General features: G+C 36.5%; 62 protein-coding genes, 2 pseudogenes and 1 other annotated feature. Of the genes and pseudogenes, 17 read left to right on the top strand and 47 right to left on the bottom strand.

Annotation, left to right across the window (positions count from 1 at the left end; genetic code table 11):
* Positions 1 to 47 precede the first annotated feature (47 nt).
* Positions 48 to 614, top strand: a complete 567-nt coding sequence (locus ACQKNR_RS15310) for a DinB family protein (protein ID WP_427318632.1) — start codon at positions 48 to 50, stop codon at positions 612 to 614.
* A gap of 37 nt (positions 615 to 651) precedes the next feature.
* Here ACQKNR_RS15310 and ACQKNR_RS15305 read toward each other — a convergent pair whose 3' ends face one another.
* From ACQKNR_RS15305 to ACQKNR_RS15295, 3 genes are all read right to left on the bottom strand, one after another.
* On the bottom strand, positions 652 to 927 hold the full coding sequence (locus tag ACQKNR_RS15305; RefSeq protein ID WP_427318748.1) for a DUF3139 domain-containing protein: 276 nt from the start codon (positions 925 to 927) through the stop codon (positions 652 to 654).
* Positions 928 to 1,100: 173 nt separating this feature from the next.
* Positions 1,101 to 2,489 carry an argininosuccinate lyase gene (argH, locus tag ACQKNR_RS15300; RefSeq protein ID WP_427318631.1) on the bottom strand — a complete coding sequence of 463 codons (1,389 nt, stop codon included), beginning with the start codon at positions 2,487 to 2,489 and terminating at the stop codon, positions 1,101 to 1,103.
* On the bottom strand, positions 2,486 to 3,691 hold the full coding sequence (locus ACQKNR_RS15295) for an argininosuccinate synthase (protein ID WP_427318630.1): 1,206 nt from the start codon (positions 3,689 to 3,691) through the stop codon (positions 2,486 to 2,488). Before ACQKNR_RS15295 ends, argH begins: the two co-directional genes overlap by 4 nt.
* A gap of 166 nt (positions 3,692 to 3,857) precedes the next feature.
* Between ACQKNR_RS15295 and ACQKNR_RS15290 the strand changes: the two genes are divergently transcribed.
* Positions 3,858 to 4,175: a radical SAM protein gene (locus tag ACQKNR_RS15290; protein ID WP_097996369.1), complete on the top strand. Its 318-nt coding sequence runs from the start codon at positions 3,858 to 3,860 to the stop codon at positions 4,173 to 4,175.
* A 28-nt stretch (positions 4,176 to 4,203) separates the two neighbouring features.
* Here ACQKNR_RS15290 and ACQKNR_RS15285 read toward each other — a convergent pair whose 3' ends face one another.
* Positions 4,204 to 4,398 carry a hypothetical protein gene (locus ACQKNR_RS15285; protein WP_427318629.1) on the bottom strand — a complete coding sequence of 65 codons (195 nt, stop codon included), beginning with the start codon at positions 4,396 to 4,398 and terminating at the stop codon, positions 4,204 to 4,206.
* An 856-nt stretch (positions 4,399 to 5,254) separates the two neighbouring features.
* Here ACQKNR_RS15285 and ACQKNR_RS15280 point away from each other — a divergent pair.
* Positions 5,255 to 5,917 (top strand): YitT family protein, encoded by a 663-nt coding sequence (locus tag ACQKNR_RS15280; RefSeq protein ID WP_427318628.1) that lies wholly within the window; start codon positions 5,255 to 5,257, stop codon positions 5,915 to 5,917.
* 33 nt (positions 5,918 to 5,950) lie between these two features.
* Here the strand turns inward: ACQKNR_RS15280 and ACQKNR_RS15275 are convergent, their stop codons facing one another.
* Entirely contained in the window at positions 5,951 to 6,784 is an 834-nt protein-coding gene (locus ACQKNR_RS15275; protein ID WP_427318627.1) for an EcsC family protein, read from the bottom strand.
* A 179-nt stretch (positions 6,785 to 6,963) separates the two neighbouring features.
* Between ACQKNR_RS15275 and ACQKNR_RS15270 the strand changes: the two genes are divergently transcribed.
* Entirely contained in the window at positions 6,964 to 7,398 is a 435-nt protein-coding gene (locus ACQKNR_RS15270) for an NUDIX hydrolase (protein ID WP_427318626.1), read from the top strand.
* Between the two features lie 24 nt (positions 7,399 to 7,422).
* Here the strand turns inward: ACQKNR_RS15270 and ackA are convergent, their stop codons facing one another.
* From ackA to ACQKNR_RS15245, 5 genes are all read right to left on the bottom strand, one after another.
* Positions 7,423 to 8,616: an acetate kinase gene (ackA, locus tag ACQKNR_RS15265; protein ID WP_427318625.1), complete on the bottom strand. Its 1,194-nt coding sequence runs from the start codon at positions 8,614 to 8,616 to the stop codon at positions 7,423 to 7,425.
* Positions 8,617 to 8,915: 299 nt separating this feature from the next.
* Positions 8,916 to 9,902: a class I SAM-dependent methyltransferase gene (locus ACQKNR_RS15260; protein WP_427318624.1), complete on the bottom strand. Its 987-nt coding sequence runs from the start codon at positions 9,900 to 9,902 to the stop codon at positions 8,916 to 8,918.
* Positions 9,903 to 10,102: 200 nt separating this feature from the next.
* Positions 10,103 to 10,603 (bottom strand): thiol peroxidase, encoded by a 501-nt coding sequence (tpx, locus tag ACQKNR_RS15255; RefSeq protein WP_000024528.1) that lies wholly within the window; start codon positions 10,601 to 10,603, stop codon positions 10,103 to 10,105.
* A 134-nt stretch (positions 10,604 to 10,737) separates the two neighbouring features.
* The gene (ytfJ, locus tag ACQKNR_RS15250; RefSeq protein ID WP_000350005.1) at positions 10,738 to 11,133 is read right to left on the bottom strand and encodes a GerW family sporulation protein; all 396 of its coding nucleotides are present in this window, start codon (positions 11,131 to 11,133) and stop codon (positions 10,738 to 10,740) included.
* Between the two features lie 12 nt (positions 11,134 to 11,145).
* Positions 11,146 to 11,784 carry a DUF2953 domain-containing protein gene (locus ACQKNR_RS15245; protein ID WP_427318623.1) on the bottom strand — a complete coding sequence of 213 codons (639 nt, stop codon included), beginning with the start codon at positions 11,782 to 11,784 and terminating at the stop codon, positions 11,146 to 11,148.
* Positions 11,785 to 11,988: 204 nt separating this feature from the next.
* On the opposite strand from ACQKNR_RS15245, the gene ACQKNR_RS15240 reads away from it, so the two are divergent.
* Positions 11,989 to 12,792, top strand: coding sequence for an NAD kinase (locus tag ACQKNR_RS15240; RefSeq protein WP_427318622.1), 804 nt, complete (start codon positions 11,989 to 11,991; stop codon positions 12,790 to 12,792).
* 152 nt (positions 12,793 to 12,944) lie between these two features.
* Here ACQKNR_RS15240 and ACQKNR_RS15235 read toward each other — a convergent pair whose 3' ends face one another.
* The 8 genes from ACQKNR_RS15235 to ACQKNR_RS15200 form a co-directional block, all read right to left on the bottom strand.
* Entirely contained in the window at positions 12,945 to 14,513 is a 1,569-nt protein-coding gene (locus ACQKNR_RS15235; RefSeq protein ID WP_427318621.1) for an amidohydrolase, read from the bottom strand.
* Positions 14,514 to 14,582: 69 nt separating this feature from the next.
* Positions 14,583 to 15,014 (bottom strand): VOC family protein, encoded by a 432-nt coding sequence (locus tag ACQKNR_RS15230; protein WP_427318620.1) that lies wholly within the window; start codon positions 15,012 to 15,014, stop codon positions 14,583 to 14,585.
* Positions 15,015 to 15,117: 103 nt separating this feature from the next.
* Positions 15,118 to 16,704, bottom strand: a complete 1,587-nt coding sequence (gene mbcS / locus ACQKNR_RS15225; protein WP_427318619.1) for an acyl-CoA synthetase MbcS — start codon at positions 16,702 to 16,704, stop codon at positions 15,118 to 15,120.
* A gap of 177 nt (positions 16,705 to 16,881) precedes the next feature.
* A complete protein-coding gene (locus ACQKNR_RS15220) occupies positions 16,882 to 17,076 on the bottom strand; it encodes a small, acid-soluble spore protein, alpha/beta type (protein WP_427318618.1) in 195 nt (64 codons plus the stop codon).
* 80 nt (positions 17,077 to 17,156) lie between these two features.
* Positions 17,157 to 18,371, bottom strand: a complete 1,215-nt coding sequence (thiI, locus tag ACQKNR_RS15215; RefSeq protein ID WP_427318617.1) for a tRNA uracil 4-sulfurtransferase ThiI — start codon at positions 18,369 to 18,371, stop codon at positions 17,157 to 17,159.
* 6 nt (positions 18,372 to 18,377) lie between these two features.
* Positions 18,378 to 19,520 carry a cysteine desulfurase family protein gene (locus ACQKNR_RS15210; protein WP_427318616.1) on the bottom strand — a complete coding sequence of 381 codons (1,143 nt, stop codon included), beginning with the start codon at positions 19,518 to 19,520 and terminating at the stop codon, positions 18,378 to 18,380.
* 377 nt (positions 19,521 to 19,897) lie between these two features.
* Positions 19,898 to 21,610 (bottom strand): septation ring formation regulator EzrA, encoded by a 1,713-nt coding sequence (gene ezrA, locus ACQKNR_RS15205; RefSeq protein WP_427318615.1) that lies wholly within the window; start codon positions 21,608 to 21,610, stop codon positions 19,898 to 19,900.
* A gap of 209 nt (positions 21,611 to 21,819) precedes the next feature.
* Positions 21,820 to 22,662, bottom strand: coding sequence for a LysR family transcriptional regulator (locus ACQKNR_RS15200; protein WP_427318747.1), 843 nt, complete (start codon positions 22,660 to 22,662; stop codon positions 21,820 to 21,822).
* A gap of 124 nt (positions 22,663 to 22,786) precedes the next feature.
* On the opposite strand from ACQKNR_RS15200, the gene ACQKNR_RS15195 reads away from it, so the two are divergent.
* Positions 22,787 to 23,731 (top strand): DMT family transporter, encoded by a 945-nt coding sequence (locus ACQKNR_RS15195; RefSeq protein ID WP_427318614.1) that lies wholly within the window; start codon positions 22,787 to 22,789, stop codon positions 23,729 to 23,731.
* A 12-nt stretch (positions 23,732 to 23,743) separates the two neighbouring features.
* Here ACQKNR_RS15195 and refZ read toward each other — a convergent pair whose 3' ends face one another.
* Positions 23,744 to 24,382 carry a forespore capture DNA-binding protein RefZ gene (gene refZ, locus ACQKNR_RS15190; protein WP_427318613.1) on the bottom strand — a complete coding sequence of 213 codons (639 nt, stop codon included), beginning with the start codon at positions 24,380 to 24,382 and terminating at the stop codon, positions 23,744 to 23,746.
* Between the two features lie 147 nt (positions 24,383 to 24,529).
* On the opposite strand from refZ, the gene ACQKNR_RS15185 reads away from it, so the two are divergent.
* Positions 24,530 to 25,009, top strand: coding sequence for a GAF domain-containing protein (locus tag ACQKNR_RS15185; protein ID WP_427318612.1), 480 nt, complete (start codon positions 24,530 to 24,532; stop codon positions 25,007 to 25,009).
* Between the two features lie 214 nt (positions 25,010 to 25,223).
* Here the strand turns inward: ACQKNR_RS15185 and megL are convergent, their stop codons facing one another.
* Positions 25,224 to 26,399, bottom strand: a complete 1,176-nt coding sequence (megL, locus tag ACQKNR_RS15180) for a methionine gamma-lyase (protein ID WP_427318611.1) — start codon at positions 26,397 to 26,399, stop codon at positions 25,224 to 25,226.
* 397 nt (positions 26,400 to 26,796) lie between these two features.
* Here megL and rpsD point away from each other — a divergent pair, with 397 nt between their 5' ends.
* The gene (gene rpsD / locus ACQKNR_RS15175; RefSeq protein WP_000135311.1) at positions 26,797 to 27,399 is read left to right on the top strand and encodes a 30S ribosomal protein S4; all 603 of its coding nucleotides are present in this window, start codon (positions 26,797 to 26,799) and stop codon (positions 27,397 to 27,399) included.
* Between the two features lie 75 nt (positions 27,400 to 27,474).
* Here rpsD and ACQKNR_RS15170 read toward each other — a convergent pair whose 3' ends face one another.
* A complete protein-coding gene (locus ACQKNR_RS15170; protein WP_427318752.1) occupies positions 27,475 to 27,693 on the bottom strand; it encodes a hypothetical protein in 219 nt (72 codons plus the stop codon).
* Positions 27,690 to 27,812, bottom strand: coding sequence for a hypothetical protein (locus ACQKNR_RS15165; protein ID WP_427318751.1), 123 nt, complete (start codon positions 27,810 to 27,812; stop codon positions 27,690 to 27,692). Before ACQKNR_RS15165 ends, ACQKNR_RS15170 begins: the two co-directional genes overlap by 4 nt.
* Positions 27,813 to 28,845: 1,033 nt before the next feature.
* On the opposite strand from ACQKNR_RS15165, the gene ACQKNR_RS15160 reads away from it, so the two are divergent.
* Positions 28,846 to 29,169 carry a hypothetical protein gene (locus tag ACQKNR_RS15160; protein WP_427318610.1) on the top strand — a complete coding sequence of 108 codons (324 nt, stop codon included), beginning with the start codon at positions 28,846 to 28,848 and terminating at the stop codon, positions 29,167 to 29,169.
* Between the two features lie 228 nt (positions 29,170 to 29,397).
* On the opposite strand, the gene ACQKNR_RS15155 is transcribed toward ACQKNR_RS15160, so the two are convergent.
* The 8 genes from ACQKNR_RS15155 to acsA all read right to left on the bottom strand — a co-directional run bounded on the left by ACQKNR_RS15155 (position 29,398) and on the right by acsA (position 35,721).
* Entirely contained in the window at positions 29,398 to 29,526 is a 129-nt protein-coding gene (locus ACQKNR_RS15155; RefSeq protein WP_002112286.1) for a hypothetical protein, read from the bottom strand.
* 127 nt (positions 29,527 to 29,653) lie between these two features.
* Positions 29,654 to 30,910, bottom strand: a complete 1,257-nt coding sequence (tyrS, locus tag ACQKNR_RS15150; RefSeq protein ID WP_242213598.1) for a tyrosine--tRNA ligase — start codon at positions 30,908 to 30,910, stop codon at positions 29,654 to 29,656.
* 70 nt (positions 30,911 to 30,980) lie between these two features.
* Positions 30,981 to 31,209: a binding site (T-box leader), on the bottom strand.
* Positions 31,210 to 31,273: 64 nt separating this feature from the next.
* Complete coding sequence (locus ACQKNR_RS15145; protein WP_427318609.1) at positions 31,274 to 31,852, bottom strand: zinc-ribbon domain-containing protein; 579 nt, start codon at positions 31,850 to 31,852, stop codon at positions 31,274 to 31,276.
* Positions 31,853 to 31,971: 119 nt separating this feature from the next.
* Positions 31,972 to 32,214, bottom strand: a complete 243-nt coding sequence (locus tag ACQKNR_RS15140; RefSeq protein WP_427318608.1) for a hypothetical protein — start codon at positions 32,212 to 32,214, stop codon at positions 31,972 to 31,974.
* Positions 32,195 to 32,740 carry an RNA polymerase sigma factor gene (locus tag ACQKNR_RS15135; protein WP_427318607.1) on the bottom strand — a complete coding sequence of 182 codons (546 nt, stop codon included), beginning with the start codon at positions 32,738 to 32,740 and terminating at the stop codon, positions 32,195 to 32,197. The genes ACQKNR_RS15140 and ACQKNR_RS15135 overlap by 20 nt, the downstream gene beginning before the upstream one ends.
* Entirely contained in the window at positions 32,721 to 33,176 is a 456-nt protein-coding gene (locus ACQKNR_RS15130) for a hypothetical protein (protein WP_427318606.1), read from the bottom strand. Before ACQKNR_RS15130 ends, ACQKNR_RS15135 begins: the two co-directional genes overlap by 20 nt.
* A 67-nt stretch (positions 33,177 to 33,243) precedes the next feature.
* A complete protein-coding gene (locus tag ACQKNR_RS15125) occupies positions 33,244 to 33,804 on the bottom strand; it encodes a maltose acetyltransferase domain-containing protein (RefSeq protein ID WP_427318605.1) in 561 nt (186 codons plus the stop codon).
* Between the two features lie 198 nt (positions 33,805 to 34,002).
* Complete coding sequence (gene acsA / locus ACQKNR_RS15120) at positions 34,003 to 35,721, bottom strand: acetate--CoA ligase (RefSeq protein ID WP_427318604.1); 1,719 nt, start codon at positions 35,719 to 35,721, stop codon at positions 34,003 to 34,005.
* 176 nt (positions 35,722 to 35,897) lie between these two features.
* Here acsA and acuA point away from each other — a divergent pair, with 176 nt between their 5' ends.
* The 4 genes from acuA (at position 35,898) to ACQKNR_RS15100 (ending at position 39,408) form a co-directional block, all read left to right on the top strand.
* A complete protein-coding gene (acuA, locus tag ACQKNR_RS15115) occupies positions 35,898 to 36,530 on the top strand; it encodes an acetoin utilization protein acetyltransferase AcuA (protein ID WP_427318603.1) in 633 nt (210 codons plus the stop codon).
* 17 nt (positions 36,531 to 36,547) lie between these two features.
* Positions 36,548 to 37,192 (top strand): acetoin utilization AcuB family protein, encoded by a 645-nt coding sequence (locus ACQKNR_RS15110; RefSeq protein WP_427318602.1) that lies wholly within the window; start codon positions 36,548 to 36,550, stop codon positions 37,190 to 37,192.
* Positions 37,189 to 38,355, top strand: a complete 1,167-nt coding sequence (gene acuC / locus ACQKNR_RS15105; RefSeq protein ID WP_427318601.1) for an acetoin utilization protein AcuC — start codon at positions 37,189 to 37,191, stop codon at positions 38,353 to 38,355. Before ACQKNR_RS15110 ends, acuC begins: the two co-directional genes overlap by 4 nt.
* Positions 38,356 to 38,571: 216 nt before the next feature.
* Positions 38,572 to 39,408, top strand: a complete 837-nt coding sequence (locus ACQKNR_RS15100; protein WP_427318600.1) for an alpha/beta fold hydrolase — start codon at positions 38,572 to 38,574, stop codon at positions 39,406 to 39,408.
* 121 nt (positions 39,409 to 39,529) lie between these two features.
* On the opposite strand, the gene ACQKNR_RS15095 is transcribed toward ACQKNR_RS15100, so the two are convergent.
* Positions 39,530 to 39,820, bottom strand: coding sequence for a hypothetical protein (locus tag ACQKNR_RS15095; RefSeq protein ID WP_427318599.1), 291 nt, complete (start codon positions 39,818 to 39,820; stop codon positions 39,530 to 39,532).
* Positions 39,821 to 40,070: 250 nt separating this feature from the next.
* Between ACQKNR_RS15095 and ACQKNR_RS15090 the strand changes: the two genes are divergently transcribed.
* Both ACQKNR_RS15090 and mscL read left to right on the top strand, forming a co-directional pair.
* Positions 40,071 to 40,997 carry a Gfo/Idh/MocA family protein gene (locus ACQKNR_RS15090; protein WP_427318598.1) on the top strand — a complete coding sequence of 309 codons (927 nt, stop codon included), beginning with the start codon at positions 40,071 to 40,073 and terminating at the stop codon, positions 40,995 to 40,997.
* Between the two features lie 128 nt (positions 40,998 to 41,125).
* Positions 41,126 to 41,524 (top strand): large conductance mechanosensitive channel protein MscL, encoded by a 399-nt coding sequence (mscL, locus tag ACQKNR_RS15085; RefSeq protein WP_427318597.1) that lies wholly within the window; start codon positions 41,126 to 41,128, stop codon positions 41,522 to 41,524.
* Between the two features lie 48 nt (positions 41,525 to 41,572).
* On the opposite strand, the gene ACQKNR_RS15080 is transcribed toward mscL, so the two are convergent.
* Positions 41,573 to 41,845 carry a DUF3917 domain-containing protein gene (locus tag ACQKNR_RS15080; RefSeq protein ID WP_071748348.1) on the bottom strand — a complete coding sequence of 91 codons (273 nt, stop codon included), beginning with the start codon at positions 41,843 to 41,845 and terminating at the stop codon, positions 41,573 to 41,575.
* A 132-nt stretch (positions 41,846 to 41,977) separates the two neighbouring features.
* Here ACQKNR_RS15080 and ACQKNR_RS15075 point away from each other — a divergent pair.
* A pseudogene (locus ACQKNR_RS15075) lies at positions 41,978 to 42,070 on the top strand (DUF4288 domain-containing protein); the annotation flags it as partial.
* A 34-nt stretch (positions 42,071 to 42,104) separates the two neighbouring features.
* Here ACQKNR_RS15075 and ccpA read toward each other — a convergent pair.
* The 5 genes from ccpA to ACQKNR_RS15050 all read right to left on the bottom strand — a co-directional run bounded on the left by ccpA (position 42,105) and on the right by ACQKNR_RS15050 (position 46,803).
* On the bottom strand, positions 42,105 to 43,103 hold the full coding sequence (gene ccpA / locus ACQKNR_RS15070; RefSeq protein ID WP_427318596.1) for a catabolite control protein A: 999 nt from the start codon (positions 43,101 to 43,103) through the stop codon (positions 42,105 to 42,107).
* A 489-nt stretch (positions 43,104 to 43,592) separates the two neighbouring features.
* Positions 43,593 to 44,666, bottom strand: a complete 1,074-nt coding sequence (locus tag ACQKNR_RS15065; protein WP_427318595.1) for a bifunctional 3-deoxy-7-phosphoheptulonate synthase/chorismate mutase — start codon at positions 44,664 to 44,666, stop codon at positions 43,593 to 43,595.
* A gap of 165 nt (positions 44,667 to 44,831) precedes the next feature.
* Complete coding sequence (locus ACQKNR_RS15060; RefSeq protein ID WP_427318594.1) at positions 44,832 to 45,851, bottom strand: CamS family sex pheromone protein; 1,020 nt, start codon at positions 45,849 to 45,851, stop codon at positions 44,832 to 44,834.
* 113 nt (positions 45,852 to 45,964) lie between these two features.
* Positions 45,965 to 46,291 (bottom strand): bacillithiol system redox-active protein YtxJ, encoded by a 327-nt coding sequence (ytxJ, locus tag ACQKNR_RS15055; protein WP_427318593.1) that lies wholly within the window; start codon positions 46,289 to 46,291, stop codon positions 45,965 to 45,967.
* Entirely contained in the window at positions 46,291 to 46,803 is a 513-nt protein-coding gene (locus tag ACQKNR_RS15050; RefSeq protein WP_427318592.1) for a DUF948 domain-containing protein, read from the bottom strand. The genes ytxJ and ACQKNR_RS15050 overlap by 1 nt, the downstream gene beginning before the upstream one ends.
* Before the next feature lie 187 nt (positions 46,804 to 46,990).
* Between ACQKNR_RS15050 and ACQKNR_RS15045 the strand changes: the two genes are divergently transcribed.
* The gene (locus ACQKNR_RS15045) at positions 46,991 to 48,106 is read left to right on the top strand and encodes an aminopeptidase (protein WP_193410646.1); all 1,116 of its coding nucleotides are present in this window, start codon (positions 46,991 to 46,993) and stop codon (positions 48,104 to 48,106) included.
* Positions 48,107 to 48,145: 39 nt separating this feature from the next.
* On the opposite strand, the gene ACQKNR_RS15040 is transcribed toward ACQKNR_RS15045, so the two are convergent.
* The 10 genes and pseudogenes from ACQKNR_RS15040 to ACQKNR_RS14995 all read right to left on the bottom strand — a co-directional run.
* Positions 48,146 to 48,580, bottom strand: a complete 435-nt coding sequence (locus tag ACQKNR_RS15040; protein WP_427318591.1) for a hypothetical protein — start codon at positions 48,578 to 48,580, stop codon at positions 48,146 to 48,148.
* A gap of 16 nt (positions 48,581 to 48,596) precedes the next feature.
* A pseudogene (locus tag ACQKNR_RS15035) lies at positions 48,597 to 48,778 on the bottom strand (hypothetical protein).
* Positions 48,766 to 49,179 carry a PH domain-containing protein gene (locus ACQKNR_RS15030; protein ID WP_427318590.1) on the bottom strand — a complete coding sequence of 138 codons (414 nt, stop codon included), beginning with the start codon at positions 49,177 to 49,179 and terminating at the stop codon, positions 48,766 to 48,768. The pseudogene ACQKNR_RS15035 and the gene ACQKNR_RS15030 overlap by 13 nt, the downstream one beginning before the upstream one ends.
* A 45-nt stretch (positions 49,180 to 49,224) precedes the next feature.
* Entirely contained in the window at positions 49,225 to 49,755 is a 531-nt protein-coding gene (locus ACQKNR_RS15025) for a GNAT family N-acetyltransferase (protein WP_427318589.1), read from the bottom strand.
* Positions 49,752 to 50,300: a GNAT family N-acetyltransferase gene (locus ACQKNR_RS15020; protein WP_427318588.1), complete on the bottom strand. Its 549-nt coding sequence runs from the start codon at positions 50,298 to 50,300 to the stop codon at positions 49,752 to 49,754. The genes ACQKNR_RS15025 and ACQKNR_RS15020 overlap by 4 nt, the downstream gene beginning before the upstream one ends.
* Positions 50,301 to 50,356: 56 nt before the next feature.
* Positions 50,357 to 51,262 (bottom strand): DMT family transporter, encoded by a 906-nt coding sequence (locus tag ACQKNR_RS15015; protein WP_427318587.1) that lies wholly within the window; start codon positions 51,260 to 51,262, stop codon positions 50,357 to 50,359.
* A complete protein-coding gene (locus ACQKNR_RS15010; protein WP_427318586.1) occupies positions 51,252 to 51,665 on the bottom strand; it encodes a MerR family transcriptional regulator in 414 nt (137 codons plus the stop codon). Before ACQKNR_RS15010 ends, ACQKNR_RS15015 begins: the two co-directional genes overlap by 11 nt.
* 189 nt (positions 51,666 to 51,854) lie before the next feature.
* Complete coding sequence (murC, locus tag ACQKNR_RS15005; RefSeq protein WP_427318585.1) at positions 51,855 to 53,165, bottom strand: UDP-N-acetylmuramate--L-alanine ligase; 1,311 nt, start codon at positions 53,163 to 53,165, stop codon at positions 51,855 to 51,857.
* Between the two features lie 252 nt (positions 53,166 to 53,417).
* Entirely contained in the window at positions 53,418 to 54,536 is a 1,119-nt protein-coding gene (locus ACQKNR_RS15000; protein WP_427318584.1) for a nicotinate phosphoribosyltransferase, read from the bottom strand.
* A gap of 61 nt (positions 54,537 to 54,597) precedes the next feature.
* Positions 54,598 to 56,299 (bottom strand): DNA translocase FtsK (locus ACQKNR_RS14995; RefSeq protein WP_427318583.1); only part of this gene is annotated, 1,702 nt, incomplete at its 5' end.

The following is a 56,299-nucleotide window of genomic DNA, read 5'->3' as shown; positions in this document are numbered from 1 at the left end:
CGAAAAATGTTATAATTAGGAAAAAGAAGTGTGGAGGATGCCAAAATATGAAATCTGAAAATATCTCAAAGCATTTTCAAACATTACATGTACAAAGGAGCCAGTTCCTTCCTCATCTCCATTCACTATCCCAAGAACAACTATGGTATCGCCCAAAGAATGGAAAATGGTCTATTGGAGAGCATTTTTATCATTTATATTTAATTACAAAGATGCTAAAAGTGGCGATTAAATTCTCTTTTACTCTTATCCCTTATGCCAAACTACGAAGAAACACCCCGTTCGCAACTGAAATCCATGATATTTATGCGGAATATAAAGAAAAACATGGAAGAGGCATGAAAGCCCCTTGGATTTTAATCCCTTCGAAAAAAATCTATCACTCTATGAATGTGAAAGAATTGGAAAAATTGCTTTCACATGAAACAGATGAAATAAAAAAACTAGTTCAAAATGTAGAAGAAAATATCGCAGGACATATCGTATTTTTAGATCCAATTGCTCACTATCCTAACCTTATTCAATCTATCCAGCTATTAGCAATACATGAGAGGCATCATTTTATGATTATGAAAAACAATTATAAAATGCTCGACGCCCCTCTAAAAATATAAAAGACTGCTCATATTACCTATCAGCAGTCTCTCATATCTATTTAAGCTCTTGATGCTTCCCGCCCATACCACCTGGCGTATCGCTATCTTGGTGTACAGTTAGTTTATTTGTTTTAGCATCTTTCGAAACTCTATATGTATACGATTCATTTGGTTCATCTTTAAACTGTACATTCATACCGTAAGAACCGATTTTACTATAAAAAGCCGGTTTTATGTATGAAATATCACTTTCTTTATATCCTTGTTCTTGTAGGTGCCACATCGTTGCAATAATTGCTTCTTCTCGCTTCTCTTGTTCACCAACAAGTATATATTTGTCCAAAAAAACACCTTAATATTTGCAATTAAGCTACTTAATAGTAAAACAATAAATATTATTTTTTCATAGATTATCCTCAATTGTTGTTTTTTACTACATCATAACTTAAATACTAATAAAAAAGAAAGTACGCCAAACTTTAATAGATTGGCGTACTTTCCAACTCAATTCCTAATAACTTCTTTAGTTAACCCTTTCGCTTTTTCCAAAGCTTTTTGGATTTGCTCAAACCCAGTCCCGCCAGCACTGTTACGGCGCTTTACAGCTGCATATGGTGACAGCACTTCATATAAATCTTCTTCAAATAACGGGCTCATTTCTTTATATGTTTCAAGTGGTACATCTAATAAATAAATGCCTTTTTGTGTGCAATGTAGAACTAACTTCCCAACAATTTCATGAGCTTGACGGAACGGTAGTCCTTTGTTTGCTAAGTAGTCCGCAATTTCTGTTGCGTTAGAGAAATCTTGCGTCACAGCTTGCCCCATCTTTTCTTTGTTTACAGTCATCGTTTCTAGCATGCCTGCCATAATATGAAGGCATCCTTCTACTGTTTTTACTGTATCAAACATTCCTTCTTTATCTTCTTGCAAGTCTTTATTGTACGCGAGCGGTAATCCTTTCATTACTGTAAGTAAACTAAATAAATTACCGTATACTCTGCCTGTTTTACCGCGGATTAGTTCTGCCATATCCGGATTTTTCTTTTGCGGCATAATACTGCTTCCCGTTGCGTATTGATCGCTCATTTCAATAAATTGAAACTCTTGGCTGCTCCATAAAATAAGCTCTTCGCAAAAGCGTGATAAGTGCATCATGAGTATAGATGAGTTACTTAAAAACTCCAGTATGAAATCACGATCACTTACCGCATCTAAACTATTTTCATAGATTCCATTAAATCCGAGAAGCTCCGCACTATATTCTCGGTCAATCGGGAATGTTGTCCCAGCTAGCGCTCCTGCTCCTAATGGTGATATGTTAATACGCTTTAATGAATCTTCATAACGATTCACATCGCGCTCTAACATCCAAAAGTAAGCAAGAATATGATGCGCAAATGATATAGGCTGTGCACGCTGTAAGTGCGTATATCCAGGCATAATGGTTTCAATATTATTTTCCGCTTGATGAACAAGGACAGTTTGCAATTTTTTTGTAGCTTTTATAATATGTTCTACTTTTTCTTTTAAATATAAATGCATATCTGTCGCTACTTGATCGTTACGACTTCGGCCTGTATGAAGTTTCCCTCCTACTTCACCGATTTTTTCAATTAACATCTTTTCGATATTTAAATGAATGTCTTCAGCTTCAACCGAGAAATGTAACTTATTTTGTTTCGCTTCCTCTAATAAATATTGAAGTCCAATCTTTATTTTCTCTGCCTCTTCTTTCGTAACGATGCCTTGTTTTGCTAGCATCGTTACGTGTGCAATACTCCCATTTATATCTTGATTGACTAATTGTTGATCAAAGGAGATGGATGCTCCAAACTCTTCCACCCACGCTTCCGCTTCTTCTGTAAAACGTCCGCCCCAAAGTTTGCTCACGCTTCCACCTTCTTTTGATTCACTTGGCTGTATACTTTCGTAGGTAAACCAAATAATGAAATGAATCCAACTGCTGCATCATGATTAAATTCATCATGGGCAGTATACGTAGCTAATTTCTCATCGTATAAAGAGTATTCAGATTTACGTCCTTCTACAATCGCATGACCTTTAAATAATTTCACACGCACTGTACCTGTTACATGCTTTTGCGTTTCTTGTAAAAATGCATGGAGCGCTTGTTTTAAAGGAGAGAACCATAAACCATTATAAATAAGTTCTGTTATTTTCTGTTCAATCACCGGTTTAAAATGCGCTACTTCTTTTACGTGTGTTAAATCTTCCAGCTCTTTATGCGCAGTGATTAAAGTCATTGCTGCTGGGCATTCGTATACTTCACGAGATTTAATACCGACAAGACGATTTTCTACATGATCAATACGTCCAACGCCATGTTTTCCAGCAAGTGCATTTAACGTTTTAATTAATTCTGAAAGTGAATATGCAGTGCCGTTTAAAGTAGTCGGTACGCCTGCTTCAAATCCAATTTCTACAAACTCTGGTTTATTCGGTGTATCTTCTAACGCTAACGTCATCTCGTATGCATCTTCTGGCGGCGCTGCCCATGGATCTTCTAAAATTCCACATTCGTTGCTACGTCCCCATAAGTTTTGATCAATTGAAAATGGGCTATCTAAATTAATCGGAATTGGTACATCGTTTTCTTTTGCATATGCAATTTCTTCTTCACGTGACCACTTCCATTCACGTACAGGCGCAATCACTTCTAAGTAAGGATTCAATGCTTGAATAGAAACTTCAAAACGAACTTGGTCATTTCCTTTACCTGTACATCCGTGCGCAACTGCACTTGCCCCTTCTTGTTCTGCAATTTCTACTAATTTTTTCGCGATAAGCGGACGAGATAATGCAGAGACAAGAGGGTATTTTCCTTCGTATAATGTATGAGCTTGCATTGCCATCAATGCATATTCATTCGCAAATTCTTCTTGAACATCAATCATATATGATTTAATTGCACCTACTGAAAGTGCTTTTTCTTTTACAAATGCTAAGTCTTTACCTTCCCCTAAATCTAAACAAAGCGCGATAATATCATAATTCTTCTCTTGTAACCATTTAATTGCAACGGAAGTATCAAGACCTCCGGAATATGCTAATACAACTTTTTTCTTCTCCATTTTGCATCCCCCTAAAGAATAAATATTCATTTTCTTTTATAATAATTCAAACTTTAACACCTTTCACAAAATGTATCAAGGGGATTTTTCAATTTTTTTCAAACAATTTCGTCGAACTTCTTTCTGTTTTTATGTACAATATAAGCAGGAAAATGGGGGTGAACTTATGGAAAAGTATTTCTTATACGATGAACATCTAGGAATTGAAATTCCACATTTACAAGAAGACTGGGAAGACATCCCCGAAAAAATGCAACATGCTATTTTGCTCAAATGGGAACAAGTCCGCGGGAAGATCCCTGATCGTATAAAAGAACTGGAACACTATATTAATGCAAAACAACATCATTTAAACAACGAAGAGAACTTCGAAATTTCTTGCAAGCTTAATTCAGAAATTGCCGATCTCGCTTCCATCATTAACGATCTTTGGCTTTGGTATCGACTCACCCAAAATGTATCTGAGGGAAAAGCACACCAATGAAAAAAGCATGCCCCTCATTTATTTCGGGTCATGCTTTTTTGTCGTAACACGATTTACAATATATTTCTTGTGCTGTTTTTGCCAAACATACATCGAACGGACCAACTAATATATTTCTTTCTTTCGGCAACTTCACAAAAGCAACAAGCTCTTCTTCGTATTCAATCCTTTTCTGACATGAAATGCATTTTACTTCTTTCCTTTTAAACATTTCTTTTAGCATATTTCCACTCTCCCTTTCATCTACCTATATTAATATAATCTCATAACAATTAGATTCTGTAAAAAAATGACACATTACAAAGTAAAGGATTCATATACTATGTACAAAAGGAGGCCTCAAACTTATGCGAGCTTTTATTATTATCGCTTTAACATTTTTAATGTGTGATTAGCTGGGATGCCTTTTTTAAAGATAAAAGTGACGAAAATAACACAACCGAATAAATACTCTTCTTTTCTTACTTATTGGACAAACTTCTAAAAACTGTCCAATTCTACGAAATAACTTAGGCTTTTCTACAAAAATATTTAAACATAACAATTTTTGTAGATTCCCTCCGTTAATTGTCGGTTTCCATCCGCATACATTTTTTGAAAGTATGATATAATAATATAAATCTTGAAGGAAGGGATTTTGATATCATGATCGCTCGAAGGAGCATGTGGCATCGTATTGACGAATCATACACGTAGCGTATTTTTCAGCTCAGATACTTTAGTCTAGCGAAAAAAATACGAGAGTGGGGAAATTATGATTGCCCGAAGGATAATTTGGCAAAAAAAAGACTCTTCTTACACATAGCGTTTTGTTTAGGACTTAATTGTTACTAGCTAAACAAAACAAAGAAGAGCAGGATTGCTAAATGACGAATCCTACTCCACGTTTTGTTTAGTCGTTTTAAGACTTAAACTAAAACGAAGGTAGGGAGAATTGATGGACGAGAGGATTATTCGTTATTTCTTCAGCGACATATAGCGTAGTTAGTTTTTTCGTAAACTAACTGAAAGCTACATGTGAGCTCGTAGTTAGTTTACAACACAAAAAGGACTACTAACTACGGAAAGAAGGAATAACGATGAGGAACATCCAAAGTCGACAAATTATTAAAGAAGTTTTTATGGTTTTAATCGGTTCATTTATTTTAGCAGCAGCGCTATATCATATTCACTTCCAAAACCACTTAACAGAAGGTGGCTTTGTAGGTATTGCACTATTCATCCAAAATTTTTATGATATTTCACCATCTATTTCAACTGTAATAATGGATATCCCAATTATTTTACTGTGTGCTTCATTTTTAGGTAGAAAAATGGTTGGCTATTCATTCCTAGGTTCGATTTCATTCGGAGTATTTTATTCTCTTATGGAAAATTATTCTCCATTTACGGTAGATTTATCAAATAATTTATTTATAGCTGCAATAATTGGCGGTGCGTTAGCTGGTATTGGACTCGGTTTTATATTGCGATTTGGCGGTGCAACCGGTGGAGACGATATTTTAACAATTGTACTAAGTAAACGAACTCGTTTTACAATTGGGCAAATTTTCTTCGTCTTTGACGCGATTGTTCTTGCGCTTTCATTATATTATTTAAATTGGACAGAAATTGCTTTTACTATTCTTTCGATTGCCGTACAGGCAAAAACTTTGGATTTAATTTATTATCCAAAAACAGAAAAAGCAGAGGAAAAGCAACCAGTATCTATTCCAATGTCAAAAAAACATGCAACAAATTAAAAAAAAGCGAAAGGCTTCGGCCTCTCGCTTTTTTTACGCTCTCTTTTCTTTCTCCACTATGTGGCGCACTTGATAAAATCGATTCGCAAATTCAGTAACATTTCTTGTTAAACGATAATTCACTGTAGATCCGATTGCCATTCCGATTACTGGGATGCCTTGGAATAATTTACGACGAAGCGCATAAATCGAAAATGTTTTCAAAATTTGTTTTAGCACAACTTCGGTAGAAGCTGGTTGTAACACCGCTTCGTCTCCTTCATAAAAGAACGAATCTTCTTGCTCCAGCTCTTGCAGCAAATTGTACCATGCGTATTGCTGAAGTCTTCCTGGTAGTAATGACGCATGAAACACCTTTAGCGCCAGCATCATTTCATAAGGCTTGTTCACATCATGCCCAAACGATGTTGCAATCAGTTGGACAGCCTTCACATTTAACGCAATCATAACCGGAAAATCAGCCGTTAATAATAATAAACCTCCAGCACCCGTTGCTCCGCCTTGTACGAATGAATATAGACGATGACGCGCTGTTTGTTGCTCTGCTATGTATGTTAACTGATCAATAGATAATGCTTTCAAATCTTCAAGTTGCTCAATTGATTCATCAAATAATCTCGACGTTCCTAAAATACGATTACGCGCATCTAACTGTGATTGTGAACTTTGAATAAACGCATGCAAATGAAAGAGCCATCCATCTGCTTTCGCAAAAAAGTCTTTTCGTTTTTTCTCAGGCAATTTCGCAACTGTAGTATGTAACCATTTATCAAACATTTTTTGAAAATCGGTCGCTTCTTGCTCAACTAATTGTGCTTCCCATTCCTTTATATTGTCTAAAATGGCTTGTTCTCGCTTTGATCGCATCGTAACAACCACCTCGTTCGATTTTTTTCTATTGTAACATATTTGCAAATATGCTTGTATATCGCACGTTCTTTATTTACAGCCTAAGTCCAAGAATTTATCCGAATACATGTTATCAATTTCTACTTAGCTACATTATAATCATCCTTATACAAAACAAATAAGGAGCGATTATACATATGTATCCACGCGCAAAAGCTTTCGGCATCACTTTGCATCACGATCGACTTCTCGTACAAGAATATCATACAGGCAACGAAACATATTATCGACCTCTTGGTGGTTCAATTGAACTTGGTGAAAAATCAGCAGATACAGTCATTCGAGAATTTAAAGAGGAGCTTCATGTAGAAATAGAAATTACCAATTATTTAGGTTGCTTAGAAAACATTTTTCATCTAGGTGAGAAAATGGGTCATGAGATCATTCAACTATATTCTTTGCGCTTATTAGACACATCACTGTATGAAATCGAAATACTAAATATACAAGATGAACAAACAATGTCATATGCAAAATGGATTCCCATTCCTGCATTCATTCAGAAGGAAAAAGTACTATATCCAGATGGGATTTTAAAATATATCCAAAAGAAAAAAGACGAAATCCTATAAGGATCCCGCCTTTCTTTTCATATATTAACCAATATCTCCAAGACGTAGTACGTCACGAGCGATCATAACTTCTTCGTCAGTTGGAATTACGATAATTTTTACTGGAGAGTGTGGGAAGCTGATGAATGCTTCTTCACCAAATACGTTATTACGTTTTGCATCGAAGTATACGCCCATGTACTCAAGGCCTTCTAATACGCGCTCACGAATAACTGCACTGTTTTCACCGATACCAGCTGTGAAGATGATTGCGTCTACACCTTTCATACGAGCTGTGTAAGAACCGATGTATTTGTGGATACGGCTTACGAATACATCAAGTGCTACTTTCGCACGGTGGTCGCCTTCTTCTTCTTTAGAAATGATGTCACGTAGGTCACTTGAGTAACCAGTAAGACCTAACATACCACTCTTCTTATTTAATACGTTAACTACTTCTTCTACTGTTTGGCCTGTTTTTTCCATAATGTATGGAATTAACGCAGGGTCAATGTTACCAGAACGTGTACCCATTGTTACACCAGCAAGTGGAGTGAAGCCCATAGAAGTATCGATAGATTTACCGCCTTCTACTGCTGCGATACTTGCACCGTTACCTAAGTGACAAGAAAGCAGGCTTAAGCTTTCAAGTGGACGACCTAATAATTCAGCCGCACGCTCAGTTACGTATTTATGAGAAGTTCCGTGGAAACCGTATTTACGGATACCAAATTTCTCATAGTACTCATATGGTAAGCTGTATAAGAATGCAGATTCTGGCATTGTTTGGTGGAATGCTGTATCGAATACTGCTACTGCTGGTACGTTTGGTAATACTTCTTGGAACGCTTTAATACCAACAATGTTTGCTGGGTTATGAAGTGGTGCTAAATCGCTTAATTCTTCGATATCAGTTAATACTTCATCAGTAATTAAAACAGAGTCAGCAAATTTTTCGCCGCCGTGAACAACACGGTGACCGATACCACCAATCTCATCTAGAGACTTAACGATTCCATTTTCAGTTAATTTGTTAAGAAGCATATTAACTGCTACTGCGTGATCTGGGATGTTTGTAATTTCTTTTTGTTTTTCGCCATCTACAGTAATAGTGAAGATACTATCTTCTAAACCGATACGTTCTACTAAACCTTTTGTTAATACTGTTTCACTTGGCATTTCAAATAATTGGAATTTTAAGGAAGAGCTTCCTGCGTTAATCGCGATGATTTTTGACATCTAGTCTTTCGCCCCTTTTTCTCTTGGTAGTTGTGTGGATCATTCCACAAACCGCTCGATTTTATCTAATTAAATTCACTCACTATGAAAACGTTTCATCATCAGTGAATTTTATACTCACGATTTTAATTTAAACATCGTCCGACATATATTTCAAGTGAAAAAATTGTAACACCAAGAAAAAAAATATATTACAGATTTCAAAAAAATTCAGTTAAATCTTGTATATATTAAAAAATATTACATATCATATACAACTGTACTACATTAATCACTAACCCTGTTACATATATATTGTGTTATTTGTGTGTTGCAAACCAAGTATTTAATTGATCCATAATATCCTCCATAGCCTTCATGTTAGAGAATTTAGGTAATTCCACTAGTAATGCCTGTTTCGGCATTGTTACACCCTGGCCTTTCTTTTGGAGAACAAATATACTTTTTGCATTTTTCTCGTTTTTAAACATGGAAACAGGTAGCTGTAATAGCCCTTGAATAAAGCATGTTTCTTTAATAAATGCATGTAGCTTTGGCGCTTGATCACTTTCAAAAATGAAGTTTGGTACTAAGAAGAATAAATACCCGCCTTCTTTCGTATGCTTCACACTTTGTTCAATAAATAAGTGATGCGCATATGACATTCCTTCATCTGCTTTTAACGTATATTCACTTGCACCGATTTCATTTGGATAGTAACCAATTGGTAAATCTGAAACAACTGCATCAACTGGATCGATATAAAGTGGTGCTAGTCCATCTTGATGGAAGAATTCGATTGCATGCTTTTGTAAATTCGCATTTACTAAAGCAAGTTTGATTAACACTTCATCCACTTCTACACCAAATCCACTCATTGCTAATCCTTCTTTGGCACTATTAAACACTGTCGTCATTAAGTTACCTGTTCCAATCGCAGGATCCAACACAGTGATTTCATTTTGATCCTTCATAAATTTATGGAATAAGTAGCTCATGAACATCCCAACTGCATCTGGCGTCATTTCATGATTCGCTTGTACGCCTTCTTTCATTCCTTTTAAAATGGCTAGCTGAAATGCTTTACGAATATCTTCACCTTTATATGTTTCTTCATTAAACGCACTATATTCACGATTCAACCTTTCAATTGTTGATTCGGATAATTCCTCTTGTAAAATCGCTCCTTCAAACAAGTTATCACCTGTTTCTACAAGGGCCTCTAGATATGTTACATCTAATTCTTTACGTAAAATTGCCGTAGAAGAATCAAAAATAGAAAATAATGTTTCTAATGCCTGACTCACGTACATTCCTCCTTCTCTCATTTACACATAACTTATATCATACCACAAAGTGATTTTTTCCAAAAAGAAAAAGCGACCTCCTGTTAAGAGCTCCCTTTTCATGTATATATGACATAACATTTTTTCTCATATATCGGTACCGTTACGTAGCAATATATGAGAAAAAACGACCTCTTTATAAGAGGTCATCTTCCTTCACATTATTTTGCAGCTTTAGCTGCTTCTAATGCTGCTTCATAGTTTGGATGACTTGTACCTTCGCTTACGTATTCTACGTAAACTACTTTGTCATTGCTATCTACTACGAATACTGCACGAGCAAGTAAACGAAGCTCTTTCATTACTAAGCCGTAAGCTTCACCAAATGAAAGGTCACGGTGGTCAGAAAGTGTTACAACATTTTCTAAACCGTTTGCTGCACACCAGCGTTTTTGAGCGAATGGTAAGTCAGCGCTAATTGTTAATACTTTCGCGTTTTCAATACCTGCTGCATCTTGGTTAAAACGACGTGTTTGTGCATCACACACACCTGTGTCGATTGAAGGTACAACACTAATTAATTTCACTTCGCCTTTGTATGTTTCTAAACTTACTGGAGATAAGTCGTTTGCTAATACTTGGAAGTTTGGCGCTTGATCGCCAACTTTAACTTCTGTTCCAACTAAAGTCATTGGATTACCTTTAAAAGTTACGTTTGCCACTTAAAAATCCTCCCTTATTTAAACAAAATATGTACAATGTAAATGATAGTTTGTCCCTATCGATAATGCAAATAAAATCGCTTTATTTACAAAAAAATTAAAGAAGCCAATCCATTGATCAGCTTCTCTATTCGTTAAATTTGAAATTCAGGATCATCTTCTTTTCGTTTATCCATCATTTCTTTCACTTTATCAACAGCTTGTGGTGCTAATTCAATTATTTTATCGATGACGTGTGTTTGCTTATCTAAGTGTAACACTTTCACACCTTCTCCATTTATAACAAGAAAGGCAACAGGATTAATGGAAACTCCTCCACCACTACCTCCACCAAATGGATGACGGCCCGAATGTTCTACTTTACCAAACTCACTTCCACCAGCAGCAAATCCGAAACTAACTTTCGAAACTGTAAGAATTACACTTCCATCGGCTGCTTTAATTGGATCACCAACAATTGTATTTACATCAGTCATTTGTTTTAAATGCTGCATTGCAGTTGTCATTAAACCTTGAATTGGATGGTCCATTCTATATCCCCCCTATGCTTGAACAGATTTTTCTGTCATACCAGACCTTTGCTTTCTCATAAACAGAAGCAATTTCACCGCTGTTTTTACAGTACGGAATATACGAAAAGATGCTGTTAACTCACATCTTGATGCAAACCCTTTCCCTTGAAAAACAGGGGTAATTTCAAATTCTGGTACGTCGACAATATGCATATATTGTCCTACAATTCCAGCAGCCATTCCTTTTGTCCCCCATGCATATCCAGTGACAATTCCAGTACTAGCTGCGTCGCCTGCTCCAATTTGCGAATGCCATTTCCAACCATTGATTTTCACTCGTTTGAGAAAACCTTTAACGATAGTATGAACTTCTTGGAGCTTTTTTATCAGTTCCCCCATGCTATCGAGTTGTGCCATAATTTTATTATCGATTCCGCCGTCCTTTTCAGCTTTTTCGATTTTTTGTCCTGTTTTCTTCTGTTGCTTTTCAATTCTTTCCAACACATCGAATGTAAATCGAATCATCCATATTTTCACTTGAAACAAACATTGCTTTTCCATTTCTGAATATAAAAATGTCACCTTAAGCGATATTTTCGACAATAGTATAAGCAAAATAAATAGGAGAAGAATTATTATTCCAATTGCGAGCCACTTCATACGTATCATCCTTTCACTCCGTACCCATTATCGACAAGTTTATTCATCATTAAACAAAGTTTCGTAAGATTGAATATAAAAATTTTTCTAAAAATGAGAAGGTATTTTGACAATTTATATCGAAATATATTATTTGAACATATCATCGAGAACGTATTCTATTGATATGTAGCACGAAGAACAGAAAATTTAACTGCAGTGGAGGGATACATAATGGCAGATCGTCGCAATTTATTTTTCTTTTATGGTGATGACAAAGCAACGCTCGTTGAAAAAATGAAACCAATCTATCTTATTTTAGAAGAGAATGGATTTACCATATTAGATCATCCAAAAAATGCAAACGCTATCGTCAGTGTTGGAGATGATGCAACTTTCTTACAAGCCGTTCGTAAAACTGGTTTTAGAGAAGATTGTTTATACGCAGGGATTTCTACGAAAGATGAAATTTCGTTCTACTGCGATTTCCATATTGATCACGTTGATACAGCCCTTCAAGAAATTACAAAAAATGAAATTGAAGTGCGAAAATATCCAACAATTCAGGTAGATGTAGATCACGGTACATCTTTCCATTGTTTAAATGAGTTCTCATTACGCTCTAGCATTATTAAAACATTCGTTGTAGATGTTCACGTTGACGATTTATATTTCGAAACATTTAGAGGTGACGGTTTAGTTGTTTCTACCCCAACGGGAAGTACAGCTTACAATAAATCATTACATGGCGCAGTTGTTGATCCGCTTATCCCATGCTTCCAAGTAAGCGAACTAGCATCTTTAAATAACAACACATACCGTACGCTCGGTTCACCGTTCATTTTAAATCACGAACGTACACTAACTTTAAAACTTAGACCAGACGGTAACGATTATCCTGTTATCGGCATGGATAACGAAGCGCTTAGCATTAAACAAGTGGAGAAAGCTGTTGTTCGATTAAGCGATAAACAAATTAAAACTGTTAAATTAAAAAATAATTCCTTCTGGGAAAAAGTACAGAGAACGTTTTTATAGTAATAAAATAACCGCAGAATTATGGAATCCTATAATTCTGCGGTTATTTATTTATCCCGATTGGTGCGGGCGACCTCCACTTATTAGTCGAACGATATTATTGTCAATTTTTGTCGGTAAGTCGATATATTCCGAAAATCGCTGATATATTTTTATGCATCTTTCCTATACACAATCTTCCCATCAATAACGGTCATTTCTGCTTGCACTTCTTTTATTTCTTCTGTATCAATTTCAAATATGTCACGGTCTAATATTGTAAAGTCCGCTTCATATCCTTTTGTAATTTGTCCTCGCTGCGCCTCTTTTCTGATTGCATAGGCACTTCCTGTCGTAAACAAAGAAACTGCCTCATATACCGTTAACTTTTCTTCTGGCATATAGCATACGCCGTCAATAAAGCTTCGACGTGTAACAGCACTATATATGCCTAAAAACGGATTTACTTGTTCAATTGGAGCATCAGATCCTCCGTTACAATGTAATCCCGCATCGAGTAACGTCTTCCAAGCGTATGCATAACGAAGGCGATGTTCTCCTAACTTTTCAATGACTGACGGAAAATCTGATGAAACAAAGACTGGCTGTATATCAATGATTGCTTGCAAACTCTTCATTCTTTCAATTAATTCTTCACGAGCAAGCTGGCAATGAATAATACGGTCACGTAATCCTTCTGCAGGTGGATATAATTCAAGCGCATCAATTACATATTCAAGTGATAAATCACCGATTGTATGAATGGCAACCGGCATATGTAAATCACGTGCTTTCTTCACTAACTCTGCAAGTTCTTCACGTGAAAAAATGGCAACTCCATTCGTTTCCTTCGCATCTTCATACGGTTCACTTAATAAAGCCGTTCTTCCGCCAAAAGAGCCGTCAGAAAAAATTTTCATCGCTCCAAATTCAATATAATGCTCATTTTCATATTCGTTTCGTTCATTCGCTACTTCATGATGAACGAGTAAATGTGCTTTAAACGGCATTTCGTTTATAACATGTGAAAACGCATTGTACGTTTTTTGAAAGCCGCCATAATAATTTAAGTCTTCCGTATGTCCGCCAACAAGCCCGTATTGCCAGCAATCCTTAATTGCTGTTTGCAGCGCTCTTTGTAAATAAGCTTCATCAATTTCAGGCTGAACATGTTTAATTAATTCTTGTCCTTGCTCATATAAAAGTCCTGTTAACTTATTAGACGCATCACGACCAATTTTCCCGCCTTTCGGGTCTTGCATCGCTTCTGTTATGTTCGCTTCTTGCAGTATGTATGAGTTTACCCATGTAACGTGACGACAAACTCGTTTTAATAGAATGGGATGTTCTTTCGAAATTGCATCTAAATCTTTTACATGAACATCTTTCGTATCTGTAAAGTTATTTTCATTCCATCCTTCTCCGATAATCCAAGAACCTTTTGACGCTTCTTCTACGCGCTTCTGAACAAGGGTAAGCACTTCACCATAAGATGTGCAATTTGATAGGTCTAGACGAAGCAATCTCTCTCCATGCCCAATAAGGTGCATATGGCTATCAACGAGACCTGGAATCATTGTTTTACCTTCTAAATCGTACAATTCTACCGCAGCATATCGGTTTTCTAACTCTTTCTTACTCCCGACATCAATGATTCTGCCGTTTTCAACATAAATAGCTTCTGTTTTTTCATTTTCTTCTCTCATCGTGTAAATGGTGCCGCCGTACCAAATTTCTCCCATATATCCCATCTCCTTTGTTTTATTGTATAAAAAAAAGCACCATTTCAAAACATGGTGCTTTTCCAAAAATTAATTTTGTTCAGTAGGATTCGTTGTAATTTGCCATTCAATACTAAATTTATCTTTTACTTGTCCGTATGCTGGGCTCCAGAAAGTTTCTTGAAGTGGCATGATAACTTCTCCACCTTCTTGTAACTTATCAAATACTTCTTTTGCTTTTTCTGCATTACTAATTCGAATTGCAATCGTTACTTGAGATCCGATCGCATGCCCTTGACCTGGGAATGTATCAGAAATCATAAGTTCCGTATTACCAACTTTTAAATGAGCATGTAAAACGCGCTCTTTCGCTTCAGCTGGAATCGGGTATTCTGGATTTTCAGGCATGTCACCAAACGTTTGCATTACTTCTACTTTTGCGTCTAACGCCTCTTTATAAAACTGTACAGCTTCTTGCCCACTACCATCTAAAACTAAGTACGGATTAATACCTAAAATCATACGGACACCTCTTTTTTTAAGTTTATAAAATCGAACTTGTGTTCGTTTTTATAATATCATCGTTTTGCATCTCATTCAACTATTTACTTCACTATTTTCAAAATTATTTTGACGGAAGCTCCATCTCTTGTTTTCTAAGTTCAATACGGCGAATTTTTCCGGAAATCGTTTTTGGTAGTTCATCTACAAATTCAATTTTACGAGGATATTTATATGGCGCAGTGAGTTCTTTGACGTGTTGTTGGAGTGCTGGAATTAGTGTTTCTTCGTTCTTGTCTATATTCTCTCTTAATACGATAAATGCCTTCACGACACTTCCGCGAATTTCATCAGGACTTGCGACAACCGCACATTCTCTTACGTAAGGATGTTTTACAAGTGCATCTTCTACTTCGAACGGCCCGATTGTATAACCAGAGCTAATAATAATATCATCACCGCGCCCTTCAAACCAGAAATAGCCGTCTTCATCCTTTTTCGCTTTATCACCGGTAATATAATAATCACCACGGAACTGCATCGCTGTTCGCTCATCGTCTTTATAATATTGTTTAAAGAGGGCTGGTGTTTCAATGTGAACTGCAATATCACCAACTTCTCCTACCTGCATCGGAATTCCTTCTTCATTTACAATATCAACGTGGTTGCCTGGCGTCGGTTTCCCCATTGATCCCGGTCTAATATCCATTCCTTTCATTACACCAACAAGTAACGTATTTTCCGTTTGCCCATAACCGTCTCTTACTGTAATATCAAAATGTTTTTGGAACGTTTCAATAACTTCCCTATTTAACGGTTCACCTGCTGATACAGCGCTATGTAACGCTTCTAAATTATACTCATTTAAGCTTTCTACCTTAGCCATTAACCTATACTCAGTCGGCGTACAACAAAGCACATTCACCTTATTATCGTCTAATAAATTCAAATACGTTTTCGGTTCAAATTTACCGTGGTATACAAATCCTGTTGCACCAGAACCGAGAGTTGCTAAAAACGGGCTCCAAATCCATTTTTGCCAGCCAGGACTAGCTGTTGCCCATACAACATCATTCTCTTCAATTCCGAGCCAATTTGGAGCGCTCGTACGTAAATGAGCGTATGCCCATGCATGCGTATGAACGACACCTTTCGGATTTCCTGTCGTCCCTGACGTGTAAGATAAAAAGACCATATCTTCTTTATCTGTTTTCGCCATTTCTAACATGTCATTTTCTGTTTCTAATGCTGTTTTTAAATTGACCCATCCGTCTACTGACTGCTCACTCAGAACAAACTTTTGAAGAGATTCCATTGCCTCTATATCGCCAAACTGGCCAATGTACGGCTCATAACTTACAATCGCTTTTACTTCCCCGTGTCCAATTCGGTATTCAATATCTTTTTTACGCAACATTTCCGAGCTCGGAATTACGACAAATCCTGCTTTAATCGCAGCAATATACGTCATGTAAGCTTCAATTAAACGCGGCATCATAATAAGGAGCTTGTCCCCTTTTTGTAAGCCACTTTTTATAAAAGCGTTTCCAATTTTATTTGCACCTTGCATTAATTCAAAATATGTAACTTCTCGTCTATTCCCTTTATCATCTTGCCAAATTAAAGCAAGCTTCTCTTTATCACCTGTATATTTCTCTATTTCTGAAACTAAATTATAAGATGGTGGCGCCAACAATTCCTCTCTCTTCATAAAACATCCTCCTTTATTTCTATGCCTCCCTTATATAATAAAGAATTTTCAGTAAATTTTGAACCCTCTTCTTTTGACAATTTTTTTATGCCTATGTCGAAATGAATTTATAATGTTACAAATAACAAAAAGAAAGAGCGGGAAGAACCCGCTCTTTCTAAGCCATCTTATATGGGATTATTTTTGGAAACCGCCTAATTGTTGCTCAGCTAATGAAACTAGACGTTTAGTGATTTCGCCACCAACAGAACCGTTAGCACGAGATGTTGAATCAGCTCCAAGTTGAACACCAAACTCTTGAGCGATTTCGTATTTCATTTGGTCTAATGCTGCTTGAGCACCAGATACCGCTAATTTATTGTTGCTTGCCATGTTGTATCACCTCCTTGTGAGTATAGAGTGTGATAAACAACATGACTTCATACATATTTTAGATATGGTAATTTATGGTTTTAGAAAAGTTCTTCGAATTTTTCTTCTTCCGCCACTACTTCTACCGTTTGTAATACCATTGTTTCTTTGTTCGCTACAGCTTCTTCGATTAATGGTGTGAAATCGTATTTCGCTTCAAAACGATTTGCTTTTTCACGCTTCGGCTTTGTAGCTGGGCTTGCTGGTGTAAATACTGTACAGCAATCTTCGTATGGACGAATTGAGATATCATATGTGCCGATTTCTTCAGCGATTTTAATAATTTCTAATTTATCCATCGTAATAAGCGGACGAACAACTGGATAGTTTGTTACCTCATTAATCGTATGCATACTATCTAGTGTTTGACTTGCTACTTGTCCAAGACTTTCTCCAGTCGTAATTGCAAGTGCGTTACGCTCCTCTGCGATACGCTCTGTAATGCGCATCATCATACGGCGCATAACTGTCATTGAATAGCTAGATGGAATTTCTTTATTAATCGTTTTTTGCACTTCTGTAAATGGAACAAGGTGAAGTGTTACACGTTTACAGTACTTCGTTAATTCTTGTGCTAAATCGATTACTTTTTGTTTTGCACGCTCACTTGTGAAAGGTGGACTATGGAAGTGAACTGCCTCCACAGATACGCCGCGTTTCATCGTTAAGTACGCTGCTACTGGGCTATCAATACCACCAGAAAGAAGGACCATTACTTTTCCGCCAACGCCAACTGGTAAACCGCCAGCTCCCATACGCTCATCGCACATAATGTAGCTATAGCCACTGCGAATTTCGACACGTACATTTACATCTGGATTATGAACATCTACTGTAATATCTTCTGTATTTTCTAGAATATGTCCACCAATCTCAGGTAATAATTCCATCGTTCTCATCGGGAAATGCTTATAAGAACGGTGTACAGTAATTTTAAATGTTTTCACATCGCCTTTTACTTGTAAGAAAGCTGCTAATGCACCTTTTTTAATGTCTTCTAATTCTGATGGTACTTTCATCGCTAAGTTAAACTTATGAATACCGAATACATCCTTCAATCTTTCAGAGATCGCTTCATGATCTTCACCATTTAACTGGATGTACATACGGTCATGTGTTGCATCGATTTTAATATTTGAGAATTTTTTCAGTTTGAACTTAACGTTATCTTTTAATGTGCTTACAAATTTAGAACGGTTCTTACCTTTTGTCGTCATTTCTCCGTAACGAACTAAAATGTATTCATATGTCATCATATTTCTTTACCTCATCACTTCATATAATTTTGGCATTGTCTCTTTTACAATACCTTCAAATTGTTTTACTTCTTCCATCGTGTTTTCCGGTGCCAAACTAATACGAATGGCACTTGCAGCAGCAGCATGCGGTACTCCCATTGACACTAACACCCTGCTCACTTCATTTGCTTTTGAAGAACAAGCAGACTTCGTTGATACATATACGCCGTGCTCTTCTAAAGCATGAACAACCACTTCCGGTTTTAAACCGACAAACGACACATTTAAAATGTGTGGTGCTGCATATGCAAGTGATGTATTAATCGTTACATCTTCCAGCTCTTTAAAGAAACGGACAAGCTCTGTTTGTAAACTTTGCAAATGAGCTACCTTTTCTTTCACTTGTTCCATCGTCATACGAAGTGCTTTCACCATCGCTACAATACCAGGTAAGTTTTCTGTACCTGAACGATACTTGAGCTCTTGTTGACCACCTGATAAAATCGGATCTAATCTTACGCCATCACGTACGTAAAGAAGACCCGTCCCTTTTACACTGTGGAATTTATGTCCAGATATTGAGCAAAGATCAATATGAGAAGCATATAAATCAAGCGGTACTTTTCCTATCCCTTGTACATGGTCCACATGGAATCTTATTTTCGGATAATTCGATAATAACGTTCCAATTTCAGCAACGGGCTGAATTGCTCCAGTTTCGTTGTTCACATGAATAATTGACACAAGAATCGTATCTTCACGAAGCGCTCGCTTCACATCCTCTACCGATACAACACCATGCTCGTTAACCGGTAAATAGGTTACATCAAACCCGAGTTCTTCTAATTGCTTATATGCCTCAAACACAGACGCGTGTTCAATATTTGTTGTAATGATATGTTTGCCGCGCGAACGATTCCTCATCGCTATCCCTTTAATCGCAAGGTTATTCCCTTCCGTTCCACCTGATGTAAAAATAATTTCAGAAGGTTTAACGTGAAGAAGCTGCGCTGCAATCGTTCTTGATTGTGTTAATAGACGCTCTGCCTCTCCTCCAAGCGAATGAATAGAAGAAGGATTACCAAAATATTTCCCAGCAACCGTTACGTACGATTGAAGAGCTTCTGGATATGGCTTCGTCGTCGCACTATTATCAAAATAGATCATCGTTCTTCCCCTTTCAGCGCTATCACATCATATAATCATATCATAAATACGTGTATTTACGCTAAGACTACTCAAAGGTTCCGTTTTATCCCGATTGGTGAAGACTACTAATTAGCGGGAATGCCCCCACTGATTAAAGTTTCACTTTATCCCGCATTAACGGGCAGTAAGACTCCCATCCCAAAATTCAGCTGGAGCAAAGAAGTTAGGTGGGAGATCAACTGCCCGTAAAAGCCCGATTGGTTCAACTAATAATCAGTAGGGGATGGCCCCCCACTGATTAAAGTTTCACTTTATTTTGAAACGAATAACCTTACTGTATTCCGCTATTCATTATAGCAACATCGCCTTCAAAATTACACAAAAAAACAAACCCTTTATGAAAGGGTTTGTCCATTGTCTACATATTCAGCTATTTTTTGAACAACGCCAGGTTCAAGTTGCTCTAGTACAGAAGCCGCTTGTTCTAAAGCTGCATCGTATTGATATTCACGGAATAATTTCTCCGCATAATTTAAGCTTTCTGCAAGATTTTCATCATGACTGCGGTAACGGTTGCCGTATTGAATTAATTTTTCAACTAAATACGCTTGTCCAATTAACTCTTCTGTCATTTCAGCTACACCGTTAACAGTTGTGTATGCTTCTTCTAAACTGCTATTTACAGCATTCATATTTAACGGTTTTACTTCTAATTGTTCATATACAGCTTGCATTGCCATTTGCCCTCTTTGTAAATCTTCCATGATGCTCTCTGGAAGACCTGGCAAATTCGACTTTTGCATAAAGCGTTTCGTTTCTAAAATTGTATTTCGCATTTCCTGTAACTTCTCACGTGCTTCAAATTCTTCTTTACGCATCGCTTGTAGCATTTCTTTATATTCTGCATGAAGCACTTTTAACGTTTCACATTGCTCATAAACCTCTTCTAGTTCTTCACGAATAATAGAGAATGCAATATCTTGTTCAGCAACGCGTAATTGCATCACTTCAAAACGTTTCATTAAAATGTGCATTTGCTTTTCAATTACTTTTTGAGACTCAATATCCTTATCTTGTAACTGATAGCTTTGTTTCACAAGTTGTGTTTCTGCTTTCGTTTCAATTGCTTCTTCACGAAGTTCTTCTAAATCTTCATAGACGGAAAGTGTTTTTTGCTCTACATAATGTTTCGCATGTACTTCTTGTTCAAGTTGGTCATAGAAACCGTCTAAACGAGTTTTTAAGTTTTCCACTTTTTCAGCCGCTTCCGTTATATGAAGCTCCTGTATATCCATTAAACATGTTTGTAGTTGTTTCGTCATATCGCGGACTTCTTTAGGGATTTCCAAGTAATCTAATACATAACCTTGTCTTACCATATCATTATGGCCGTGTAATAAATCTTCCAGTTGAACCGGTAACGTTGCTTGACACTCTACCAATAAATCTGGAATTTGATGAATAATGATTTCTAAATTAGCTAAACCTTCTTCCAAACTAATAACAATTTCTCTCGCTTTTAAATAATCACCATTATTTGTTGCCTCTTCAAAAGTTTTGAACTTCTCCGATTCAACATCTAACATCTCTTCAATTTTCTGCTCAGCTGCTCCATACATATGTCTATGAGCAAGAACACTCTTTTTCATACTACGATATGTATCACGTAACCCTTCAATTTCCGAGCTATTTTTCTCATGGCTTTCTAACAGTTGCTGTAATTCATTTAAAATATCAGTAATACGATTATCAGCGTCATCTAAACCACTTATGGATTCGTTCATCGCATGCTTTGCTTTTCGGAAGGAGAATTGCGAGGCGAATTTTCGCGCTTGCCCTAAATCTTTTTCAGCTTTCGGAAGAGTTGTTGTTACAATTTCATCCCACTCTTCACGCCATTTACCAAACAGCTCTTCTGTTTGACCTGTCATATTTAAATCTTTCACCCGTTTTAATTCATCTGCCACAGGTTTATCTTTTATTTCTTGTTTCCACTGCTCCAGTGCTTCAATATCTTTATATGAACGATTTCTTATCACAAGCTCTATCATGAGCAGCACTAGAATAGAGCTTACTACAATGATAACGATCGTCAGGATAGAATCCATGCAAAAAAGCCTCCTAGTTATATCTCTTTTTTTGTCCGTTCCGTTTATGAAATGGAAGGCATTATGTATAAAAAGGGAATTCCCCTATATTTAACAACTAACAATGTACTAATCATACCATGTAATGGCGTGTTTTTGACCTAGTTTTTTTAAAATTTCATGTTTCTTTCAATGTAATTGTAATCTTTCTCAACCTTCCGTCCACTTGACTACCGATCCTCATCAAATGATTGTAATAACAAGCACTCTTTCATATGAGATGCAAAATAAATCTTCCGCATGAGTGGGGGTTCAACAGAAATCGCATGCACATTCCCCCGCTTTACCGCTTGCTCTACTGACATTTCTGGAAGTAAAGTGATACCCAGTCCAGCTTCAACCATCGCAAGCATCGGTTCTGCATAAGAAGTTTCAAATGCAATGATTGGTTTCGCACCTATACCTTGAAACATGTTCATAATCATTCTCCTTACATCACATATTTCTGGGTATACGATTAACTTTTCATTTTGCAAATCTTCCATTCGGATTATTGTTTTCTCTTTATAAGGATGATCATTTGAAACTACACAAACGATTTTTTCTTCCCGCATTTCTTTTATACATGTAGCGCCTTCTACTACTGAATCGACGAACATCGCTTCAATCTTCCGTGCTTTAAACAATTCCATTAATACTTTCGTGTGCTCAATTTTCCATTCTACTTCGAATCCATCACCTAATATATCTTTACATTTCGATATGTAATGCGCCGCTAAACTTGGCAATATACCTATAGAGATTTTCCGTTTCTCTTGATATTTCTTCATTTCCGTTTTCACTTCATGTATTTGTTCCAAAATCGGTAACATTCTTTTTATAAATAACTCTCCAGCTTTTGTTAACTCTACTCCTTGAGCGGAACGTTTTAATAAAGTAATCTCTAAATCCGCTTCTAATCTTTGAATCTGTTTACTAAGCGCTGGTTGTGAAATATGTAAAAGCTTACTCGCCTTTGATAAACTTCGCGTATGCTTTACTTCAATAAATGATCGTACTGCCTCCAAATCCATCATATACACCTCTAACAAAAAGTTATAACTGTTATAAAAAATCGATATTTCCTTCCATAAATACTTACTCTTTATACTTATTTCATCAACTTACTATAACGAAATGTAAAGGAGAATGGTACTCTTGAACAAAAAACAAATGCTACTTGGATTCCTCCTATGCTTACTTGCTGTAACTGCTTGGGGATTTATGTTTCCTGTAATGGAAAATGCCTTACAATTTATTGATCCTTTCTTTTTCACAACGATCCGCTATGGATCAGCAGCAATTATTTTTCTTATTTTGCTATTAATCACTGAAGGGAAACATTCGCTCCGCTTAGAGAAACGAATACTTTCTTTATTCTTTTACGGAACAGTCGGTTTTGCTGGATATGGTTTTCTCGTTTTCTACGGACAACAACTTGCCGGACCCTCCGGAGCAATCCATGCGGCTATGATTCAGTCTCTTATGCCACTAATTTCCTTATTATTACAGTGGATAACAAAAAACAAACGCCCACAAAACTACACATTTCTTTGTATGTTCGTCGCATTACTCGGTGTTATGCTTGTTATTTCAAAAGGAGATATTCACTTATTGTTTGGAGCTGCAAGTCACTTATCCACGAATATATTAATGTTATGCGGCGTTACCTGCTGGGTCATTTACACGAATGGTGGTGCTCGTTTTCAATCTTGGTCACCACTTCGATATACAACGTTAACTTGTTTGTTCGGTTCGATGTCACTCATCGTTATTGTCACTGTATTAACTTACACAAACATCGTTACTGTACCATCACTACGCACAATTGTGAGCGTTCGTTTTGAACTCTTTTATATGTCTATTATTGCAGGCGTTATCGCTGTATTTTGCTGGAATATGGGAAATCGCTATATTTCATCTATTAACGGCATATTATTTATGAATTTAGTTCCTATACTTGCTCTTATCGGTTCCATCTTTCGAGGTTATACAGTCGACAAAATCGAAATTGCTGGCGCCTCATTAACAATTATTGCGCTATTATGCAACAATTTATGGCAAAGAAAAGAAACTACAAAAATCCCCACCTCAGTTCGTTAGGTGGGGGGGGGTTCACATATGAACAGCTCGTGGCAATTCGTAGTACATATTCTTTTTGCATAATGCTTGTTCCATCCATTGCTCAATTTCCTTCGTATACATTTCTAAGAAAAATGTCTCGGATGGAAAAGAATGTAGCACTTCTGATATATACTGCGGATATAAAAACGGCATATTTATCATGCCTTTTAATTGCGTCATAAACATTGTAAAAGATACTTTTCGAAACTCTTGCTTCATTTGTCCCTGCCTAATAATTTGCTCGATATAATATCTTTCTTTAGAAAAATAAACGGTCATCACTTCACGAATTAATGTCGTATCAAGCGAAAGTTCTCGGTAGAAGAAACGTGTCAATTCCCTATTATCAAATTGATATCGTAAAATCCCGCGCACCATTTGTACCATCACATCTTTAGCCGACAAATACTCTCTCTGTTCAAATGACGTTTCGATTACGTGAATATATCCTTCTAAAAAATCAGTAATAAGCTGTTCTAATAAACCTTGCTTTCCAGCAAAATAATATGAAATATTCGCTACATTCACATCCGCTCGCTTTGCAATGTCTCGCACCGATGTTCCGTCATAACCCTTCGTATTAAACAACGATATTGCCGCATCAATTACTTTTTGTTTCGTCTGTTTCATGCGCTCACTTCCCCTCACTGAACAGCTATAGTTTAAATTTCTTGACTTTTAAGACAAATTCCTTTAATTTTCTATCGACAAAGTCATGTGAAATACATCGTATTTTGCTATTATTTTACACATCTCGATAAAAAGGGAGTTGTTTCCATGTTTACAAAAGAAAGTTATGCAGGATCTCGTGAAGAGCAATATGAGACAGTAATTAAACAACTGGATGCGTTATTAACTGGCGAATCAAACGTAGTCGCAAACTTATCAAATGCGTCCGCATTATTAAACCAATTTTTAGATCACGTTAATTGGGTTGGCTTTTACGTAACAGAAGGAAATCAGCTTGTTCTTGGACCATTCCAAGGAATGCCCGCTTGCGTGCGTATTCCATTTGGACGAGGCGTTTGCGGCGCAGCAGCTGAAACGAAAACAACGCAGCTTGTAGCGGACGTTCACCAATTCCCAGGACATATCGCTTGCGATAGTGCTTCTAATTCGGAAATCGTTGTACCGATTATAAAAGAAGGAACTGTCATTGGTGTACTTGATATTGATAGCCCTGAAAAAAATCGTTTTGACGAAGTAGATCAGCGCTATTTAGAAAAGTTTGTGGAAACACTCCTAAAACATATGTAACAAGAAAAGAGCGAGTTATCGATTCAGTACATTCTGTACAAAACCGATAGCTCACTCTTTTTTTATCCCGCTATTTGCGGGCAGTAAGGCTCCCACCTCAAAATTGGGCGAGTGCGAGGAAGCTAGGTAGGAGGCAACTGCCCGTAAAAGCCCGATTGGTTCAACTAATAATCAGCTGGGGATGGAAAAAACCCCCACTGATTAAAGTTTCACTTTATTGATTCACAGTAGATATTTTCTTTAACGCTTGCTCTAAATCAGAAACGATATCCTCCCACGATTCTAAACCGACAGATAAACGTATTAAATTATCGAAAATGCCCATTTCTTTTCTTAGTTCAGCTGGAATTGCCGCATGCGTCATCGTTGCTGGATGCTGAATTAACGTTTCTGTATCCCCTAAACTTACCGCAATTGTAATAAAGTGAAGGTCATTGATAAACGCTTGCGTCTCTTCCTTTCCGCCTTTTACTGAAAAAGAAATAACGCCGCCGCCACGTTTCATTTGGCGAGATGCTAACTCCCCTTCTGGATACCAAACGCCTTCTACCGCTTCATGATTTTTCAGAAACGATACAATTTTTTCTGCATTATCACAATGGCGGTCCATTCTTACCGCTAACGTCTTTAATCCGCGTAACAATAACCACGCATCAAACGGCGCCATAATACCACCGATATCTTTTCGCATCGGGCGAATTTTTTCAGCTAACGCTTTCGTTTTACAAATTGTTACACCCGCTACAACATCACCGTGACCACCAATATATTTTGTCGCACTATGCACAACAGCGTCACAGCCAAGTTCAAGTGGTCTTTGTAAATAAGGTGAACAAAACGTATTATCAACAATGACAAGTAAGCCATTTCTCTTCGCAACCCCGATCACCTGTTTTAAATCAATTAACTTCATCGTCGGATTAATCGGTGTTTCAACGAAAATAAGCTTTGTATTTGGACGAATTTTATTTTCAATATCAGCCTCTGTTTCCATCTCACAAAACGAATGCGTAATCATAAATTTCTCTTCTAACACCTCTAAAAAGCCGTACGTACATCCATATAATCCATTTGAACAAATAATATGATCTCCAGCCTTTAGAAAACCAATTAACGTTGCTGAAATAGCTGCCATACCGGATCCGAAGGCAAGCGCTTCTTCTCCGCCTTCTAACACCGCCATACGTTCTTCAAATAATTTCACAGTCGGATTTCCAAGCCTTGAGTAAATATAAGATGGATCTACTCCCGCAAAACTCGCCTCTCCTTGCTGCGCAGTTTCAAATGTAAATGTAGACGTTTGAAATAAAGGTGGTGTTAAACTTCCTTTATGTTCCTCAGATGTATAACCGTGATGAATTAACGCTGTCTCCATATGCTTCTTTTTCATAAAAACATCCCCCTTATGTTTTTATTGCCGTATATCCATCAATAAAACTTTGATGAACGTTTTACTTCATTTTATGTAAGCGTTTTATGTGTGTTTCTATCTTTTCTTTTATATTGTTTTAAATTCCTTCTTAATTAATTCCCAAAATTTATATGCATAAAACAAAAATGTACTCGCTTGACGAAAGTGTAGGTAAAAGATATAATAGCGTTTGTGTAAAATAAAAAGGCAGCCTTGTAATGTGAGTTTATCGTTTGTATTTTGTTCCTCTACGGAGGTGTATCTCGTAACTCCCTGCTGCTGGAGCGAAGGTACATGAAAACAAAATGCCCGTAAATATCGATTACGTCTGTTTTTATTTTACGTAAATAAAAACATTTTAAAGGAGGAGTCAACTATGGCTCGTTATACAGGTCCAGCTTGGAAACTGTCTCGTCGTCTTGGAATCTCTCTAAGCGGCACAGGAAAAGAATTAGAAAAACGCCCTTACGCACCAGGTCCTCACGGTCCTAACCAACGTAAGAAACTTTCAGAATACGGTTTACAATTACAAGAGAAACAAAAACTTCGTCACATGTACGGCATGACTGAGCGTCAATTCCGTCGCACATTTGACCAAGCAGGTAAAATGCCTGGTAAGCACGGCGAAAACTTCATGATCCTTCTTGAAGCTCGTCTTGACAACTTAGTTTACCGTATGGGCTTAGCTCGCACTCGTCGTGCAGCTCGCCAATTAGTAAACCACGGTCACATCATGGTTGATGGCGCTCGCGTAGACATCCCATCTTACCGTGTAAAACCTGGTCAAACTATCAGCGTTCGCGAAAAATCTAACAACCTTGTTGTTGTTAAAGAAGCGATCGAAGTTAACAACTTCGTACCAGAATACTTAACTTTCGATGCTGACAAATTAGAAGCTACTTACACTCGTCACGCTGAGCGCGCTGAGTTACCAGCTGAAATCAACGAAGCATTAATCGTAGAGTTCTACTCTCGTTAATCTCGGTACTCTGCAAAGAGTCGTATTAAAAGCCTTAGGAACCTTGTTTATCAAGGGGCCTGGGCTTTTTTTATTTTATTTAATAATGCACGATAAGGTATAAAAAAGAATGTAATTGGGGCCAGTTTGGGGCCAAAACAAAAAAGGCTGGCGTGTGTATAGAAATGGGTAAGTATAAACAGAATAAGAAAATGAATTATGATACTTTACCTTTATTACTCCTTCCCTTTTCTGTCCTCTCTCCTCTTTCACTTCACGTTCCTCTTCTAAAATACGAGGGATAGATGTTTTCATGAAAAACTCCACCATTCGTAATCTCGTTTCTTTAGTTTCTTTTTGTATGATTCGTTCAGGCCAAAATAATAATAAACCGCTGAAAAGAAACCAATTGCTAAAAATGTTACCAGTACCATCCATGAAGCATCCAATAAAATTCCCGTAAATAAAAACCTTCTTTCAAAATAATATTGTTTATGCTGCTCTTATACATTTTAAAAATTTTTATATCCTTCTTTTTTTATTTACTTTTTTATATTTTTTTGTTAACACCACCTATGTAATTTTTGCATAATAAAAAGAGCAACCAAATAGTTGCTCTTGAACGATAAAAAACCCTGTTTATTCATAAGAACAAACAGAGTTTTCTATTCATACACTAATATTTTATTAGGGATGGTGCTTCCGCACCTTTCAACATACAGCTGAATACGACATTATATATTTTTTAAATCTTGCCGTACGCTCAAAGGAAGGGAAAAACCTTCCCTGTATATGAAGTTACTATTAAAACGTGGAATGAGCGTCCACATATTTATTCTTACATATTTTTGTTACTTGAATATCTACAGTTTTTCCTTACAAGCTGAAAAAAGACGTATTCTATAAAAGAGCAACCATGCATCAGTTGCCCTTTCGTCAACTTCTTATATCATTACTATAAATCATTTATAAAATCTTTCATAACCATAAACGTAACTATTTCTTCCATAACAACATAATAATCTAAATCGATTAAAAACATACTAGCATCTCTAATAACAAAGTTTTTACACAAAAAAAGCAGCCGTCCAAATTGTATTAAACCGCTACTCATAAGGTATTTTAAAAGCATTTTCAAGATATGCTTTTAATTGTAATTGTTTGTTGTAAAGTTTAATAGGACTCAAATTACCACCTCATTTCAAAAATAAAAGAGAAGCAAACCACTCCTCTTTTGGATTCATGAATTAAATTTATTCAAAGTCTTATTTTGTTCAGAATGATTTTACTTTTATCTATTTTCCTCATAATGTTTTATTGTACTGTATTTTTTGTTATCGTTTAATAGTACATATATTGTATTCTTACTGAACATCTTAATGACCGGTATACTGATGTTACAAAATATAGAATGCTAATTCATTTAAGGATATTCATTATCTCTTAAATTAGAAAGTAGGTATAAATATGGAGGAGATAATTAATCTGTCCTTAATTTTCTTTTTCTTTCTTCTAATAGTCTTCATTGCATGCTTTATAATGCAAGTATTCATGAAGATTTTTGGCAGGAAGAAGCAACATAACAAATTTATTGAAAAAGAATTAAAAAATCATTCCTCAACACAAGAAACCGGTAATCAGAACGAACCAGGAACAAATGCTAATGATGCTGAAGCAAGTTGGATGAATGCTGTGATGACAACAGCATTTATTACAGCGTCTATGAAAAATGCTCAGGATCATTCAGAAAGTAATGACCATAGTTCTGATTCACCACATGATAATGACTAATTTTAAAGTTCAGGTACGTAAATTTAACTAAGAATATGGATGTAATAGATACGGAGAATAGTATCTATTACATCCACTTCTCTTTACATTGGAATATAACTTACAAACACCACTGCATTTTCAAGATATGCCTTGAACTTCATTTGTTTATTATAGAGTTCTACTCTTGTTAATGACAAAAAGCCAATCCTCTGGGTTGGCTTTTTGTCGTTTATATATAAAATAAAATTATTTATTTTCCTCTTTTTGAACATATACATAAGCATCTTTCTGCTCTTTATGTATATCAACCTTCGTGTTCTCTGCAAGCTGACCCGCATTTAGCAAAGAAAAAATAATGAGCGCTTCTAGTGACATTTCGTTTTACCACTCCTTTCTATTTGTTATACGTTTATCATACCGCTTACATGTGATTTCCGTATGAACTCGAAAAGGAGATTAAAACAAAAAAGCTTTGAGGGATTTAACTCCTCAAAGCTTTTTATTAGTAACGGATTAAGAAATATTTCTTTTTACCGCGGCGAATGATTGTGAATTTACCTTCGATGCGGTCGTTTTCTGTTACAACGTAATCTAACGCTTGTGTACGCTCACCGTTTACGTAGATTGCACCGTTCGTTACATCTTCACGTGCTTGACGTTTTGATGGAGAGATTTTGCTTTCTACAAGTAAGTCGATTAATACTGTATCTTCTGCAGTACGTTCTACAGATGGTACGTCTTTGAATCCTTGCTCGATTTCGCTTGCAGTAAGTTCTGCTACAGAACCGCTGAATAATGCAGCTGAAATTTTAATTGCTTGCTCTAATGCTTCTTCACCGTGAACAAGTTTTGTCATTTCAGAACCTAATGCTTTTTGTGCTGCACGTTTTTCTGGCGCTTCAGCTACTTGCTTCTCAAGCTCAATAATTTCTTCATGAGATAAGAATGTGAAGTATTTTAAGTATTTAACTACATCACGGTCATCTGTGTTAATCCAGAATTGGTAGAACTCGTAAGGAGTTGTTTTTTCTGGGTCTAACCAAATTGCGCCGCCTTCTGTTTTACCAAACTTCGTACCGTCAGATTTTGTAACTAGTGGAATTGTTAAACCGAATGCTTTCGCATCTTCTTCTGATTTACGAATTAATTCAAGACCAGCTGTAATGTTACCCCATTGGTCACTACCACCAATTTGCAGACGGCAATTATGTTGTTGGTATAGGTTTAAGAAGTCGTATGATTGTAAAATCATGTAACTAAACTCAGTGAATGAAATACCAGTCTCTAAACGAGATGCTACTGTATCTTTTGCTAACATATAGTTTAAACCGAAATTTTTACCGATATCGCGTAAGAATGTAATTACATCTAAGTTACCAAGCCAGTCATAGTTGTTAGCCATTGTTGCTGGGTTGTCCACATTTTCAAACTCTAAGAAGTTTGAAAGTTGGTTTTTAATACTTTCAGTGTAGTAAGCAACTGTATCTTTCGTATTTAATGTACGCTCTGCCTTTTTACCACTTGGGTCACCGATCATACCAGTTCCACCGCCAACAAGTGCGATTGGTTGGTGACCAGCTAATTGGAAACGACGTAACATTAATACTGGTAACATATGACCGATGTGTAAGCTATCTGCTGTTGGGTCAAAACCACAGTATAATTTAACGCTTTCTTTTTCTAATAATTGCTCAAGGCCTTCAGCATCTGTTTGCTGATTAATTAGACCGCGAAATTCAAGATCTTGTAAAATACCCATATCCTACATACTCTCCTTTAAGTTCATTACTGGCGTGAATGTTGAAAACATAAAAAAATCGCCCCTTCAAATAAGGGACGATCTTGATTATCGCGTTACCACCCTAGTTGCAGGCAAAAAAAGCCTACCACCTTATTTACATAACGGCTTAACACCGTCTTTTCCCTTTTGAATACAATTCAATCGAAAAAAGATGCTCTAGGGGCGTAATTCGCGATCATCTATGTGCTGATTTCCACCGACCATCAGCTCTCTAAAACAGGGAAATGATCACTACTTCTCCCTTTCCACGCTCAATTATTCATATACTTTTCTTTATATCATTATTTACTAGTATGTGTCAAATTGAAGAAAATAGGAGATTTAATTCGAATTATAAATGCCTTTTACGTTATAGAAATTATTAAATTCCTCTTCCGTCCCTTTTGTAAATTCCATTCTTCCTGAAGCAGTATCTTCTGGACTAAAATAATACAGCATTCCATCTTTTAATTCTAATGTTGCCATTACGTTTTTCCCACGATCAGTCACATAGAAATTCACAGTATCTCGTTTATGATTTACGACATTCCCTTGAATAACTTTTTCTTTTCTCCTTTTATCATAAAAGACCATTTCAATATACTCATCATTTATTTCTCGAATTTGAATATAATTATGGTATTTTTCCGTATACCAATAACCCTTCATTGTATGAAACGGAGATGAATTCATATAAATAAGTACGATACTACTAACGATAACTAAGAAAGCAAGTAAACCTCCTTTTACTACTTTCTTCTCCCATAACATAACTATCTTACTCTTTACAGGTAATTGTTCTTTACTATCTACTTCAGTCGCAAAATCATCTTTTTTTACTTTTTCTAAATTATGGCCACAACCTGTACAGTAATTATCATAATCTTGAATTTTTCTTCCACAATTAGAACAATGTCTCATTTTTTCTACCTCTATTCCACAATCAATATTAATATATTAACATAAAACACAATAACGAATAGAGTAATATTAGGCCTAATAAAAAAACATACCGTTTTCAAATTCGGTATGTTTTTCACTCAAACGAATAATAGTATTGTCAGCAAAGAAATAATTGGAACCCCAACTAATAACGATACATGAAACACAACCGATAAATCATTTCCAATCGTCGCTTCCACAGGATCTTTAGTCGGAGAAGCAAGAAATCCGATTAATCGATCGAAGCGACTTACCGTTTTTGGAAAATCCGGTATTTCTACATGGTCACTGTCTAAATGCTGCTTTAATTTATATTCACTCTTAAAGGGATTTTCGCTCAATTTCATCCACCTCCAGCAATTGTTTTAATTTCTTTATCCCGTTATGGAGTCTCGATTTCACTGTTCCAATCGGAATGTTTAATATCTCTGCAATCTCTTTTTGCTGCATATCATGATAATAAGAAAGAATGAGGACAGCCCTCTGTTCTTCAGGAACTTTCAAAATTGCTTCTCTTACTGTAAGACGGTCTTCTTGTGAAAACTCTATCTCCTGAACTGGTACTAAAAATGGTAAGAGCGACCTCCACTTTTTTCTTCTATTTAATTTATTAATCATAAGACGATAACCAATTTGAAATAAATACGTTTTTATTCTGCCTTTCTCGATTTTATACATATGTTTCTTACGCTCTAGCGTTAAAAACGTATCTTGCACAAGATCGATACTTAATTGTTCATCCCGGTTAAAGCGATACAAAAATGTATATAGCGTTGGTTTAATTAAAACGTATAGTTTTTCCCCGGCCTGTTTATCCCCACTTTGATACGCAAGCATGAGCTCTTCCTCAATCCCAATCTGCGCCATGATTTTTGATCTCCTTTATTCCTTTTAACGTTAATGAAATGCGGGAAATTAAATATCCAATTGCGATAAAAACCCACAATTGTGATTGATTTGTAAAAAATTGAACATATGGATTTTGAATCGTAAATCCCATTGGAACTAAAATATTTAACACTTGCACACATATGCATGCATACAACGCAAGACAGACAGAAATAGTGTCAAATACATTCCAACGAAAATACACTTTTGTTTTTGTAAAATCGATTTTATTCCCCTTTTTTCGTACTATATATTTTCTATCAAACGGAATAATGATTGAAAACATAACACCCATTATAGCTCCAGCTGTAAGCATTGATACTCTATATCCAATTGGTATCGGTAAGAAAAGACCACAAGAAAAAACAACTATAATTCCAACTAAAGCAAAAGTAAGAAGTAATTTATTAGACATATAAAACGCCTCCCTCATCTATTCTTTCATAAATGTATACAGACGAGGAAGGCGCTTCGTTCAAATATTATTTTATTTTTTTAATAATTTTTGCAGGATTCCCACCAACTACAACATTATCCGGCACATCTTTCGTTACAACGGCGCCAGATGCGATGACCGCATTGTGCCCAATCGTTACACCTGGATTAATAATCGCTCTTCCGCCAATCCATACGTTATCGCCAATTGTAACTGGTTTTCCGTATTCTGATCCGCTTATGCGTTCTACCGGATCAAGCGGGTGCGTCGCTGTATAAATGTGAACACCTGGAGCTAACATACAGTTCACTCCGATGTCTACTCGGCATACGTCTAAAATCGTACAGTCAAAGTTTGCGTAAAAATTTTCGCCAACATGAATGTTATAGCCGTAATCACATCTAAAAGAAGATTCAAGATGAATATTATCTCCGGTCGTTCCAAACAGTTCTTTTACAATTTCACTACGCTCTTTTAATTTCACTTCTGGCGTATCATTTAATTTTCTCGTTAATATACGTGCTTGCTCTCTCTCTTGTACTAAAACTGGATCAGCTGGTATGTACATTTCTCCTAGTATCATCTTTTCTTTTTCTGTTTTCATCATACTATCCCCTTCAACTCGTATATATAAGTTTCACAACTACATCATAACATAAAGTGAAACTATAATCAGTGGGGGTTTTATTCATTCCCCACTGATTATTAGTTGAACCAATCGGACGTTTACGGGCAGTAAAACTCCCACAAATAGCGGGATAAAAAAGAAAGGCCTGAACATATTACTTGTTCAGACCTTTCTTTCTTAATCTTCCATCGTTGATAAGTCACCTGTTGGTAAGTTTAACTCCCACGCTTTTAATACGCGACGCATAATTTTACCACTTCTCGTTTTCGGTAATTTATCTCTAAATTCAATTTGTCGTGGCGCCGCATGAGCTGCTAGGCCTTTCTTTACAAATTGACGAATTTCTTCTTTTAATTCTTCAGATGGTTCGTATCCTTCACGAAGCGCGATAAATGCTTTAATGATTTCCCCGCGCACTGGATCTGGAATACCAATTACACCAGCTTCTGCAACAGCAGTATGCTCGATTAGTTTACTTTCTACTTCAAACGGACCAACGCGCTCTCCTGATGTCATAATTACATCGTCAATGCGTCCTTGGAACCAGAAGTACCCATCTTCATCCATATAAGCTGAGTCACCTGATACATACCAATCCCCTGGCATGAAATAAGACTCATATTTTTGCGGATTATTCCAGATTGCACGCATCATAGCTGGCCAACCTTTAGCAATTGCTAAGTTCCCCATTGTGTATGGAGGCACTTCATTTCCTTCATTATCAACAATCGCTGCTTTCACACCTGGAATTGGTTTACCCATTGAACCTGGACGGATTTCCATACAAGGATAGTTACAAATAACTTGTCCACCTGTTTCCGTCATCCACCACGTATCATGAATACGAAGTCCAAATGCATTCATACCCCAGCGAATTACTTCTGGGTTTAATGGCTCACCAACGCTTAATACGTGGCGCACTTGTGATAAGTCGTATTTTTTAATTGCATCTTGTCCAGCTCCCATTAACATACGGAAAGCTGTTGGTGCGCTATACCAAACTGTTACACCGTAATCTTGTAACGCTTCGTACCACGCTTCTGGACTAAAGCGTCCACCTAAAATAACATTTGATGCTCCGACTAACCACGGTGCAAAAATACCGTAAGCAGTTCCAGTTACCCAGCCTGGGTCAGCTGTGCACCAATATACATCATCTTCTTTTAAATCTAGTACCCACTTCGCCGTTTGATAGTGCTGAACCATTGCGTTTTGCGCATGGAGAACACCTTTTGGTTTACCAGTAGAACCAGATGTGTAATGTAGAATTAAACCGTCTTCACGGCCTAACCATTCAATATGTAATTCTTTTGAAGCTTGTTCAAATAAAGGATTGAACGCTACCGTTTTACCACCTTCTTCTACATTATCTCCAACAAGGAAGACTGTTTTTAAAGCTGGTAAATCATTTAATGGTACACGCTCTAACAATTCAGGCGTTGTAATTAACACCTTTGCTTCGCTATCTTCCAAACGATCGCGAACTGCGCCTTCCATAAATGCTTCAAATAGCGGTCCAACAATTGCTCCTAATTTCACTGCACCAAGAAGTGCGAAATATAATTCTGGAGAACGTGGCATAAAAATAAAAACGCGATCGCCTTTTTCAACATCGCCATAATTTTTCAGGACGTTTCCTGCTTTATTAGAAAAATCCTTCATTTCCTTAAATGTATATTTCTCTTTTCGCGATCCATCTTGATAATAAAGGGCTACTTTATTCTTTCGATCGGATTTCGCATGCTTATCAATTGCCTCATACGCCATATTCACTCGGCCTGTTTCATTCCAAGTAAAATTTTTATTAACCTCTTCCCAGTTAAAATTCGCGTATGCCTCTTCATAATTCGGCAAATTATTTTCTCCTTTAATGACAGGAAGCGTTTCTACTTTCATACTTTACATCCCCCTCCTATGTATTCTATTATCTATTATAATGATATTATTTAAAATTTTCAGTATATTTGTTGATTTTTAGACAAATTTTTAATGACAAAATTCGATTCACATCGCATATATTATAAAGTACGATATTAATAGATTCACAAACCCTCAAGGTGGTGAGCAATACATTGATTCATAAAAAAATATACAATGCTAGAAACTTAAAAACAGCGAAAGGAACTTTAATTATTGAAGGTCCTGTCTCTACACATAATCTTGAAATGTATGAATTCCATCCAGATTTAGTTGCGTTTCGTCCTGCCGAGCAGCAATATAAAGCAATTGTCGAAATTTCTAAATTACCAGAAGCTCGTCTCATTATTGCTAGACATGACCAAACGATCGTTGGATATGTTACATACTTATATCCTGATCCACTCGAACGATGGTCAGAAGGGAAAATGAAAAACTTAATTGAACTCGGGGCAATTGAAGTAGTCCCAGCCTTCCGCGGGAGCTCTGTCGGAAAGAACTTATTAGAAGTATCTATGATGGACGATTATATGGAAGATTACATTATATTGACGACTGAATATTATTGGCACTGGGATTTGAAACAAACAGGCTTAAATGTTTGGGAATACCGAAAAGTAATGGAAAAGATGATGAACGCTGGCGGCTTACAATGGATGGCGACAGATGATCCTGAAATTTGTTCACATCCTGCCAACTGTTTAATGGTTCGCATCGGCAAACGTGTTGATACGGATTCTATTCAAGCATTTGATCGTCTACGTTTTCACAATCGTTTTATGTATTAATAAAGGGGGCAACTGGAATGATTGTAGAAGAAATTATGAATCAAAATGTAGTGACACTACATCCAAACGATACAATCGAAACAGCAATCCGAACGATACGTACGAAAGGCATTCGGCACATTCCAATTGTCGATCAAAATAATCATGTCTTAGGCATTATTTCTGATCGGGATGTAAGAGATGCAAGTCCATCTATTCTAGATGAACAAGTTTCACTCGATATGCTGAAACAACCGCTCGAACTCATTATGAAACATCCCGTTATGACTTGCCATCCTCTCGATTTCGTTGAGGAAATTGCGACTTTATTTTTTGAAAATAAAATTGGCTGCCTTCCTGTTACAAAGGCTGGAAAGTTAGTGGGTATCATTTCTGAATCTACCGTACTACACACGTTAGTAAAATTAACAGGTGCACATCAACCAAGTTCACAAATTGAAATTCAAGTGAAAAATGAACCTGGTATTCTCGGAAAAGTCGTTGCTATTTTTAGTGATTTACAAATAAATATCGTGAGCGTTCTCGTCTACCCAGCAAAAGATGAGAATGATAAAGTACTCGTTTTCCGCATTCAAACGATGAATCCTCTAAAAGTAATTGACGCACTTGAAACAGAGGGATACCGCGTCTTATGGCCGAACATTATGGGGATGCAAGCATGAGTAGCGCGTTTATTTATTCAAATGATTTTCGGGGCTATTCCTTTAGCCCTGAGCATCCTTTTAACCAACTACGCGTCACACTTACGTATGATTTATTACAAAAAAGCGGCTTTATTTCTCCTTCTCAAGTTATCTCACCACGGATGGCGACAGATGAAGAGATTGCCTACATTCATACTGAGGAGTACATAAATGCGGTAAAACGTGCTGGAGAAGGAAAGTTAGAAAAATCAATTGCGATGACATACGGACTCGGAACAGAAGATACACCGATGTTTCCAAATATGCACGAAGCAAGTGCATTACTCGTTGGAGGTACGTTAACAGCTGTCGACGCTGTTCTTTCCGGGAAAGTAAAGCACGCCCTCAATTTAGGCGGCGGCTTACATCATGGCTTTCGCGGTAAAGCATCTGGCTTTTGCATTTATAACGATAGCTCCATCGCAATGAAATATATTCAAAAGAAATACGGTTTACGCGTTTTATATATTGATACAGATGCTCATCACGGTGATGGCGTCCAATGGTCTTTTTATGACGATCCTAACGTATGCACCATTTCGTTACATGAAACCGGGCGTTATTTATTCCCTGGAACTGGCGCTGTAAATGAACGCGGGCAAGGGAATGGTTATAGTTATTCTTTTAACGTTCCACTCGATGCTTTTACAGAAGATGAATCCTTTCTAGAATCATATCGAACGGTTGTAAAAGAAGTTGCAGCATACTTTAAACCGGATATTATATTAACGCAAAATGGTGCTGATGCGCATTATTACGACCCACTTACACACCTTTGCGCAACGATGAACATTTACCGCGAAATACCAAAGCTCGCTCGTGAAATCGCTAATGAATATTGCGACGGTCGCTGGATCGCTGTCGGCGGTGGCGGCTACGATTTATGGCGCGTCGTTCCAAGAGCTTGGGCACTTATTTGGCTCGAAATGAACAACATCCAAAACATCTCAGGTTACCTCCCTCCAGAATGGATTGATGCTTGGAAAGGACAAGCAGAAACAGAACTTCCCCTCACATGGGAAGATCCAGACAACATGTATAAACCGATCCCTCGAAAACCAGAAATTGAAGAAAAAAATGCATTAACTGTAGCGAAATCCCTTGAAATTATTCGGAATAATATGACAAAGTCTTTGTATTAAACAGAAAGGAGGCTCGTTTTTAACAGCCTCCTTTTATTCATAGTTTGCTATCATTGTCGTTTTTTGTTGTTAAGTCGATATCCCGTGTCGAATCGCTGATATATTTTAAAAATCGCCGATATTTTTTTAGTTATGGTCGATATATTCGAAAAATCGCTGATATTTTTTGGTTACTAATGGACTAGCCATGACTCTAATAAGAAAAGGAGTGATATTATGTGGAAACAACAAATCATCAATACAAATCGTGGCACATTCGAACTTTTTACAAAAGGTGATGGCGAGCCACTTTGCATTACACATCACTATTCACAATTTAATGAAACTGGCGATTACTTTGCGGATGCTTTCACTTCTACACATTGTGTATTCCTCATTAATTTACGAGACGTTGGTAATTCTGTAAAAGCTCATTCAGAAAATGAATTAAGTATGATTGAAACGATTCATGACTTGGAAGCAATAAGAGAAGCTTTACAATTTCCCACATGGCATTTCGCTGGTCATTCAACAGGCGGTATGCTTGGGCTTTTATACGCGATTACATATCCAAATTCCTTACAATCATTAGTTATCGTTGGCGCTGCGGCCAGTAACTATACCGAAACATCATTTTGTATTTATCACCCCGCACACCCACAGTTTCACTATATGCAAGAGCTTATCGAGAACTTAAAAAGCCCCCATCTTACAAATGAAGAAAGAAAAGAATTCTCTACTAAACGAACAAAATTATCTTTATACAAACCCGAAAGCTATAACTCTTATTTTTGTAAATCCATCCAAAAAACAATGTCCGCCAGTCGGATGAACGCTTTCGCTAAAGAATATTCTTCATTTGATTTGAGAGAGTATTTACCTTCTATCCAAGCAAAGGCGCTTATTGTTTGCGGAAGGCACGATGCGCAGTGCCCTATTCAATACTCTACCGAGATGCATGAGGGCATGCCTAATTCTATCTTCGTTCCATTTGAGGACAGTAACCATTATCCTTTTTTAGAAGAGGCTACCCACTTTATTTCTATTACTCAAGAATTTTACAAAACGTTATAACCGGAAAAAACAGCTTTACATTCAATTGCTATTGAGGAAATCTAAATAAATAGCATATTAATTCACAGACTAATTTACTAATAAAAAGCTCATAGTCCCTATATGACCATGGGCTTTATTTTTAGAAGAAAAACTTCATACTATAATAAAATAAAAGATAAAAAGAAAAGAGCACTAAACCCAAATCAATTAATACTGACTTTTTATATCCCTCTTTTAAACTTATCGTAAGCCCAGAAATACTTTTGACCATCCAAAAGGTCACCAAAAATAACCCACCAAAGTGGTCATTTGTATAATCTTCATCATAAAACATTTGTATTGCACCAATAATTAATAGAATAAGTATGATATTAGTCCCAATTTTTAGAGCCCTATTTGCTTTATTATTTTTCAATTGATAATTCTCCAATTCCACACCCTCTCTCAATCAATCCTAATTTCTATTAAAGCGAAGATATTTTATTACTCTTTATATTTTAACATAATTTTCCTTAAACACCCTTTTTCTAACAGCTACAAACACGCTCACACTCATAACTTTGAAGAGATAGAGAAGATTTTGTTAGAAGGACGTAAGTAAAAAGCTAATTTTTGCCTTCCTCCCCTACCCTATGCTACATTTAACCCGTTATATCAATATTGATAGGGTGGGAATAAACATGAACAAACCTAAAATCGGAATGATTGGACTTGGAAGCATTGCACAAAAGGCCTATCTCCCAACACTTACAAAAGAAACAAATTGGAATTTTGTAGGGGCGTTTACACCTAATGCGGAAAAAAGAAAACAAATTTGTCAGCAATATAGGATTCAAGACTTTCATTCTATTGAAACGTTAGCTTCGGAATGTGATGCCGTTTTCGTTCATAGTTCAACTGCTACACATTATGAAATCGTTTCTGAACTTCTAAAAAAAGGAATCGATGTTTATGTAGATAAACCGTTAGCAGCTACAGTAGAACAAGCCGAAAAGCTAGTCGAAATGAGCGAAAAGTATAACCGAAAGTTAATGGTTGGATTTAATCGCCGCTTTGTCCCTATGTATGTCGCTGCCAAAGAACAGGCTGATGATATTTCATGGATTCGAATTGAAAAGCACCGCACAAATAAAGTCGGGCCATATACGTATGACTTTACTATGTTAGATGATTACTTACATATTGTAGATACTGCCCGCTGGTTAGCTAATGATAACCTTAACGTTGTTCACAATATGATGCAAATCAATGAAAAGAATGAACTTCTTTACGGACATCATACATATACAACTGCAAATGGAATGTTACTTTCTACAGCAATGCATCGCCATGCTGGTACAAATTTAGAACAAATTGAACTTGTAACGACAGGAAAAATCATTCGCGTAAAAAATATGAACACATTTGAAGTTGAAGAGGAAAACTCCGTTTCACAAAGCGGTTCTCCATCATGGGAAACGACGTTAAAACAACGCGGCTTTGAAGATGCTGTTCATCATTTTATTGAATGTGTACATGGAGACATGAAGCCGTTAGTAGATGGATTAGAAGGATTAAAAACACAGCAAATGCTACAATCTCTACTGCACGCCACAAACAAAAATTAAAACGGATACATTTTTCAGAATTTACTTTCATTCCCATTTTCTCTTTCTTTCTCCCGCAAATTTCTATAGAATATGTTGATAGGAATTATAAATTTCATATTGAATCGTGGAAAGGATGGGAATAACACATGTGGAACGAGTTTAAAAAGTTCGCTTTAAAAGGGAACGTAATTGATTTAGCTGTCGGGGTTGTAATCGGTGGTGCATTCGGTAAAATTGTTTCTTCATTAGTAGGCGATGTTATCATGCCATTAATTGGTCTATTACTTGGTGGAGTAAACTTCAAAGGACTTTCCTTTACATTTGGCGGTGCAGTTGTAAAATATGGTGCATTTATTCAAACAGTTGTCGACTTCTTAATTATTGCATTCTCTATCTTCTTATTCATTAAACTGTTTAATAAACTAACGTTGAAAAAAGAAGAAACAGAAGAGGAAGAACTTCCAGAACCAACAAAAGAAGAAGAACTTCTTAGCGAAATTCGCGACTTACTAAAACAACAAAACTCTTCTAAAGATAGAGCATAATTGAACGGATAAAAAGGCATGTCCCGAGGGACATGCCTTTTCTATATGCTATAACGTTTCCGAATTCATATGAATAAATATAATAATACCTGCAACCATAAGTACCATAATGCTACCTGCAAATAGTGTAATACCGATAAACATTAAACTCGTACTTACATCTATCGAAATACTTTCAGTAAAAATAGAAATTACATACGTGATAAGGGCGATTCCTGCAAGAATACTTCCTGGAACAAATCGCTTTAAGCCATTTTGTTTTAACGTCATATATGCAAAAATAGCAGTCATGCAAAGCGTAATTATCCAAAGAACGATCATCTCTTCTCCCCCCTCACAAGCCTTTTCTTTCTATTATACATGACATTGCCCTATAATAGTTAATTTTGCATTTATGTGACATATAACAAGGAATTCTATTCTATATTAGAGCCTAGAAGAACGTTTCACATTTCAGGAAAAGAATTGTACACAAGATTTTTACACGTTAAGAAAAATGAAACTGTAGATACAGTAGCAAAAAAATACTATCCTGAATACGAATAAAAGCTCACAGCAAATGCTGTGAGCTCTTTTATACTTACTTCGTTGAATCTCTAAATTGGATACGGTGAGGTAGGATAACAGTGTGATCTTCCACTTTTTCTTTGTTCATATACTTTGTTAATAGACGCATTGCTACTGCACCGATATCATACATTGGTTGTACAACTGTTGAAAGCTGTGGACGAACCATTAATGCAAGACGTGTATTATCGAAACCAAGTACTTCTACATCAGTTGGTACGTTTAATCCAGCGTCTTGTGCTGCGTGGATTACACCTAGTGCCATTTCATCAGAAGATACGAAGATTGCTGTTGGCTTTTCATCAATGCTCCAAAGCTTTTCGAATGCTTCGATACCTGAATCATATGTGTAATCTCCATCGATTACAAGATTTTCATCATATGAAATACCTGCTTCTTCTAAAGCTTTTTTATAACCTTGTAACTTTTTCGCGCTTCCCGCTTTATCAATGAAAGGACCAGAGACGAAACCGATACGTTTATGCCCTTGCTCAATAAAGTGCTTCATTGCATCGTAAGCTGCTTGTGTATAATCAATGTTTACTGATGGCGTTTCATTTTGCTCATCAAATGATGCTGCTAATACAATTGGCACTGGAGATTTTTTAAATTCTTCAATGTGAATGTCTGTAATATCTTCACCCATGAAAACAATTCCGTCCACTTGTTTTCCAAGCATCGTATTTAATAAATGGAACTCTTTCTCTTTGTTTTGGTCAGAGTTACTTAAAATGATGTTATATTTATACATTGTTGCGATATCTTCAATTCCACGTGCAAGTTCTGCATAAAACGTATTTGAGATATCAGGAATAATAACACCTACTGTAGTTGTCTTCTTACTTGCTAGTCCACGTGCTACCGCATTTGGGCGGTATCCTAAACGATCAATTGCTTCTAATACTTTCTTTCTTGTTGTAGGCTTTACATTTGGGTTACCGTTCACTACACGAGATACGGTAGCCATTGAAACGTTCGCTTCGCGCGCTACATCATAGATTGTTACGTTCATCTCATCGCACACTCCTTCTATTTTTGTTATCTATTTTTATGTATCGGTTACTTGAATGAAAAAAAGACATCAACTCTATTTGCAGATGCCACCAATCGTCCCGAGTTCTTCCTTTTACTAATGATACGATAAAAACGCAGGCTCATACAATATTTTCCCGCAAAAGTTTCGAAAAAATTCGCTTCTTTTCTCGTATTTTCGTATTTTTTATGAAAAAAAGGGCATTTTTTCTAAAAAATAGATGTTCCATAAGTAGAAACCTCATTTTTTAACGGTACGATAATAAATAAGGTGAAATTTTAATCAGTGGGGGTTTTGTTCATCTCCCACTGATTAGTCGCCTTCACCAACCAAGCTTTTACGGCCAGAAATTTATATCGGCGATTTTTCAAATATATCGATTTACCAACAAAAATCGACAATGACAGTCTCTATATAATAAGAGGAAGCTGTTCCAAAACGTATTTTTGGAAGCTTCTTTTAAATTTTTCACAATTTACTTCCAAATACTTTTAATTCTTTCATAAAGTCATTGAACTGCGAAATATTCATTTGCTGTGCTGCATCTGATAAAGCGACAGCTGGATCTGGATGTACTTCAGCCATAACTGCATCTGCGCCAATTGCCATCGCTGCTTTTGCAGCTGGTAGTAGAAGGTCACGTCGCCCTGTAGAATGCGTTACATCGACAACGACAGGTAAATGGGTTTCTTTCTTCAAAATCGGCACAGCGGAAATATCAAGCGTATTACGCGTCGCTCTTTCATACGTGCGAATACCTCGTTCACATAAAATAATGTTTCCATTTCCCTCTGCCATAATATATTCTGCCGCATTAATGAATTCTTCAATTGTTGCAGATAAACCGCGCTTTAATAATACTGGTTTATTTACAGCACCAGCTGCTCTTAACAAATCGAAGTTTTGCATATTGCGAGCACCAATTTGAATAACATCAACGTAATCTATTGACATCTCAATATCATTTGGATTTAAAATTTCACTAATAACAGCTAAATCATATTCATCTGCCACTTGACGTAAAATCTGTAATCCCTCTAATCCAAGACCTTGGAAATCATACGGTGAAGTACGTGGTTTGAATGCACCACCACGCATTAATTTCAAGCCTTGTGCTTTCATTGCTTCAGCAACTTGACGTACTTGTTCATAACTTTCCACTGCGCATGGTCCCATAATAAAATGCTGATTTCCGTCACCAATTTTTTCACCATTAATTTCAACAATCGTATCTTCTGTTTTTTTCTTACGAGAAACAAGTAGCGCTTTACGATGATCATCTTCTTGTAACTCTAAACCAGCTTGGAAAATTTGTTTGAAAATATGTTGTAAAGTCGATGTTTCAAATGGACCATTATTATTCTCTACAATTAAATCCAGCATATTTCTTTCACGTACAGGATCAAAACGGTTCACACCTTGTACTTCTTTTAAATTACCAACTTCTTGTACGAGACGACCTCTTTCGTTTAGTAATTCTAATATTTGTAAATTTAATTGATCGATTTCAGAACGTAAACGACCTAATTGTTGTGATGCCATAAGAAAGCCACCTCTTTCAAATTCCTATATGTTACTTTTTTAAGATAACTTATTATAGCTGATACATATACGATTGTCACACGATATACAGTAATGAATCAATATCAAAAAAACTTCGTACCATTTCATTTACAATAAAAAAAGACAGTTTAAACACTGTCTTTTTTATAAGAAGGATACAAACGGTTTATCGCTGTTTTTCTCTTTTATAATAACAGCCTCGATTTTACTCTCGGACTTTATCTGTAATTGTGCTTTAGCATCTTTAGGCAATTTCTCTAACATCCCTTGAGCAGCCATTTGAGTAAGGGCCATTAATTCTGTTTTACCGTTATATTTAATAACAATATCCATATTTAATGTGTCCATTTGATTTTTCTTATAAGAAACTTTAGCATTAACTGGGATATAATCTCCAGGAGAAAACTCTTTTATCGCCTTAGCAAATTCACTTATTTTTGTATTATCTTCTCCGTGTGCTTGTGTAAATTCATCAGAAGGATATGAATACGCTTTTTCATCGATCGTACTCCAACTTCCAAGGTTCGTATCATTCTTTTGAACAGTAGCACTAGCAATATACGTACCATTTTTTAAAGAACTTGTACTTTCTTGCTTAAAGATAGCAAATGTAATTGGAGATTTGTTATATTTATCATTTTTGTTAATAGCTTCTGTAAGCTGTTTAGCAACTTCAGTCCCTTTCGAAATAGCTTCTTCGTTAGATACACTTGACGACATAGCTAAACCAATTATAACACCAGATAAACTTAATTCATTTGAATTCTGTTTCCCGAAATAGTCTTGTTCTATAATATTTGTCAAAACTGGCGCTTCTACTTTCGCGACTAATTCATCAATTAACTTCTCTGGAATATATTGATTTAATTGCAATACATGACTTTCTGTATCAAATTGCTGTGTTGCAATATTCATTAAACCATTTTCATACTCTGCTAAATCTAATTTGGAATTTGTTTTTATATTAGCTGTATTAATAACCTTTTGTTCTTTTAAAGGAATAACAGTTCTATAATAATCCTTAGAAACAGCAGTTCTCGGAATCATACTTTTTTCTTTTGTATCTTTTTGTATAACTTCATCCTTCTTACTAATCGTATTATTACTACTACAAGCTCCTAGTAATAAGCTTACGACTGCGAAGGATAATGCCATTTTCTTCATTACTTAAAACCTACTTTCAACAATCTAGTTATTTAGTTTGAACTATTAATAGTGTACCATTCAACAAAAACAAAAAAAAGAAAAAGAAGCAAGCACCTTTAGCTTGCTTCTTTTTACTTAATATTCTCTTCTAAAGCATCTTTTTTTATGTTCCAATGAGACGTATTCCATACTACTATCCCATCTTTTATGTATAACACTTGCGGTGATTCGTGTTTAATGCTGTACTGTTCTGCAACACGATTCGAAACATCTCTCGCATCTTGTACATATAAATAATAAGCAGCTACTTCTCTTTCTTCACTGCAATATGCTTGAAACTCTGTGTATGCACCGTGACTAATCGGGCATGTCGTACTATGTTTAAAAAGAACATAAGGCTCGTTCTTTTCTACTAAGACTTCAAGCTCTTCAATTGTTTCAAGTTTTGTCATATTCATTACGATTCACCTCTCATGCGAATTCTAGATCGCTTCTCTTTCTTTTCAGCCTTCTTCTCAAGTCTTTCTAATTTACGCTCTTCTTTTTCAACCTTCTTCTCTTGTCTCGACGCACGGTAATGATTATATACTTCAATTGCTGCGCTACTCCACTGTACAACTTGCGCTACTTTATCTGCGTTATTTTCAATTTCGTCCGTAACAGACTCTGATACATTACGAAGTTTCGTATTTAAAGAATGGATTGTCGTTCCAATCCCGTCAACACCTGCTACTACTTTATTTAGTGACTGTGATTTCTGTTGAATATCATCAGCTAACGCATTTGTTTTATGTAATAATTGCTCCGTCTCTACGCTAATTCCTTGCATTTGTTTTTCTAAACCTTCTAGCGTGCTCGCAACGTTTTCTAACGTCTTCTGAACCGATAACAACGTTCTGCATACATACACTACTAATACAGCGAAAGCAACCGCGATAATAGCTGCACTTACATATAAAAGAACTTGCATTTCATCACTTCCTTTATCTTTTTCATACTTTCCCCTATTATACAATCATTTTCCGTTTCATTCTAATCCCCATCTTTTCATTAGAATTTTCATACTTATTCGTTAACTGTAACATAAATCATTCAACAAATTCCACTAAGTGGGTTACAATAGGAGAGGATACATAATTAGTAGGGAGGCTTTACATATGAAAGATCCACGTATTGAAAAGTTAGCATATAATTTAATTAACTACTCTATCCGATTACAAAAAGGTGAGAAAGTATTAATTGAAAACTTTGGATTACAAAAAGAACTTGTAACTGCACTTGTAAAAGAAGCATATGCAGCTGGTGGTTTCCCATTCGTTTCTTTAAAAGATCATCAAGTAGATCGCTCTTTATTAATGGGTGCTACTGAAGAACATTTCGAACAAATCGCTGCATATGAAGCAAGCGTAATGAAAGATATGGACGCTTATATCGGCCTTCGTTCTGGCGACAATATCAACGAACAAGCTGACGTTCCAAGTGAACGTATGAAAGTTCACGGCCAAACAGTTGGTAAGAAAGTTCATAGAGACATCCGTGTTCCAAAAACACGATGGGTTGTTCTTCGCTACCCAAATGCTTCTATGGCACAGCTTGCTAAAATGAGCACAGAAGCTTTCGAAGACTTCTACTTCGAAGTATGTAACTTAGATTACGGTAAAATGGATAAGGCGATGGATAGCCTTGTTGCATTAATGAACAAAACAGATAAAGTTCGCTTAACTGGTCCTGGAACTGACTTAACATTCTCTATTAAAGACATTCCAGCTATTAAATGCTCAGGCCATTTAAACATTCCAGATGGTGAAGTATACTCTGCACCAGTTCGCGATTCTGTTAACGGTACAGTTTCTTACAATACGCCATCTCCTTATAATGGTTATACATTTGAAAATGTACAACTTAAGTTTGAGAACGGCCAAATCGTGGAAGCAACTGCAAACGATACAGAGCGCATTAACAAAATCTTTGATACAGACGAAGGCGCACGCTACGTTGGTGAGTTCGCAATCGGCGTAAACCCATACATCTTACATCCAATGGGAGACATTCTATTTGATGAAAAAATCGATGGCAGCTTCCACTTCACTCCTGGACAAGCTTACGACGATGCATGGAACGGTAACAACTCTAACATCCACTGGGATTTAGTATGCATCCAACGCCCTGAATACGGCGGCGGCGAAATTTACTTCGACGACGTACTAATTCGTAAAGACGGACGCTTCGTTGTACCTGAACTAGAAGCTTTAAACCCAGAGAACTTAAAATAATATAAAAAACGCTCGGAACTATATCCGAGCGTTTTTTTATTAATACTTTAATAAATCTTTCGCTACATCTTCTGGCACTTTAAAACTCATTTTCTTATTTTTCATTTCAACTTCAACATACGGGACATCTTTATATACTGTCATAGTACCAATTTCATGTAATTCTTTTTTATCTTTACTCGAATCCAATAATTTCGTTGTATCCTCTTGATACATTTTAAATGTTTTCCCTTGCGGAGTATCTAAAGGAGCCGCTTCCATTTCCCACTTATCCATTTTCATTACTTCAAACAGCTTTTCAATTTCTTTCTTATCCGCAATTGTTTTTTTATCAATAGAATCAGTAAGCGATTCAATTACAATTTTTTGTGCTTTTTCTAAGTTCATATCTGCCTTTTCCTTCTTCGTACTACATCCTATTAAAAGAACGGATGCGGTTAGCAAAAGTAAAAATAACATAAGGACTTTTTTCATTTCTAATCCCCCTGTACTATATAGAACTATTCTTTTTGCTTTTTGTTTGCTGCGAATGGAAATAAAATAAAAGTGTCACTGCGATAGTACCTATTAATATTGGTACATATAAGGGCAGATCCCATTTAATATATACTCTAGTACAAATGCTAACACCAGCAAAATTTCCAAACAAAATAAAGCTTTTACAAATTCCATTTCTCCCCAACCATATCTATTTTCACATTTAGATTCTCTTTTTCAACAAGTAATAAAAACTGTGTCATATCTTGCGGCATCGCAATCATATGGACTTTATATGCATTCGTCGTAATTTCAAGGTATTTCCCAACTTGACGAACAATTCTTATATCTTTTAATACAACATCATCATTTAAAATACCATACTTTAATACACCATTTTCCACTTTATGTTTTTTAATAAACACTTCCCAAACGAGTGGTACATTTACAATGAGGCATAAGCCCATCCCGATTAACGCTGACATCCAATGCTCTTTATTTGCGAAAAACATGACAATTGGATACACAAACATAAATACTAGCGTGAGACTAACGAAAATTACTGCTGACTTACTTCTTTGAATCGGAAAGTTCATACTTACACCTCCTAATCCAAATTATACCACTATTTTCATTTTAGTTCATAGAAAAAGGCCATTTCTGAATGACCTCCTTAAACAATGTACAATGTACCTATAAAATTTCTTATCTACTTCTAACACAGGAAAGCTTTTTGGCAACTCTTCTATATTCACACTTTGGAAACCATTCTTTTCATAAAAGCGATGCGCCGCTAAGAATTTCACTGTCGTTCCTAAATAAATATCTTTCAACTTTTTATTCTCAGCCCACGAAATTGCTGTTTGAAGCAGCATACGTGATGCGCCCCATTCTTTTCCGCGAAACTCTTTCTTCACGAACATTTTTCTTAGCGCTACTTGATGATTCCCAATATCTAATAAAGCGATTGTTCCAACTACTTTACCATCATAAGTTGCCACCCAAAAGTTTCCATAATCCCTTTGATAGAACGTTTCAATTTCTAGTAAATCCGGCTGTTCTTCTTTCGTAATTGGGACATTGTATTCTTTTTGCTGAATATGAACAATGAGATCTATTACTTCCTCTTGAAACATACTTTCATACGGAATAATATGAATCTTCCCGTTCATCGAATCTCCTTCCATTCTGAAGCTAATAAACTATATACAGCGATATCTTGAAAATGATCGTATAGCCATTCTTCATCTCTTAAAATACCATCTAACTTAAACCCTAAACGCTCTGGAATCGCACGGCTTTTCGTATTTTCAACACCGCACCTAATTTCAATTTTATTCAGTTTTAAATTTTCAAATGCATAGTGAAGTACAGCCTTTACGCTACGCGTCATAATGCCTTTTCCCCCAGCATCTTCTGTAAGGTAATATCCAAGACTCGTCGCTTTCTTCCCCCAGCTTACCGGATGAATGCCTACCATCCCAACGAGCTTTCCTTTATAACGTATACCACTTTCAAAACCGTCTCCCTCTGCAAATTTCTTTAACCACATCGGAAAAATCTCATCATAAGCATCCGCAGATTTTGTCCCATCTACCCAAGGGAGCCATCTTCTTAAATGGTTACGGTTTTGATCTATTAATTGATATAATTCCTCTTTATGATGCTTCTCTAATAATTGTAGTTCGATTTCATCATCTACTCGGAGTGTGAACATGTTTTTTAGCCCCTTTTTATTTTTCTTATTATTCTAACATTTTTAGGTGGAAAATGTTAAATGTTCACACTTCTTTTGGGTTTTATTTGTATAAAACCGGAAGAACACAATACTCCCGTAATAACTAATATCATCCCTATACATTGTGCGGGTGTTATATTTACTCCTTCTGTAAAAGAAATAACCATTGTAACAACAGGTACTAAATTAAAAAATAAAGATGTTCTCGCTGCCCCAATTTGGGCAATTCCATTATTCCACCATAAGTAACCGAGCACACTCATTCCAATTGCCATAAAGAGAATTGCTCCCCAAGCTAATAAAGGAATTTCCAAAACTGGTACTATACTTTTTTGCGTAGAAGATATCATAATAAAGGCAAGGGCACCAATAGTCATCGTATATGTCGTAGTTTGTAATGGGCTGCCAGTTTTAATAAACCTTCTGCTTAATACACCGTATAACGCCCAGCAAATATTCCCTAATAAAATATAAAAATCCCCTTTTGAAAATGATATATTTTGTAGTGTGGTAAACGAACCTTGTGTAAGCACAAAAACAACACCAAGTAGTGCAAGTAACATTCCAATTCCTTGGCGCTTTATGATTTTCTCTCGTAAAATGACACTTGCTAATAACGTCGTAACAAGTGGATTTGTCGCCATAATAAGCGCCCCATTAATAGCTTCTGTATGTTTCATTCCTAAAAAGAAAAAGAAGTTAAAACCGAATACACCAACTATACCAAGCAAAAGGTAATAAGCCCTATTCTGCCTCCATACTTCCAACTCAAAATCATTTCGTATTTTTAAAAGACATAGCATTACAAGTGCAGCAATTCCAAAACGCCATGCCGCTATATGCATTGCTTCGAAATATTGTACGGCATATTTCGAAGCATTAAATGTTCCACCAGTGAAAATCGCAAACCCTAGTAACTGAGCGTATACTTTATTCTTCATTGTCGGCCTCCGAGTTGTTCTCTTCTAGAAAACCGTAATAAATTTCTAACTTCTCCTCTGTTAACAGAACTACTTTTTGCAATTGCTCCTGTTGTTCTTTTAAACGCTCTAAGTGAGTTGTTAAAATTGAAATCCTCTTTTTTACTTTCGCAGGTACTTCCTCTTTCCGCTGTTTGATCTCCTCTATAATACATCCATCACTTGCAAACTCAGCCATCTCTTCTAATGACATTCCAGTTTGCTTTAATGAATATAAAAATTTTAATAGGCGCACATCACCTTCTGTATACTGACGAATACCGCTGTTTCGCGTTGGTGGTGGTAATAAACCCAATTTCTCATAATAGCGCAAAGTATGGATACCCATCCCTGTTAGCTCTGCTACTTCACCGATTTTATACATGTTCTCTCCCCCTTCTTTTTACATTTTTATCTTACAACCTAGAGTTAACTCTAGGTCAATACGTAAATAAAGTGAAACTTTAATCAGTGGGGGTTTTGTTCATCCCCCACTGATTATCAGCCCGCAAATAGCGGGATAAAAATCAAACACAACAAAAAGACGCACAGCCATAGCTATGCGTCTTTTCTATTACTTCTCTGCAACTTGAACTTCTTTTACGTAAGCTGCTTCGAACTTTTGGATGTCTCCTGCGCCCATGAAAATTAGAACGCCGTTTTTATGTTTCTTTAATACATCCGTTGTTGTATCTGTAATTAGTTCTGCACCGTCAATACGCTTTTGCAGATCTTCGATTGTTAATTCACCTTTGTTTTCGCGTGCTGATCCGAAAATATCACATAAGTATACTTGATCAGCTTTGCTTAGGCTTTCTGCGAACTCATCTAAGAACTTTTCTGTACGTGAGAATGTGTGCGGCTGGAATACAGCGACGATTTCACGCTCTGGATGTTTTTGACGAGCAGCTTCAATCGTTGCGTTAATTTCTGTCGGATGGTGTGCGTAGTCATCGATGATAACTTGCTCTCCCATTGGCTTTTCATTAAAGCGACGTTTTACGCCTTCAAAAGTTGTTAATTGATGTTTTACAGCCTCTACATCAACATTTTCATAATGGCAAAGCGCGATTACTGCTAATGCGTTTAATACGCTGTGGTTGCCGTATCCTGTAATTTTGAATGTGTCATAGTACGTATTACGAACGAATACATCGAATATCGTACCATCCGTTCTCTTTTGGATGTTACGTGCTTGGAAATCATTATCTTCTCCAAATCCATAGAAAATAACAGGTACTTTCGCTTGAATTTTTTGAAGTTCTTCATCATCTCCACATGCAATAATGCCTTTTTTCACTTGCAATGCCATCTCTTGGAATGCACTGAATACATCATTGATGTCTGCAAAATAATCTGGATGATCAAAATCAATATTTGTCATAATTGCATAGTCTGGATTGTAAGACAAGAAATGACGACGATACTCACAAGCTTCAAATACAAAATACTTACTATTTTCTACCCCATGCCCAGTTCCATCTCCAATAAGGTAAGATGTCGGGTGTGCCCCTTGCATTACATGGGCTAACAAACCAGTTGTTGATGTTTTTCCATGTGCACCAGTTACAGCAACACTTGTGTATTGGTTCATCAGGTCACCTAAAAAGTGGTGGTAACGATGTACTGGGATATTTAATTCTGTTGCTGCTACGATTTCTTCATGCGTATCAGGAAATGCATTTCCTGCAATAATCACTTGTCCTTCTTTAACATTATTTTTATCAAAAGGAAGGATCGAGATATTACGCTTTTCCAACGCTACTTGTGTAAAGAAACGCTTTTCATAATCAGACCCTTGAACAGTATGCTTCATGTCATGAAGAATTTGCGCTAATGAACTCATTCCTGTTCCTTTAATTCCTACAAAATGGTAAACTGTCATCTTAAAGAACCTCCAACATTTCGAACTAATACAACGGCCTATCTATAAGACAGTATATGAATCTTTTCTTATTTTGGTAATCATCATACATTTTTGATGTAGTGAAGTTATTCTTTCCCTTCACTGATCAGGATAAACTCGTACGTACTTCTTTGTATGTCCATAACAAATCCATTATAGCAAAAAAGAAGCCGCTATACTATGATAACAGAAAAACTGATAGGGTCAATCACCTATCAGTTTTTCTCTCTTTTACATATCTTCTCTTTTTTCTAATTGAACACGTTCTAAACGTGGGTTTGGACGATATTTACGGCCAGCTTTTGCTTCTGGCTTTCCATTTAATTCTACGTTATCACCAGTAAAGCCGATATTCATTTTTAATAAGCTACTTCCTACCCCGTATATATCAACAGGTACGTTTTGAGCTTCAAATTCACGAATACGTTTCTCATCAAATCCACCAGTTACAACGATGTCTACATGCTGAAATCCCTCTTCATCAAGTGCTTTACGAAGTGCGAATACAAGCGATGGGTTTACACCACGTGGATCGAATGTTCCAAGTACTTCTGGATGGCGAATGAAGTATTGATCAATCATTGTGCGAGACGTATCTACGCGTACACCTTTTAATGTTGATCCAAATTCACGCGCTACGCGAAGTGCATCTGTAATGACATCATTATTGTAATCAATTAGTACAACTAATTCATCTTCTGGGAATTTCTTATGATATGCTTTTGCCGCTTCCACAACATCACCATTAAACATTTGAATTAATGCGTGAGGCATTGTCCCCATACCACTTCTTCCCCACCATTCATTCATCGCATGCGTCGCTTGTGCGCTCATACCTCCGATATATGCTGCATAACCGTCACCAGCTTGTTGCGTATAATGATCATCGCGATCTCCCATGAAAATAACTGGTTTTTCTTTATCTACACTACGTGCAGCTTGGACAACGTTATATACGTTTGTCGCAACCGATGTACGACGAGCTAGAATCCCATCAATAACACCTTCTAAAAATCCAAAGTTTTCATAAGGACCGTGAATTGTTAACACTGTTTCAAACGGGCTAATTTTATCGCCATCTTTTAAAGAGTGAATCTCAAGTTCCTCAGGATTTTTGGCGAATGTTTGTAGCAATGCAATCACTTCATCTGTTCCGCAAAGAACTGCATTTTCCTTTTGGAAAAATTGCATCGTTACAATACTTTTCGGGCGAAATTCTTCAATGATTTCTCTAGTCTTTAAAAAGTAAACGGCAGAGAACCAACCTTCTCCAACACGTTCATCAAATTTAAATGTTTTATTTGTTAGTCGATTTATTTCACCTTTTAATTTTAATTCAATTTCTTTCATGTCGCTTTACTCCCTACTTTACTATCCAACATTTTCTCTTAGTATACAGCAAAACCGTGTACTATACATTTGTTTCCTGCATAGCAGCGAATTCATCCTCAGAAATAAGAACGTCTCTCGGTTTCGTTCCTCTTGCTTCAGAAATAATCCCTTGCGCTTCCATTTCTTCAATTAGACGTGCCGCGCGATTATAACCGATACGGAATTTTCTCTGTACAGAAGATGTGGACGCTCCCCCTTGTTCTACAACAAATTGACATGCATCAAAGAACAATTCATCTTCCGACTCAGCCTGTTCTGTTTTCGCTAATAAATCCTCTTGCTGAAATAAGTAATTCGGCTTCATTTGCTTTTTCACATGATCAACTGTTTTTTCGATCTCATCATCCGATACATATACACCTTGTACACGAACTGGCTTAGATGTACCGTTCCCTAAAAATAGCATATCACCACGTCCAAGTAATTTCTCCGCGCCCCCAATATCGATAATCGTACGCGAATCAACTTGAGATGATACAGTAAACGCAATACGCGTCGGAATATTTGATTTAATTAAACCTGTAATAACATCTACAGATGGACGCTGCGTCGCAACTAATAAATGAATACCACAAGCACGTGCTTTTTGTGCGATACGACAAATCGCTTCCTCAACATCACCAGGTGCTACCATCATTAAGTCCGCTAACTCGTCAATAACGATAACGATATAAGGTAATGTCTCACCCGGAATTTCTCGCTCACTTACAATTGTATTATAGCGAGTTAAATCCCGAGCACCAGCGTGCGCAAACAATTCATAACGACGCTCCATCTCATCCACTGCCCATTTTAATGCGGCCGTAGCAGCTTTTACATCCGTAATAACAGGTGCTACAAGATGCGGAACCGAATTGTATGGTGCAAGCTCAACCATCTTCGGATCAATTAACATTAACTTCACTTCATGCGGTTTCGCTTTATATAAAATACTCGTTAAAATTGCATTAATGCACACACTTTTTCCTGAACCAGTTGCACCTGCAATAAGTCCGTGTGGCATTTTTCGAATATCCGTTACAATTGGATCGCCTGAAATATCAAGTCCTAGCGCAACAGTAAGCGGTGATTCGCTCTTTGTAAATACAGGACTTCTTAAAATTTCACGAAGAAATACTGGCTTACTTTCTTTATTTGGAACTTCAATTCCAATCGCACTCTTTCCTGGAATCGGCGCTTCAATACGAATATCCTTCGCAGCTAAACTCAACTTAATATCATCACTTAAGTTTGTAATTTTATTTACTTTTACACCTGGGTCTGGCTGTACTTCAAAACGAGTTACTGCTGGCCCTTGTGACACATTCATAACATGTGCTCCAACATGGAAATTATTAAACGTAGTATCTAATAATTCTTTCTGTTCTTCTAACCATTCCGTATTATCTAACGTTGCTTGCTGCGGAATTGACAACAATGCTAATGGCGGAACGGTATATGTTGGTGGTGTTTGTAATACGTTTCGCATATCATTCTCTCTTTGATTTACAACATATGCTTTCTCTTGTACTTCCGTACTTGAAATTGGCGCTTGTACTTGCTCTGCCACTACTTGTTGCATTGGCTTTTCTTCCATTCGTGATTCTACTACCACTTGTTGCATCGGTTGTTCTTCCACTTGTGGCTCTACTACCACTTGTTGCATCGGTTGTTCTTCCACTTGTGGCTCTACTACCACTTGTTGCATCGGTTGTTCTTCCACTTGTGGCTCTACTACCACT

The sequence above is a fragment of the Bacillus sp. NPDC094077 genome, assembly GCF_050279465.1.
Taxonomy (GTDB): Bacteria; Bacillota; Bacilli; order Bacillales; family Bacillaceae_G; genus Bacillus_A.
This window is presented reverse-complemented; position numbering and strand designations above follow the sequence as displayed.

What these genes read in the sequence shown, in the direction of transcription:
- ACQKNR_RS15000 (WP_427318584.1), bottom strand. Translation starts at nt 54,536, where the DNA reads ATGAAAGAAATTGAATTAAAATTAAAAGGTGAAATAAATCGACTAACA.
- ACQKNR_RS15275 (WP_427318627.1), bottom strand. Translation starts at nt 6,784, where the DNA reads ATGCGATCAAAGCGAGAACAAGCCATTTTAGACAATATAAAGGAATGG.
- ACQKNR_RS15045 (WP_193410646.1), top strand. Translation starts at nt 46,991, where the DNA reads ATGAAAGATCCACGTATTGAAAAGTTAGCATATAATTTAATTAACTAC.
- ACQKNR_RS15015 (WP_427318587.1), bottom strand. Translation starts at nt 51,262, where the DNA reads ATGAAGAATAAAGTATACGCTCAGTTACTAGGGTTTGCGATTTTCACT.
- ACQKNR_RS15135 (WP_427318607.1), bottom strand. Translation starts at nt 32,740, where the DNA reads ATGGCGCAGATTGGGATTGAGGAAGAGCTCATGCTTGCGTATCAAAGT.
- acsA (WP_427318604.1), bottom strand. Translation starts at nt 35,721, where the DNA reads ATGAAAGTAGAAACGCTTCCTGTCATTAAAGGAGAAAATAATTTGCCG.
- ACQKNR_RS15100 (WP_427318600.1), top strand. Translation starts at nt 38,572, where the DNA reads ATGTGGAAACAACAAATCATCAATACAAATCGTGGCACATTCGAACTT.
- ACQKNR_RS15155 (WP_002112286.1), bottom strand. Translation starts at nt 29,526, where the DNA reads ATGTCACTAGAAGCGCTCATTATTTTTTCTTTGCTAAATGCGGGTCAG.
- ACQKNR_RS15030 (WP_427318590.1), bottom strand. Translation starts at nt 49,179, where the DNA reads ATGAACTTTCCGATTCAAAGAAGTAAGTCAGCAGTAATTTTCGTTAGT.
- ACQKNR_RS15050 (WP_427318592.1), bottom strand. Translation starts at nt 46,803, where the DNA reads ATGCAAGTTCTTTTATATGTAAGTGCAGCTATTATCGCGGTTGCTTTC.
- ACQKNR_RS15125 (WP_427318605.1), bottom strand. Translation starts at nt 33,804, where the DNA reads ATGATGAAAACAGAAAAAGAAAAGATGATACTAGGAGAAATGTACATA.
- ACQKNR_RS15295 (WP_427318630.1), bottom strand. Translation starts at nt 3,691, where the DNA reads ATGGAGAAGAAAAAAGTTGTATTAGCATATTCCGGAGGTCTTGATACT.
- ACQKNR_RS15060 (WP_427318594.1), bottom strand. Translation starts at nt 45,851, where the DNA reads ATGAAGAAAATGGCATTATCCTTCGCAGTCGTAAGCTTATTACTAGGA.
- ACQKNR_RS15220 (WP_427318618.1), bottom strand. Translation starts at nt 17,076, where the DNA reads ATGGCAAGCAACAATAAATTAGCGGTATCTGGTGCTCAAGCAGCATTA.
- ACQKNR_RS15065 (WP_427318595.1), bottom strand. Translation starts at nt 44,666, where the DNA reads ATGGCATCACAACAATTAGGTCGTTTACGTTCTGAAATCGATCAATTA.
- ACQKNR_RS15040 (WP_427318591.1), bottom strand. Translation starts at nt 48,580, where the DNA reads ATGAAAAAAGTCCTTATGTTATTTTTACTTTTGCTAACCGCATCCGTT.
- ACQKNR_RS15145 (WP_427318609.1), bottom strand. Translation starts at nt 31,852, where the DNA reads ATGAGACATTGTTCTAATTGTGGAAGAAAAATTCAAGATTATGATAAT.
- ACQKNR_RS15170 (WP_427318752.1), bottom strand. Translation starts at nt 27,693, where the DNA reads ATGAAAACATCTATCCCTCGTATTTTAGAAGAGGAACGTGAAGTGAAA.
- ACQKNR_RS15010 (WP_427318586.1), bottom strand. Translation starts at nt 51,665, where the DNA reads ATGTATAAAATCGGTGAAGTAGCAGAGCTAACAGGGATGGGTATCCAT.
- acuC (WP_427318601.1), top strand. Translation starts at nt 37,189, where the DNA reads ATGAGTAGCGCGTTTATTTATTCAAATGATTTTCGGGGCTATTCCTTT.
- ACQKNR_RS15270 (WP_427318626.1), top strand. Translation starts at nt 6,964, where the DNA reads ATGTATCCACGCGCAAAAGCTTTCGGCATCACTTTGCATCACGATCGA.
- ACQKNR_RS15235 (WP_427318621.1), bottom strand. Translation starts at nt 14,513, where the DNA reads ATGGGAGAAATTTGGTACGGCGGCACCATTTACACGATGAGAGAAGAA.
- ACQKNR_RS15280 (WP_427318628.1), top strand. Translation starts at nt 5,255, where the DNA reads ATGAGGAACATCCAAAGTCGACAAATTATTAAAGAAGTTTTTATGGTT.
- refZ (WP_427318613.1), bottom strand. Translation starts at nt 24,382, where the DNA reads ATGAAACAGACGAAACAAAAAGTAATTGATGCGGCAATATCGTTGTTT.
- ACQKNR_RS15090 (WP_427318598.1), top strand. Translation starts at nt 40,071, where the DNA reads ATGAACAAACCTAAAATCGGAATGATTGGACTTGGAAGCATTGCACAA.
- ACQKNR_RS15245 (WP_427318623.1), bottom strand. Translation starts at nt 11,784, where the DNA reads ATGATACGTATGAAGTGGCTCGCAATTGGAATAATAATTCTTCTCCTA.
- ACQKNR_RS15110 (WP_427318602.1), top strand. Translation starts at nt 36,548, where the DNA reads ATGATTGTAGAAGAAATTATGAATCAAAATGTAGTGACACTACATCCA.
- rpsD (WP_000135311.1), top strand. Translation starts at nt 26,797, where the DNA reads ATGGCTCGTTATACAGGTCCAGCTTGGAAACTGTCTCGTCGTCTTGGA.
- megL (WP_427318611.1), bottom strand. Translation starts at nt 26,399, where the DNA reads ATGAAAAAGAAGCATATGGAGACAGCGTTAATTCATCACGGTTATACA.
- ackA (WP_427318625.1), bottom strand. Translation starts at nt 8,616, where the DNA reads ATGTCAAAAATCATCGCGATTAACGCAGGAAGCTCTTCCTTAAAATTC.
- ACQKNR_RS15210 (WP_427318616.1), bottom strand. Translation starts at nt 19,520, where the DNA reads ATGATCTATTTTGATAATAGTGCGACGACGAAGCCATATCCAGAAGCT.
- mbcS (WP_427318619.1), bottom strand. Translation starts at nt 16,704, where the DNA reads ATGAAGAGAGAGGAATTGTTGGCGCCACCATCTTATAATTTAGTTTCA.
- ACQKNR_RS15310 (WP_427318632.1), top strand. Translation starts at nt 48, where the DNA reads ATGAAATCTGAAAATATCTCAAAGCATTTTCAAACATTACATGTACAA.
- ACQKNR_RS15025 (WP_427318589.1), bottom strand. Translation starts at nt 49,755, where the DNA reads ATGAACGGGAAGATTCATATTATTCCGTATGAAAGTATGTTTCAAGAG.
- ACQKNR_RS15185 (WP_427318612.1), top strand. Translation starts at nt 24,530, where the DNA reads ATGTTTACAAAAGAAAGTTATGCAGGATCTCGTGAAGAGCAATATGAG.
- ACQKNR_RS15020 (WP_427318588.1), bottom strand. Translation starts at nt 50,300, where the DNA reads ATGTTCACACTCCGAGTAGATGATGAAATCGAACTACAATTATTAGAG.
- ezrA (WP_427318615.1), bottom strand. Translation starts at nt 21,610, where the DNA reads ATGGATTCTATCCTGACGATCGTTATCATTGTAGTAAGCTCTATTCTA.
- mscL (WP_427318597.1), top strand. Translation starts at nt 41,126, where the DNA reads ATGTGGAACGAGTTTAAAAAGTTCGCTTTAAAAGGGAACGTAATTGAT.
- ytfJ (WP_000350005.1), bottom strand. Translation starts at nt 11,133, where the DNA reads ATGGACCATCCAATTCAAGGTTTAATGACAACTGCAATGCAGCATTTA.
- ytxJ (WP_427318593.1), bottom strand. Translation starts at nt 46,291, where the DNA reads ATGAATATGACAAAACTTGAAACAATTGAAGAGCTTGAAGTCTTAGTA.
- tyrS (WP_242213598.1), bottom strand. Translation starts at nt 30,910, where the DNA reads ATGGGTATTTTACAAGATCTTGAATTTCGCGGTCTAATTAATCAGCAA.
- ccpA (WP_427318596.1), bottom strand. Translation starts at nt 43,103, where the DNA reads ATGAACGTAACAATCTATGATGTAGCGCGCGAAGCGAACGTTTCAATG.
- ACQKNR_RS15130 (WP_427318606.1), bottom strand. Translation starts at nt 33,176, where the DNA reads ATGTCTAATAAATTACTTCTTACTTTTGCTTTAGTTGGAATTATAGTT.
- ACQKNR_RS15285 (WP_427318629.1), bottom strand. Translation starts at nt 4,398, where the DNA reads ATGCTAAAAGAAATGTTTAAAAGGAAAGAAGTAAAATGCATTTCATGT.
- ACQKNR_RS15240 (WP_427318622.1), top strand. Translation starts at nt 11,989, where the DNA reads ATGGCAGATCGTCGCAATTTATTTTTCTTTTATGGTGATGACAAAGCA.
- ACQKNR_RS15200 (WP_427318747.1), bottom strand. Translation starts at nt 22,662, where the DNA reads ATGGATTTGGAGGCAGTACGATCATTTATTGAAGTAAAGCATACGCGA.
- ACQKNR_RS15080 (WP_071748348.1), bottom strand. Translation starts at nt 41,845, where the DNA reads ATGATCGTTCTTTGGATAATTACGCTTTGCATGACTGCTATTTTTGCA.
- thiI (WP_427318617.1), bottom strand. Translation starts at nt 18,371, where the DNA reads ATGATGACATATGAATACATTTTAGTTCGTTACGGAGAAATGACGACA.
- ACQKNR_RS15230 (WP_427318620.1), bottom strand. Translation starts at nt 15,014, where the DNA reads ATGATTTTAGGTATTAATCCGTACTTAGTTTTAGATGGTAGTGGGCAA.
- ACQKNR_RS15290 (WP_097996369.1), top strand. Translation starts at nt 3,858, where the DNA reads ATGGAAAAGTATTTCTTATACGATGAACATCTAGGAATTGAAATTCCA.
- ACQKNR_RS15165 (WP_427318751.1), bottom strand. Translation starts at nt 27,812, where the DNA reads ATGGTACTGGTAACATTTTTAGCAATTGGTTTCTTTTCAGCGGTTTAT.
- ACQKNR_RS15160 (WP_427318610.1), top strand. Translation starts at nt 28,846, where the DNA reads ATGGAGGAGATAATTAATCTGTCCTTAATTTTCTTTTTCTTTCTTCTA.
- murC (WP_427318585.1), bottom strand. Translation starts at nt 53,165, where the DNA reads ATGACAGTTTACCATTTTGTAGGAATTAAAGGAACAGGAATGAGTTCA.